The organism is Polynucleobacter sp. UK-Gri1-W3, from assembly GCF_018881595.1.
In the GTDB taxonomy this organism is placed as follows: domain Bacteria; phylum Pseudomonadota; class Gammaproteobacteria; order Burkholderiales; family Burkholderiaceae; genus Polynucleobacter.
Window position 1 is genome coordinate 1 of record NZ_JACVQA010000008.1, and the last position, 54,868, is coordinate 54,868.

General features: G+C 44.1%; 63 protein-coding genes (1 of these 63 cut by a window edge). 35 read left to right on the forward strand and 28 right to left on the reverse strand.

What is annotated here, in order from left to right; genetic code table 11:
- The coding region (locus tag ICN36_RS07850; RefSeq protein WP_216226838.1) for an IS3 family transposase at positions 1–86 on the forward strand (86 nt) is incomplete at its 5' end.
- A 297-nt stretch (positions 87–383) separates the two neighbouring features.
- On the opposite strand, the gene ICN36_RS07855 is transcribed toward ICN36_RS07850, so the two are convergent.
- The 3 genes from ICN36_RS07855 to ICN36_RS07865 form a co-directional block, all read right to left on the reverse strand.
- Complete coding sequence (locus ICN36_RS07855) at positions 384–1,358, reverse strand: hypothetical protein (protein WP_216227848.1); 975 nt, start codon at positions 1,356–1,358, stop codon at positions 384–386.
- 2 nt (positions 1,359–1,360) lie between these two features.
- Positions 1,361–1,780, reverse strand: a complete 420-nt coding sequence (locus ICN36_RS07860) for a hypothetical protein (protein WP_216227849.1) — start codon at positions 1,778–1,780, stop codon at positions 1,361–1,363.
- An 83-nt stretch (positions 1,781–1,863) separates the two neighbouring features.
- Positions 1,864–2,664, reverse strand: a complete 801-nt coding sequence (locus tag ICN36_RS07865; protein WP_216227850.1) for a transporter — start codon at positions 2,662–2,664, stop codon at positions 1,864–1,866.
- Between the two features lie 142 nt (positions 2,665–2,806).
- Here ICN36_RS07865 and ICN36_RS07870 point away from each other — a divergent pair, with 142 nt between their 5' ends.
- The 8 genes from ICN36_RS07870 to phoR all read left to right on the forward strand — a co-directional run bounded on the left by ICN36_RS07870 (position 2,807) and on the right by phoR (position 10,620).
- A complete protein-coding gene (locus ICN36_RS07870) occupies positions 2,807–3,820 on the forward strand; it encodes a CorA family divalent cation transporter (protein WP_216227851.1) in 1,014 nt (337 codons plus the stop codon).
- A 181-nt stretch (positions 3,821–4,001) separates the two neighbouring features.
- A complete protein-coding gene (pstS, locus tag ICN36_RS07875; RefSeq protein ID WP_216227852.1) occupies positions 4,002–5,024 on the forward strand; it encodes a phosphate ABC transporter substrate-binding protein PstS in 1,023 nt (340 codons plus the stop codon).
- Between the two features lie 88 nt (positions 5,025–5,112).
- A complete protein-coding gene (gene pstC, locus ICN36_RS07880; RefSeq protein WP_216227853.1) occupies positions 5,113–6,099 on the forward strand; it encodes a phosphate ABC transporter permease subunit PstC in 987 nt (328 codons plus the stop codon).
- A 5-nt stretch (positions 6,100–6,104) separates the two neighbouring features.
- Complete coding sequence (gene pstA / locus ICN36_RS07885) at positions 6,105–6,962, forward strand: phosphate ABC transporter permease PstA (RefSeq protein WP_370623485.1); 858 nt, start codon at positions 6,105–6,107, stop codon at positions 6,960–6,962.
- An 8-nt stretch (positions 6,963–6,970) separates the two neighbouring features.
- Positions 6,971–7,807 (forward strand): phosphate ABC transporter ATP-binding protein PstB, encoded by an 837-nt coding sequence (pstB, locus tag ICN36_RS07890; protein WP_255531278.1) that lies wholly within the window; start codon positions 6,971–6,973, stop codon positions 7,805–7,807.
- Positions 7,808–7,820: 13 nt separating this feature from the next.
- Positions 7,821–8,528, forward strand: coding sequence for a phosphate signaling complex protein PhoU (gene phoU, locus ICN36_RS07895; protein ID WP_216227855.1), 708 nt, complete (start codon positions 7,821–7,823; stop codon positions 8,526–8,528).
- A 14-nt stretch (positions 8,529–8,542) separates the two neighbouring features.
- Positions 8,543–9,256 (forward strand): phosphate regulon transcriptional regulator PhoB, encoded by a 714-nt coding sequence (gene phoB, locus ICN36_RS07900; RefSeq protein ID WP_216227856.1) that lies wholly within the window; start codon positions 8,543–8,545, stop codon positions 9,254–9,256.
- A 65-nt stretch (positions 9,257–9,321) separates the two neighbouring features.
- Entirely contained in the window at positions 9,322–10,620 is a 1,299-nt protein-coding gene (gene phoR / locus ICN36_RS07905) for a phosphate regulon sensor histidine kinase PhoR (RefSeq protein ID WP_216227857.1), read from the forward strand.
- Positions 10,621–10,623: 3 nt separating this feature from the next.
- Here the strand turns inward: phoR and ICN36_RS07910 are convergent, their stop codons facing one another.
- On the reverse strand, positions 10,624–10,824 hold the full coding sequence (locus ICN36_RS07910) for a hypothetical protein (RefSeq protein WP_216227858.1): 201 nt from the start codon (positions 10,822–10,824) through the stop codon (positions 10,624–10,626).
- Between the two features lie 83 nt (positions 10,825–10,907).
- On the reverse strand, positions 10,908–11,384 hold the full coding sequence (locus ICN36_RS07915; RefSeq protein ID WP_216227859.1) for an MgtC/SapB family protein: 477 nt from the start codon (positions 11,382–11,384) through the stop codon (positions 10,908–10,910).
- A 472-nt stretch (positions 11,385–11,856) separates the two neighbouring features.
- On the opposite strand from ICN36_RS07915, the gene ICN36_RS07920 reads away from it, so the two are divergent.
- The 8 genes from ICN36_RS07920 (at position 11,857) to ppx (ending at position 19,010) form a co-directional block, all read left to right on the forward strand.
- Positions 11,857–12,030, forward strand: coding sequence for a hypothetical protein (locus ICN36_RS07920; RefSeq protein ID WP_216227860.1), 174 nt, complete (start codon positions 11,857–11,859; stop codon positions 12,028–12,030).
- A gap of 26 nt (positions 12,031–12,056) precedes the next feature.
- Positions 12,057–12,554: an arsenate reductase ArsC gene (locus tag ICN36_RS07925; protein ID WP_216227861.1), complete on the forward strand. Its 498-nt coding sequence runs from the start codon at positions 12,057–12,059 to the stop codon at positions 12,552–12,554.
- Between the two features lie 23 nt (positions 12,555–12,577).
- On the forward strand, positions 12,578–12,946 hold the full coding sequence (locus ICN36_RS07930) for a tautomerase family protein (protein WP_216227862.1): 369 nt from the start codon (positions 12,578–12,580) through the stop codon (positions 12,944–12,946).
- Positions 12,947–13,161: 215 nt separating this feature from the next.
- The gene (locus tag ICN36_RS07935; protein ID WP_216227863.1) at positions 13,162–14,508 is read left to right on the forward strand and encodes a DUF2252 domain-containing protein; all 1,347 of its coding nucleotides are present in this window, start codon (positions 13,162–13,164) and stop codon (positions 14,506–14,508) included.
- 91 nt (positions 14,509–14,599) lie between these two features.
- Positions 14,600–16,345: an alkaline phosphatase gene (locus ICN36_RS07940; protein WP_216227864.1), complete on the forward strand. Its 1,746-nt coding sequence runs from the start codon at positions 14,600–14,602 to the stop codon at positions 16,343–16,345.
- Between the two features lie 11 nt (positions 16,346–16,356).
- Positions 16,357–17,073: an MgtC/SapB family protein gene (locus ICN36_RS07945; protein WP_216227865.1), complete on the forward strand. Its 717-nt coding sequence runs from the start codon at positions 16,357–16,359 to the stop codon at positions 17,071–17,073.
- Between the two features lie 54 nt (positions 17,074–17,127).
- Positions 17,128–17,337, forward strand: a complete 210-nt coding sequence (locus tag ICN36_RS12135; RefSeq protein ID WP_370623459.1) for a GDCCVxC domain-containing (seleno)protein — start codon at positions 17,128–17,130, stop codon at positions 17,335–17,337.
- A gap of 110 nt (positions 17,338–17,447) precedes the next feature.
- On the forward strand, positions 17,448–19,010 hold the full coding sequence (ppx, locus tag ICN36_RS07950; protein WP_216227866.1) for an exopolyphosphatase: 1,563 nt from the start codon (positions 17,448–17,450) through the stop codon (positions 19,008–19,010).
- A gap of 81 nt (positions 19,011–19,091) precedes the next feature.
- Here ppx and ICN36_RS07955 read toward each other — a convergent pair whose 3' ends face one another.
- Genes ICN36_RS07955 through ICN36_RS07970 form a run of 4 tightly spaced genes read right to left on the reverse strand, consistent with a single transcriptional unit; the run spans position 19,092 to position 22,278 of the window.
- Positions 19,092–20,015, reverse strand: coding sequence for a GNAT family N-acetyltransferase (locus ICN36_RS07955; RefSeq protein ID WP_216862070.1), 924 nt, complete (start codon positions 20,013–20,015; stop codon positions 19,092–19,094).
- Between the two features lie 8 nt (positions 20,016–20,023).
- Positions 20,024–20,434, reverse strand: a complete 411-nt coding sequence (locus ICN36_RS07960) for a diacylglycerol kinase (RefSeq protein WP_255531279.1) — start codon at positions 20,432–20,434, stop codon at positions 20,024–20,026.
- 9 nt (positions 20,435–20,443) lie between these two features.
- A complete protein-coding gene (locus tag ICN36_RS07965) occupies positions 20,444–21,472 on the reverse strand; it encodes a glycosyltransferase family 1 protein (protein ID WP_216227867.1) in 1,029 nt (342 codons plus the stop codon).
- Complete coding sequence (locus ICN36_RS07970; protein ID WP_370623461.1) at positions 21,469–22,278, reverse strand: UDP-2,3-diacylglucosamine diphosphatase; 810 nt, start codon at positions 22,276–22,278, stop codon at positions 21,469–21,471. Before ICN36_RS07970 ends, ICN36_RS07965 begins: the two co-directional genes overlap by 4 nt.
- A gap of 105 nt (positions 22,279–22,383) precedes the next feature.
- Here ICN36_RS07970 and ICN36_RS07975 point away from each other — a divergent pair, with 105 nt between their 5' ends.
- Positions 22,384–23,178 carry a 1-acyl-sn-glycerol-3-phosphate acyltransferase gene (locus ICN36_RS07975; RefSeq protein WP_216227868.1) on the forward strand — a complete coding sequence of 265 codons (795 nt, stop codon included), beginning with the start codon at positions 22,384–22,386 and terminating at the stop codon, positions 23,176–23,178.
- Positions 23,179–23,229: 51 nt separating this feature from the next.
- Positions 23,230–24,135, forward strand: a complete 906-nt coding sequence (gene ppk2, locus ICN36_RS07980; RefSeq protein ID WP_216227869.1) for a polyphosphate kinase 2 — start codon at positions 23,230–23,232, stop codon at positions 24,133–24,135.
- A 4-nt stretch (positions 24,136–24,139) separates the two neighbouring features.
- On the opposite strand, the gene ppk2 (ICN36_RS07985) is transcribed toward ppk2 (ICN36_RS07980), so the two are convergent.
- Together ppk2 (ICN36_RS07985) and ICN36_RS07990 are read right to left on the reverse strand one after the other, a co-directional pair.
- Complete coding sequence (gene ppk2, locus ICN36_RS07985) at positions 24,140–24,913, reverse strand: polyphosphate kinase 2 (RefSeq protein ID WP_216227870.1); 774 nt, start codon at positions 24,911–24,913, stop codon at positions 24,140–24,142.
- Positions 24,913–25,188 carry a serine/threonine protein kinase gene (locus tag ICN36_RS07990; protein ID WP_216227871.1) on the reverse strand — a complete coding sequence of 92 codons (276 nt, stop codon included), beginning with the start codon at positions 25,186–25,188 and terminating at the stop codon, positions 24,913–24,915. Before ICN36_RS07990 ends, ppk2 (ICN36_RS07985) begins: the two co-directional genes overlap by 1 nt.
- 162 nt (positions 25,189–25,350) lie before the next feature.
- On the opposite strand from ICN36_RS07990, the gene ICN36_RS07995 reads away from it, so the two are divergent.
- From ICN36_RS07995 to arsB, 3 genes are read left to right on the forward strand one after another with little or no spacing between them, the layout of a single operon-like run.
- The gene (locus ICN36_RS07995; RefSeq protein ID WP_216227872.1) at positions 25,351–25,680 is read left to right on the forward strand and encodes a helix-turn-helix transcriptional regulator; all 330 of its coding nucleotides are present in this window, start codon (positions 25,351–25,353) and stop codon (positions 25,678–25,680) included.
- The gene (locus ICN36_RS08000) at positions 25,677–26,153 is read left to right on the forward strand and encodes an arsenate reductase ArsC (RefSeq protein ID WP_216227873.1); all 477 of its coding nucleotides are present in this window, start codon (positions 25,677–25,679) and stop codon (positions 26,151–26,153) included. The genes ICN36_RS07995 and ICN36_RS08000 overlap by 4 nt, the downstream gene beginning before the upstream one ends.
- A complete protein-coding gene (arsB, locus tag ICN36_RS08005; protein WP_216228275.1) occupies positions 26,153–27,205 on the forward strand; it encodes an ACR3 family arsenite efflux transporter in 1,053 nt (350 codons plus the stop codon). Before ICN36_RS08000 ends, arsB begins: the two co-directional genes overlap by 1 nt.
- 66 nt (positions 27,206–27,271) lie before the next feature.
- Here the strand turns inward: arsB and ICN36_RS08010 are convergent, their stop codons facing one another.
- Positions 27,272–28,015, reverse strand: coding sequence for a hypothetical protein (locus ICN36_RS08010; protein ID WP_216227874.1), 744 nt, complete (start codon positions 28,013–28,015; stop codon positions 27,272–27,274).
- 416 nt (positions 28,016–28,431) lie between these two features.
- On the opposite strand from ICN36_RS08010, the gene ICN36_RS08015 reads away from it, so the two are divergent.
- Positions 28,432–28,695, forward strand: a complete 264-nt coding sequence (locus tag ICN36_RS08015; protein ID WP_216227875.1) for a hypothetical protein — start codon at positions 28,432–28,434, stop codon at positions 28,693–28,695.
- A gap of 36 nt (positions 28,696–28,731) precedes the next feature.
- On the opposite strand, the gene ICN36_RS08020 is transcribed toward ICN36_RS08015, so the two are convergent.
- Entirely contained in the window at positions 28,732–29,610 is an 879-nt protein-coding gene (locus ICN36_RS08020; RefSeq protein WP_216227876.1) for a hypothetical protein, read from the reverse strand.
- Positions 29,611–29,827: 217 nt separating this feature from the next.
- Here ICN36_RS08020 and ICN36_RS08025 point away from each other — a divergent pair, with 217 nt between their 5' ends.
- A complete protein-coding gene (locus ICN36_RS08025; RefSeq protein WP_216228276.1) occupies positions 29,828–30,043 on the forward strand; it encodes a YdcH family protein in 216 nt (71 codons plus the stop codon).
- 38 nt (positions 30,044–30,081) lie between these two features.
- Here ICN36_RS08025 and ICN36_RS08030 read toward each other — a convergent pair whose 3' ends face one another.
- Positions 30,082–30,420 (reverse strand): zinc ribbon domain-containing protein YjdM, encoded by a 339-nt coding sequence (locus ICN36_RS08030; RefSeq protein ID WP_216228277.1) that lies wholly within the window; start codon positions 30,418–30,420, stop codon positions 30,082–30,084.
- Between the two features lie 65 nt (positions 30,421–30,485).
- Between ICN36_RS08030 and ICN36_RS12140 the strand changes: the two genes are divergently transcribed.
- The gene (locus ICN36_RS12140; protein WP_216227877.1) at positions 30,486–32,285 is read left to right on the forward strand and encodes an AsmA family protein; all 1,800 of its coding nucleotides are present in this window, start codon (positions 30,486–30,488) and stop codon (positions 32,283–32,285) included.
- A 42-nt stretch (positions 32,286–32,327) separates the two neighbouring features.
- On the opposite strand, the gene ICN36_RS08040 is transcribed toward ICN36_RS12140, so the two are convergent.
- Genes ICN36_RS08040 through ICN36_RS08050 form a run of 3 tightly spaced genes read right to left on the reverse strand, consistent with a single transcriptional unit; the run spans position 32,328 to position 33,173 of the window.
- Positions 32,328–32,675 (reverse strand): phage holin family protein, encoded by a 348-nt coding sequence (locus tag ICN36_RS08040; protein WP_216227878.1) that lies wholly within the window; start codon positions 32,673–32,675, stop codon positions 32,328–32,330.
- A gap of 60 nt (positions 32,676–32,735) precedes the next feature.
- A complete protein-coding gene (locus tag ICN36_RS08045) occupies positions 32,736–32,936 on the reverse strand; it encodes a SlyX family protein (RefSeq protein ID WP_216227879.1) in 201 nt (66 codons plus the stop codon).
- 15 nt (positions 32,937–32,951) lie between these two features.
- Positions 32,952–33,173, reverse strand: a complete 222-nt coding sequence (locus ICN36_RS08050) for a hypothetical protein (protein WP_216227880.1) — start codon at positions 33,171–33,173, stop codon at positions 32,952–32,954.
- A gap of 33 nt (positions 33,174–33,206) precedes the next feature.
- Between ICN36_RS08050 and ICN36_RS08055 the strand changes: the two genes are divergently transcribed.
- Positions 33,207–34,205: an LLM class flavin-dependent oxidoreductase gene (locus ICN36_RS08055; protein WP_216227881.1), complete on the forward strand. Its 999-nt coding sequence runs from the start codon at positions 33,207–33,209 to the stop codon at positions 34,203–34,205.
- Here the strand turns inward: ICN36_RS08055 and ICN36_RS08060 are convergent.
- On the reverse strand, positions 34,200–34,616 hold the full coding sequence (locus ICN36_RS08060; RefSeq protein ID WP_216227882.1) for a putative toxin-antitoxin system toxin component, PIN family: 417 nt from the start codon (positions 34,614–34,616) through the stop codon (positions 34,200–34,202). The genes ICN36_RS08055 and ICN36_RS08060 overlap by 6 nt on opposite strands.
- 9 nt (positions 34,617–34,625) lie before the next feature.
- Positions 34,626–35,171, reverse strand: a complete 546-nt coding sequence (locus tag ICN36_RS08065) for a YaeQ family protein (RefSeq protein ID WP_216227883.1) — start codon at positions 35,169–35,171, stop codon at positions 34,626–34,628.
- 120 nt (positions 35,172–35,291) lie between these two features.
- Between ICN36_RS08065 and ICN36_RS08070 the strand changes: the two genes are divergently transcribed.
- Positions 35,292–36,905 carry an NAD(P)/FAD-dependent oxidoreductase gene (locus ICN36_RS08070; protein ID WP_216227884.1) on the forward strand — a complete coding sequence of 538 codons (1,614 nt, stop codon included), beginning with the start codon at positions 35,292–35,294 and terminating at the stop codon, positions 36,903–36,905.
- 27 nt (positions 36,906–36,932) lie between these two features.
- On the opposite strand, the gene ICN36_RS08075 is transcribed toward ICN36_RS08070, so the two are convergent.
- Positions 36,933–37,529: an AAA family ATPase gene (locus tag ICN36_RS08075; RefSeq protein WP_216227885.1), complete on the reverse strand. Its 597-nt coding sequence runs from the start codon at positions 37,527–37,529 to the stop codon at positions 36,933–36,935.
- A gap of 67 nt (positions 37,530–37,596) precedes the next feature.
- Between ICN36_RS08075 and ICN36_RS08080 the strand changes: the two genes are divergently transcribed.
- Positions 37,597–39,537, forward strand: a complete 1,941-nt coding sequence (locus ICN36_RS08080) for an ATP-binding cassette domain-containing protein (RefSeq protein ID WP_216227886.1) — start codon at positions 37,597–37,599, stop codon at positions 39,535–39,537.
- 9 nt (positions 39,538–39,546) lie between these two features.
- On the opposite strand, the gene ICN36_RS08085 is transcribed toward ICN36_RS08080, so the two are convergent.
- From ICN36_RS08085 to ICN36_RS08100, 4 genes are all read right to left on the reverse strand, one after another.
- Positions 39,547–39,855, reverse strand: coding sequence for a chaperone modulator CbpM (locus tag ICN36_RS08085; protein WP_216227887.1), 309 nt, complete (start codon positions 39,853–39,855; stop codon positions 39,547–39,549).
- Positions 39,856–39,860: 5 nt separating this feature from the next.
- A complete protein-coding gene (locus tag ICN36_RS08090) occupies positions 39,861–40,841 on the reverse strand; it encodes a DnaJ C-terminal domain-containing protein (protein ID WP_216227888.1) in 981 nt (326 codons plus the stop codon).
- Positions 40,842–40,902: 61 nt separating this feature from the next.
- Positions 40,903–42,450: a UxaA family hydrolase gene (locus ICN36_RS08095; protein ID WP_216227889.1), complete on the reverse strand. Its 1,548-nt coding sequence runs from the start codon at positions 42,448–42,450 to the stop codon at positions 40,903–40,905.
- Positions 42,451–42,665: 215 nt separating this feature from the next.
- Positions 42,666–43,601, reverse strand: a complete 936-nt coding sequence (locus tag ICN36_RS08100) for a 3-hydroxyacyl-CoA dehydrogenase family protein (protein WP_216227890.1) — start codon at positions 43,599–43,601, stop codon at positions 42,666–42,668.
- 140 nt (positions 43,602–43,741) lie between these two features.
- Between ICN36_RS08100 and ICN36_RS08105 the strand changes: the two genes are divergently transcribed.
- The 4 genes from ICN36_RS08105 to ICN36_RS08120 are packed head-to-tail and all read left to right on the forward strand — an operon-like array spanning position 43,742 to position 47,477.
- Positions 43,742–44,674, forward strand: a complete 933-nt coding sequence (locus ICN36_RS08105; RefSeq protein ID WP_255531280.1) for an SMP-30/gluconolactonase/LRE family protein — start codon at positions 43,742–43,744, stop codon at positions 44,672–44,674.
- Position 44,675: 1 nt separating this feature from the next.
- The gene (locus ICN36_RS08110) at positions 44,676–45,410 is read left to right on the forward strand and encodes a GntR family transcriptional regulator (RefSeq protein ID WP_216227891.1); all 735 of its coding nucleotides are present in this window, start codon (positions 44,676–44,678) and stop codon (positions 45,408–45,410) included.
- A gap of 6 nt (positions 45,411–45,416) precedes the next feature.
- The gene (locus tag ICN36_RS08115) at positions 45,417–46,466 is read left to right on the forward strand and encodes an Ldh family oxidoreductase (RefSeq protein WP_216227892.1); all 1,050 of its coding nucleotides are present in this window, start codon (positions 45,417–45,419) and stop codon (positions 46,464–46,466) included.
- Between the two features lie 27 nt (positions 46,467–46,493).
- Entirely contained in the window at positions 46,494–47,477 is a 984-nt protein-coding gene (locus ICN36_RS08120; RefSeq protein ID WP_216227893.1) for a tripartite tricarboxylate transporter substrate binding protein, read from the forward strand.
- Positions 47,478–47,500: 23 nt separating this feature from the next.
- Here ICN36_RS08120 and ICN36_RS08125 read toward each other — a convergent pair whose 3' ends face one another.
- Positions 47,501–48,202 (reverse strand): pirin family protein, encoded by a 702-nt coding sequence (locus tag ICN36_RS08125; RefSeq protein ID WP_216227894.1) that lies wholly within the window; start codon positions 48,200–48,202, stop codon positions 47,501–47,503.
- An 86-nt stretch (positions 48,203–48,288) separates the two neighbouring features.
- Here ICN36_RS08125 and ICN36_RS08130 point away from each other — a divergent pair, with 86 nt between their 5' ends.
- Positions 48,289–49,725: a TAXI family TRAP transporter solute-binding subunit gene (locus ICN36_RS08130; RefSeq protein ID WP_216227895.1), complete on the forward strand. Its 1,437-nt coding sequence runs from the start codon at positions 48,289–48,291 to the stop codon at positions 49,723–49,725.
- 4 nt (positions 49,726–49,729) lie between these two features.
- Here ICN36_RS08130 and ICN36_RS08135 read toward each other — a convergent pair whose 3' ends face one another.
- From ICN36_RS08135 to ICN36_RS08145, 3 genes are all read right to left on the reverse strand, one after another.
- Complete coding sequence (locus ICN36_RS08135) at positions 49,730–50,188, reverse strand: phosphate-starvation-inducible protein PsiE (protein ID WP_216227896.1); 459 nt, start codon at positions 50,186–50,188, stop codon at positions 49,730–49,732.
- A 104-nt stretch (positions 50,189–50,292) separates the two neighbouring features.
- Positions 50,293–51,567, reverse strand: a complete 1,275-nt coding sequence (locus tag ICN36_RS08140; RefSeq protein WP_216227897.1) for an NAD(P)/FAD-dependent oxidoreductase — start codon at positions 51,565–51,567, stop codon at positions 50,293–50,295.
- Between the two features lie 11 nt (positions 51,568–51,578).
- Positions 51,579–51,914 (reverse strand): c-type cytochrome, encoded by a 336-nt coding sequence (locus ICN36_RS08145; protein ID WP_216227898.1) that lies wholly within the window; start codon positions 51,912–51,914, stop codon positions 51,579–51,581.
- 181 nt (positions 51,915–52,095) lie between these two features.
- Between ICN36_RS08145 and ICN36_RS08150 the strand changes: the two genes are divergently transcribed.
- Positions 52,096–53,817, forward strand: a complete 1,722-nt coding sequence (locus ICN36_RS08150) for a glycosyltransferase family 39 protein (protein ID WP_216227899.1) — start codon at positions 52,096–52,098, stop codon at positions 53,815–53,817.
- Positions 53,814–54,868 carry the 5' portion of an exo-alpha-sialidase gene (locus ICN36_RS08155; protein ID WP_216227900.1) on the forward strand. 193 nt of this gene lie beyond the right edge of the window, so the window shows 1,055 of its 1,248 coding nt (coding positions 1–1,055); its start codon is at positions 53,814–53,816; its stop codon lies beyond the right edge, outside the window. The genes ICN36_RS08150 and ICN36_RS08155 overlap by 4 nt, the downstream gene beginning before the upstream one ends.

Genomic DNA, 54,868 nt, shown 5'->3' on the forward strand with positions numbered 1-54,868 from the left:
ACTACTACAACCATGATCGAATCAAACAAAAACTAAAGGGATTAAGTCCGGTGCAATACCGAACTCAATCCCTTCTGGTAACCTGACTAAACTGTCCAACTTTTGGGGGTCAGTTCACGCAGGTGGTTTTTCTTTGACCTATTCAGATTAATACTGAAGAAATAAAGCTATCTAAAGGAATTAAATTTGGTTACCTATGGGCTGTTGGCACAAACTATTCGTAACCAGAATCGAGAGAATTACACCTCATCTCCCATAAGTAGAAGATCACTTTACAAATGTAATGTGACAGGCTGATGTGATTTTGATGACATTTCATAGTCTGAAAAATCAAAGTACTGTCCAATACCTTTCAATAAGATAAAAGCTCTCTTAATTGGCTTTTAGGGTTTTGGAACATTCATATTTTGTCTTAGTAGCATTGGTGTAAAGCAAAAAGGTTGCTCAGACTTTGGATTTACCCCAATTATTACCGCCTGGATTTGATCTGCACCCATGACTTCTAGGCGGAGGACATTCTCCAGAATATGTTTTTGATCTACAGTCTTTAGAGGCTGATCCAGGATAAGGCGATGACTGTCGCCATGAATTAAGAGTACTGGTTTTTTGAATTCCTGCGCATTTTTACTTAAGGCGTGTAATGTATCTCGATACCCGCTATCCGCATCAGTTGCTTGGGTAGGCGTATAAAACATATCGGCTTGGTAGCAAAAAACAATTCCCAAATATCCCTTGGTTAACGCAAGGTCAAAGGTACGTTGAATCCAGTCTAAATTAGCCTGATTACGGTCGTAGTACTCAGCTTTTGCTTGCTCATTTCGTTCAAAGTTATTGTTTGAACCAGGAATATGTATGCTCACAAACAGAATATGATTTTTTACCCAGTAAGCGTTCTCAACAAACTTCTTGTGCTTTGGATCTATATCAGCCTGTCTGATGAGACTAATCTGTTGTTTGCCAAAACTTTTTTGTGTGTCGAAGAAAGTACTTCTTAGATTGTCTAAACGCTCGAGGGGGTCGTAAGATCCCGCCAGGGGGCGATGACAATCAGTCCATTCATTATCTCCAATGCTATAAATTAATGGAGATGTAAATTGATTGAAATAGCCCTTCACCTTTTGGTTATATTCGTCACTACATGGTGTAGAGCCCGATTTAGTATCGCCAACAAAGACGCTAAAACTCGGATTAGATTTGTTGATTGCTGAAATTACCCTTTCGTAGCGAACATAATCTTCTGGGATGGAGTAGGGCACATCACCAAAGGCTATAAATTTAAACGGATCCAATGACTGCGCAGATATTGCCAAAGAGCATGTGATGAGAAGGCCGACGAACAGGGCTTTAAGTGATTTCATGTTTACTTATAAGAGATGGGGGCATCATCTAACTCCTTAATTTCAAGCTCGCCGAATATGTAGGCCTCTGAGCTTATTCTAGTCCAACCCAAATCATGGAAGGCATCTTTGTAGCCCTTCGAATACTTTTGACTGTTTTGGTAAAAGACATCGGTTAACTCATCTTGCTCTTCTTCTTCGACGGTATCTGAAAAATAAATGACTTTTTCTCCGCCATAGGTTTTGCTCACAACACCGCCTGGGATATCTTCAATACAGATTCCAATATTAGGGTCATAGGACTTAACAAATGCAGGTTTGATGTTGGTTAAAACGGAACCTAACTTCCAGACCATGCCGCACTTAATCTCTTTATTTGATTGCTGAAATATGTTGCGCTCTACTAAGGAGCCTATTTCTAGTGGAATAATCTGATAGAACATCGAGTTGTTCCAATTCAAGGGTAATGGGTCCTATTAGTTTGCTACAAAATTATGACACTTGTATATTCAAGGCTACTTTAAATTTAAAACCTCCAAGTGACTCCAACTTCACTGCGTGTGGCACCAGCTTGTTGCGCTGCAAAAGTTTCACCATAGCTTGAACCAGTCCGCATGTAAGACACGCCAAGATCTATATTGTCAGTGAGTGAATAAATTCCCGCAATCAAGGCGTAATGACTTAAGTATTGTTCGGATGAGGGTGGATTGGTCGCGGCCCCAACATCCAATGCGATTTTCAAACTCTTGCTTATTGACCAAACGGGGGCAATGGAAACTAAAAAGATATTCGTGCGATTAAGATCAGTTGAAGTTCCGACGCTGTAATTCGTATTGTAAGGTGAACGCATATACACAGCGTTCAGGTGTAACTCAATGTCTTGCCAATATTTGGAGGCAATAAAGTTCACGCCATAGTTAAACGCGGCCAAACCTAATCCAGCAACTTGTTGTTGCTTGCCGGCAGGTAGCACCACTGTTGGCTTAATCGCAAGAGCGTAGCCCTGATCACCGTCTTCATAAAATCGCCACTTACTAGCTAGCACATAGTTGGCGAATTTAGAGTAATTACCGCTTGGTTCATTAAAGTAGGTTGCGGAGACCGATGCCTCTACTTGATCACTTAATCCACGGGTGTACGTAAAAGGAAAGGCCTTTGCATCTGTTCGACCGGTGTACTCTTCGCCGGGCGTAATAATATCCGCCTGTTGTGAGCCGCCTTGTCGATTAATAGAGAAAAAATACTGCTCTATCTGATTTCCTCCGGCTTTTACGGTACCCGCATCATCGGTATTTAAAGGTTCAAATGCAAAAACTAGTGTTGGCACAAGTAGGAGGGAAAGGCATAAGCTTTTCATAAAGATCTTACGTCGCCCGATGATTAGTAAAGCAGTCTGTTTAGATCACTTTCATGACATTTTGATGTCAAGCAAGCATGGCTCTATTTAAGTTGTGCCATACAATTTATTGATGTCTATAGAAATTATTGCAAAACCTTTTCCAGTTGCAGGCGTTGTGTTTGCTTGGGCTATGCCCATATCAGGTGATGGGTATGAAATTCCTTTATTTGAAATTTCTGAGGCACTTGAAAATCCAAATATCTCTATTTGGCTGCATTTAAATCTATCCAATTCTCAAATACAGCGATGGCTTGAAAACACGCCATTGATTCCAGAGCGGGTAGTGGAGATGATTCAGGAGGGCGTTAATCTGAGTCGTTTAGAGCGCATTGAAAAGTTGGATGATTGCCTTTTAATGGTGATGAATGACTTTCAACAAGAGTTTGGGGAGGGGGCTGGTGACTCAAGCTTAGGAACTCTTTGGGCGATTGTTCGGCCAAAGCTGATGATTTCTCTGCGCAATCACCCTCTGAGAACTACTGACAAATTGAGGTATGACTTGAGGAGTGGTCAGCTCAACCCTGCCTCTGTCATTGAATTGTTCCATGAGCTACTGGATTTACGTGCTGAGCAATTGAGAACGCTTTTAGTGCATCTTTCAGAAAATATGGATGATCTCGAGGAGAAGCTTATAAAAGGAAGGGAGTTTCCGGAGCATGAAAATCTTGGCAGGATACGAATCCAATGTAGCCGCCTCCGTAGGCATTTTTCACCAGAATTAATAGCTTTACATCGTTTATTAAAGCGACTTCCATACTGGTTTAGTGAGGAAGATAAAAATAGCTTGAATGATGATTTGGATTTGCTCTCCTACTTAGTTCAGGAGATTTCCAGTCTTTACGATCGCGCAAAGGTACTGCAAGACGAGCAGGCAGCCCACGTAGCAGAATTTAATGCCAAGAACTTGCAAGTGTTGTCCGTAATGACGGTGATCTTTTTACCAATGACCTTAATCACCGGCGTGATGGGTATGAATATGGAGGACCTGCCGGGATTAAGAGGATCTTTTTATGAAGTCATGGTTCTGATGTCTATCACTGGTGCGGCAGTTTTTGCTGCATTAAAGCTAAAAAGGATCATTTAATCTCCTGATTAAGTCTTCCCCAGTTGGTCGAATTGCATCATAGCGAGCTAGAAAATATTGTATAAACCATTGATTTATAATGAATTTTTCTTTAATGACACTTTGTCATTAAATCGTCACAGTGAAAACGTATTGTCTCGTTATCGCAATGTTGCGTTGTTTCAATATCAGGACTAATCACATGAAATCTTTTTTGAAAAAAGCACTAGTTATTAGCGCTATTTCACTTGCTCCATCAGCATTTGCTCTGGACATGACGGGCGCAGGCGCAACATTCCCATACCCAATTTATGCCAAATGGGCTGAAGCCTTTAAAGCTAAAACAGGTTCTAATTTGAACTATCAGTCTATTGGTTCTTCTGGCGGTATTAAGCAAATTAAAGCAAAGACTGTAGATTTCGGTGCCACTGACAATCCAGTGAAATTTGAAGAATTAGAAAAAGATGGCATGGTTCAGTTTCCTGCCATTATTGGCGGTGTAGTTCCAGTGATCAACGTTGACGGTGTAAAGCCAGGCGAAATCAAATTGGATGGCCCAACATTGGCCGACATTTTCCAAGGTGTGATTTCCGATTGGGGTGATAAGCGCATTGCGATCATGAACCCAGGTGTAAAGATTCCTTCTGGCCCAATCACTGTAGTAACTCGTGCAGATGGCTCTGGTACTACTGCAATTTTTACCGACTACCTAGCAAAGACAAGCACTTTATTTAAAGATGCCGTAGGTTCAGGCGCTAATGTGAAGTGGCCTGCAGCTTCTACAGTAGGTGGTAAGGGTAATGAAGGTGTTGCTGCTAACGTAACCCGCGTTAAGAACTCTGTAGGTTATGTAGAGTATGCATACGCTAAGAAAAACAAAATGACATTTATCTCTTTGAAAAACAAAGACGGTAATTTCGTAGCTCCTGACGACGCAACCTTTGCAGCTGCAGCGGCTGGTACAGATTGGGCAAAGATTCCAGGTATGGGTACATTCATTACCAATGCTTCTGGTGCTAAATCATGGCCAATCACTGGCGCTTCCTTCATCTTGCTATACAAGAACCCTGAAAATAAGGCTAATGCCGCTGAAGTAATTAAATTCTTTGACTTTGCATTCAAGGATGGCAAGAAAATGGCGGAAGAGTTGGATTACGTTCCAATGCCTGATGCAACAACTGATTTCATTCGCAAGAATGTATTCACAAAAGTTGTAACTAAGTAAGGTTTGATGGTTTTCTTATCAAACATTCTTTAATGAACAGCTCCACAGTGTTGTGGGGCTGTTTTAATATTTAAATAAGCCTATCTCAATGGATATCATTCAGTCTCATTCGGCGCCTACGTCACAGGCTCTAAGGATCGCTAAATTGCAGCGAATTCAGGACTTCTTGTTCCATGGAATAACACAATTCTTCGCTTTATCTGTTCTGATTGCTTTGATGGGCATTCTGATCTCGCTCGTCATAAATGCATGGCCAGCTTTGCATACGTTTGGTCCTGGCTTTTTCTTCTCACAAGAGTGGGACGTGGTTAATGGTGAGTTTGGTGGTTTGATTGCCATCTATGGTACGGTTGTCACTTCTTTGATTGCATTGTTGATTGCTGTCCCTCTGAGCTTTGGCATCGCTGTATTTCTAACAGAGCTTTGCCCGGGACCGCTCCGTAGACCTTTGGGCACAGCTGTTGAACTGCTTGCAGCCGTCCCATCAATTATTTACGGTATGTTTGGCTTATTTATTTTTGCACCATTGTTTGCTGAATATATTCAGCCTGCTTTAGCCGCAACTTTGGGTCAGATTCCTGGTTTCGGTATCTTATTCTCAGGTGCTTTTAATGGTATTGGCATTTTATGTGCTGGATTAATCTTGGCAATGATGATTCTGCCTTTCATTGCATCCGTTATGCGCGATGTATTCGAAATCGTTCCACCAGTTCTTAAAGAGTCCGCTTATGGTATCGGCTGCACTACTTGGGAAGTGGTCAAGAATGTAGTTCTCCCTTATACCAAGGCTGGTGTAATTGGTGGTGTGATGCTGGGATTGGGTAGAGCGCTTGGTGAAACGATGGCAGTCACCTTTGTTATTGGTAACGCGCATCGTTTATCTGCTTCGCTATTTGCTCCGGGCACATCTATTGCTTCAACTCTTGCCAATGAATTTGGCGAGGCAGAAGCAGGCAATCATTTATCTTCTTTATTTGCCTTAGGTTTGGCGCTATTTATTATCACCTTCGTTGTATTGGCATGCGCTAAGTGGATGCTAAACAATATGGAGAAGAAGCAAGGATTAAAAACATGAACAGTATGTCCAATATTGATCAAGCTGTTTTTGCCAAGCGTAAGCGTGCAAACAAGATTGGTTTGACCCTATCGATGGGTGCAATGACTTTAGGTATGGTCTTTTTGCTTTGGATTTTGAGTGTCCTATTATTCAAGGGGCTATCAGCGATTGATTTAACCCTGTTTACTCAAAGTACTCCAGCCCCAGGCTCTGAGGGTGGTGGTCTTGCAAATGCCATTGTTGGAAGTCTTTTATTGGTAGGGACCTGTACTTTAATCAGTACGCCGATTGGTGTTTTAGCGGGGCTATATTTATCTGAATACGGCGATCGTAGTCGGGTTGCTGCTGTTACTCGCTTTGTGACTGACATCATGCTTTCAGCGCCATCGATTGTGATTGGTTTGTTTGTATATGCATTTGTGGTTGCCCAAGTGAGACATTTCTCAGGGTGGGCGGGAACTATTGCGCTGGCTTTAATTGCCATTCCTGTGGTTGTTCGTACAACAGAAAATATGCTGCGCTTGGTGCCCGGTAGCTTGCGTGAGGCAGCTTACGCCTTGGGTACGCCAAAATGGAAAGTAGCTTTCATGATTACATTGCGCGCTGCGCAAAGCGGCGTAATGACTGGAATCTTGCTTGCTCTGGCGCGCGTTAGTGGTGAAACAGCACCATTACTCTTTACGGCACTAAATAATCAGTTCTTCTCAACCAATATGAATGCCCCAATGGCAAATTTGCCAGTGGTGATTTTCCAATTTGCCATGAGCCCATATGACAACTGGGTTGAACTGGCTTGGGGTGGTGCATTACTCATCACTTTTGCCGTTCTCGGCTTAAATATTTTGGCACGAGTGGTATTCCGTGAGAAGGTCCAAGGATGATGAGCAATATGAAAACAATGTTTGACTTAAATAAGATTGATGGTCAAGGGGGTAAAGTGGAAACAACAATTCAACATTCAGAGCAGGTAGCTATTAACGCGCTCGAAGTGAGAAATCTGAATTTTTATTACGGCACCTTTCAAGGCCTCAAAAATATTAACCTTGATATTGAGCAGGGCAAAGTAACGGCATTCATTGGCCCCTCTGGTTGCGGTAAATCTACTTTATTGCGCACCTTAAATCGTATGTATGACCTTTATCCTGGTCAACGCGCTGAAGGTGAGATCAACTTCTATGGCCAGAACATCCTTGAACCAGGCCAAGACTTAAACTTGCTGCGCTCACGTATTGGTATGGTTTTTCAAAAGCCAACCCCATTCCCAATGTCGATCTATGAAAACATTGCCTTTGGTGTGCGTTTATACGAAAAGCTATCTCGTTCAGAAATGGATGAGCGGGTTGAGTGGGCGCTGAATAAGGCAGCCCTGTGGAATGAGGCTAAAGACAAGTTAAACCAAAGCGGATTATCTCTGTCGGGTGGTCAACAACAACGACTGTGTATTGCTCGAGGAGTTGCAGTAAAGCCATCCGTGATTTTGCTAGACGAGCCCACTTCTGCATTGGATCCTATTTCAACAGGAAAAATCGAAGAGCTTATTAATGAACTTAAGCATGAGTACACCATTGCAATCGTGACCCACAACATGCAACAAGCAGCTCGCGTATCCGATTACACTGCTTATATGTACTTAGGAAGTCTGGTTGAATATGGTAAAACAGATGAGATTTTTATCAAGCCTAAGCGTAAAGAAACAGAAGACTATATTACCGGTCGCTTCGGTTAATTGGAGACATTAAATGCCAGATAAACACCTATCATCACAATTTGATGCAGATCTTAATTCTCTTTCAAGCCGTTTGCTTGAAATGGGTGGCCTAGTTGAGTCACAAATTGCTACTGCGATGCGTGCATTCACGCAAATGGATATTGATACTTGCAATATCGTTATTGAAAACGAAAAGCTTGTTAATGATCTCGAGATTCAAATTGATTTAGCCTGTACAGAGCTTATTGCACGTCGTCAGCCAACTGCCCGTGACCTCCGCCTAGTAATGGCTGTCTCTAAAGCAATTACCAATTTAGAGCGTGCCGGAGACGAAGCAGAGCGTGTAGCTAAGCGAACCAAGCGCTTAATAGAGGCTGGCTCAGCACATAACATTAACGTTGCTGAAATTCGACTTTCTGGACAAATGGCGATTACCTTATTGCGCCGTAGCCTAGATGCATTTGCAAGACTGGATACTATTGCAGCTGCAGAAGTAGTGGCTGAGGATCGCCAAATTGACGAAGAGTTTAGAGGTTTTGTTCGTAAGCTCATCACTTATATGTCTGAAGATCCCCACACCATTACCACTGGCCTTGATATGTTAACGATTGCTAAAGCAATTGAGCGTATTGGTGATCATGCAAAGAACATTGCAGAATTTGTAATTTACATTGCAAAAGGCTCTGATGTTCGCCACATTCCGCATGCAGATTTGGTCCGCGAAGCCACTAAAGAATAAAGCGATTTACTCATATGACTCACCGCATACTAATAGTTGAAGATGAGCCATCAATTGCAGAACTCATTGCAATTAATTTGACCCATGCAGGTTATGAGGTTGAGAAAGCAATGCAGGCTGATATTGCTCAAGGCATTATGAAAGAGCAACTGCCTAACCTTGTGATTTTGGATTGGATGCTTCCCGGTAAATCTGGTGTTCAGTTTGCTAAAGAGCTCAGAGCCAATGAGCGCACAAGAGGTTTACCTATTTTGATGCTCACCGCCAAAAGCGAGGAAGCCGATAAGGTTATGGGTTTAGATTCTGGGGCCGATGACTATGTCACCAAGCCTTTCTCGCCAAAGGAGCTCATTGCTAGGGTTAAGGCCCTGTTGCGCAGACAAACTCCAATAGATGACACTGGCCCGTTGACGGTTGGACCCTTGAAGTTGGATCCGAGCTCTCACAGAGTGCTGGCAGTCTGGCCCAATTCAGACCCAAAGCCCATTTCTTTGGGCCCTACGGAATACCGACTTCTCCAATACTTTATGGCTAACCCTGAGCGAGTTCACTCCAGAACCAGCTTGCTAGACAATGTTTGGGGTAATGAGGTTTACATTGAAGAGCGCACTGTTGATGTCCACATCAAGCGTTTGAGAGCTGCCTTAAGCCCTGCGGATTGTGATCGTTTTATTGAGACCGTCAGGGGTAGTGGTTACCGTATCACCAAAATGCCAACCGATATCTAAAGCCTATTTTTTTAGGCTTTTTTAGTCATTTCTAGGATGCTCCAGAGATCGTCTAAGATTGCACTATGATTTCTGCCTTAAGTCGCTTTATTTTCCTGATTTGCGTTGCTCTGATAGTCGCATTTATCACTCTTTATAACTGGGGTGCTCAATGGGCTATCTTTGCATCAGTTTTATTGATATCTATTCCACTGGTGTATTCGTACATCAATTTAGCTCGTCTTCAAAAAGCCATTCAAACAGACTCAGTTGAGTCTATGTCCTTGCCTAGTGGCTTTTGGGAAGAGGTCTTGTTTCGACTGCAACGTTTAGTCAAATCATTGAAACAAAGAATGCGAAGTATTGAGCAGCAGCATGATCGCTTTATTGAGGCTTTTCAAGCTTCGCCTAATGGCATTCTGATGCTTGATGAAAATGATCAAATTGAATGGTGTAATGCGATTGCAGAACGTTTTTTTGGTCTGAATTTCAAACGTGATGTATTGCAGCGAATTAACTTTCTCATCCGTCGTCCAGAATTCATTCAATACATTAATAAGCATAATTTTGAAGAGCCCTTGCTGCTTGAAAGAATGGGCCCAAATGGCAGTCTTAGTCTGCTGCTGCAGTTATTTCCATTTGGTAATCAACGTCATTTATTGCTAGTTCAAAATGTAACTGACCTTCAAAAAACGGATGCAATGCGTCGTGATTTCGTTGCAAACGTTTCTCATGAGATGAGAACACCTATCACTGTATTGATGGGCTTTTTGGAGACAGTCCAAACCTTGGACCTTGAGAAGAGTCAACGTGATCAGTATTTCGACATGATGATGTCGCAAGCGCAACGCATGAAAAGTTTAGTTGAGGATTTATTGACCTTAGCCAACTTAGAGGCCAACTCATTACCTGCAGCCACTAATGGTGTTAATGTTGAAACCTTGATGGCATTGCTTAGGAATGATGCTGAGGCTTTATCTAAAGGCAAACATAGCTTTAGCTTTAAGGTGCTTGACCCATCTTTTTTATTGGGTGATGAAAGAGAGATACTTTCTGCGTTTAGTAATTTAGTATCAAATGCAATTCGTTATACGCCTGACACAGGAGCAATCGATGTTACGTGGAGGCTTAATGCTGATGGGCAGGGAGAATTTTCTGTAACAGATAGTGGCCCAGGCATTGCATCGGAACATATTTCAAGGCTTACTGAGCGGTTTTACCGCGTTGATAGAAGCCGTTCTCGGGATACGGGCGGAACTGGCCTGGGTTTAGCAATCGTTAAACATATTGCCAGCCGACATCAAGCTCAGCTCATTATTGAAAGTACGCCAGGTAAGGGCAGCACTTTCATACTGCGCTTTCCTAAAGAGCGTATCGCTCCCTAGGGGCTAGTCTTTTTTCTTTTTCTTCTTCTTTTTAGATTCTTTAGAAAGCTTCTCGGTTTTGCCGCCAGCATATAGGCACCAAACTTTGATTTCCTCAAATAGCTCCTCAAGATCCTCATGAGGAAGGCTCTTTAGATCCACCAGTCCAATAGCGCCACTTTCCTGTAGCTGTTTTACTGCGTCTGCGTATCTGTAGTCACTCATGGCTTTATCTTGTAATTGACGAAGATGGCAATCCTATCAAACAAATATGACAAAACTCCCTTTTTTGAGTGTTTTAAGGGGGTTTAGTCGGGATCCCCTGAGATTTCAGAGCCCCTCTTGACGCCGTTGAGCTGGGCAACCAGTCTTTCTAGGGGGCCGCCAAGGATTAATGTGATCAAAATCGCCCCTAAAGACAGTCCTCCAAGCGCAAATTGGCCGGCTCCAAAGGCTGCCCCGATGAGGGCGCAAGCCCAAAGGCTGGCTGCCGTAGTCAGTCCATGAACCCTTTGAGATCGTTGTTCACGAATAATGACACCCGCACCCAAAAAGCCAAGCCCGGTAATAAGGCCTTGAAGAACGCGGCTGACTGATTGAGCGTCATCTTGTACAAAGTCGCTAATGAGCATGACGGCGGTCGCTGAACCTATTGCCACTAAAGAGTGTGTGCGAATACCGGCAGATTTATGGTGTAACCAGCGATTGAGGCCAAGAATAGCCCCGACCAGTAAAGCCAAAGACAAGCGGAGCGCAATAATTCCGTAGAGATCCCAATCCAGCATGTGATTTCCTTATTGGATATGTGTGTAGGTGTAGGTCAGTTTATCCCAGCTACATCATTGCGTCATAAAAGCGCCTTCACCCTGTCATTTCCACCATGAATAATCAAAGTGTAGTCAATGTTGCTTCTCTACAAAATAGAGACGCTTGAAAATCTTTCACCACAAGGATGCAATATGAAAAAATTAATAACACATTTATGGCAAGCATGGAGTGAGGCAAGGGTCGCGTACGCAAAGCGTTATATCAGTCATCGACTTGGTAGCTAAGCGATTAGTCATCGAGATGTCATGAATCAGAAGTACATTGCATCGTCAGATCGCATCTGACCAAGATAAAGTGCCTTGTCTTCCTTCATAGCCCAGCATTTGCTGGGTTTTTTTCATGCCCTGGCAAATGAGTGTTGGTATTAATAAAAGTGAAATATAGATAGCCTAGGATGATGGCATTCATCATCTTTATAAAGCCAAGCTTATGAATGCTACGCTCACCAAATATTTATCTGATGTGCTGAGAAATGAAGTGCAGGACATGACTGTCTCAGAGTCTAGGCGGAATGAGCCTGGGATTCCTGCTCTAAATGATTCAAAAGTGAGTCAGTTTCTGATAGACAGAAAATATGCATTACGTCTTGATGAAATTATTTGAAATTACGTATGGTTAACTGAGGCTGCATGATTCGCCCTTATAACATTCTCTTTTTATGCACAGGTAACTCAGCCCGCTCCATTCTTGGTGAGACACTCGCAACTACTCTAAGTCATGGCCGATTTATCGGGTACTCTGCAGGCTCAAAACCAAAGAAGTTTGTGCACCCAATTGCCCTAAAGCTTGCTAGAGAGATGGGGTATCCGCTCGAATTACTCAGAAGTAAAACTTGGGATGAGTTTGGTAGGCATGATGCGCCACATATGGATTTCATTATCACTGTTTGTGACTCAGCTGCTGGTGAAGAGTGCCCTTATTGGCTTGGCCATCCCACGACTGCTCATTGGGGATTTAGTGATCCAGCAGTCGTAATAGGTAGCGAGCAGGAAATATGGGATGCTTTTAGAAAAGTCGAGATGGATCTGCGCAATCGTATCGAGCTATTGCTTGATCTTCCGATGGATAAGTTAGATCACTTGCAAATTAAAGATGAGCTCCATTCAATTCATCAGCAATGTAACTAGAGTTTTTATAAGCGAATCTCACTATGGCTACATACACCGTTAATTACGCTGGCTTCTCTCTTGCAACCCATCAAAGATTTGCAATTGCCAAGGCAATTACTAAAATTCATGCTGATGTTACTGGTGCAGAGGCCTACTTCGCCCAAGTAATTTTTAAGCAATTGGATTTGCATGATTGCTTTATTGGTGGCGTTCTTCTTGATGAACCCCATCTATTTTTGAGCGGACAAATCCGTAACGGTAGAAGTGAGCAAATGAAAAGGCAACTTCTTGTTGAGCTTGAGGTAGCCCTACAGAGCGCGTCTGGTTTAGCTGGGCATCAGATCTGGGCTTATATTGATGAAATTACCCAGGTCAAATGGTTGAATATGGCCAAATATTGCCTGCGGTAGGGGACGATAGCATTTGGTTCTCTACTCTGCCGGCCGGCATTTAGAAGAAGTTAAATTACCTCAATTCATAGCTGGCTCTGACCCTGGAATGGCTTTAATATGGGCAGATATATCCATTGCTCAGGTAGCCCATGCCCTCACAGAAGAAACCCCAATTTGCTGTTCTTAGGTCGGTAGAGTCTTTTAGTATTCCTAGGCCCAGTATTAAAAAGCGCATGGGAGATGGTAAGGCCTTGCGAAAAGTGGTGAGCATTGCACAGCAGGGCATATATACACCACCAAAGCATCGAATTGATCCTATTAGCATTTTGGAGAATCAAGCTAAGACTCGAATTGAGTCTTTGATTCCGATTCGTTATGAGCGCATGCTGCAGTCCCCCTTTGCTTTTTATCGCGGTGGTGCGGCCATCATGGCTCAAGATTTGGCAAGTCAGCCATACACCAATATTACGGTTCAGCTTTGTGGCGATATGCATGTATCAAATTTTGGTCTGTTTGGGACTGCAGAACATCGACTGGTATTTGGGATTAATGACTTTGACGAAACTCTTCCCGGTAGTTGGGAGTGGGATATGAAGCGCCTTGTTACCAGCGCAGTCATTGCTTGCGAAAGTAATGGTGGGGATAAAGCATTAAGCAAAAAAATAGCATTGCGTATATGCGCTGAGTACCAAAAACGGCTGGCTCAATATGCCAAGATGCATTATTTGGATTTAGCGCAAGAATTCATCGGTGAAGCAGATGTTCGCAAGAATTTCAGCAAAGAACATCAAAAGCAAATTGATGTTTACTTAAAGCAGGGCAAGGGTCAAGGCAATGTGCAGGTATTGCAAAAACTCACTACCCTTGTTGGCAAAGATCGAAAGATTATCAATAAGCCCCCATTAATCGAGCACTTCAAAAAGAATGCTTTTGGGCACCCTTTGAGCTCCCTGATAGACAAGGCTTTACTGAATTATTCAAGTACCTTGCTGACTGATCGCAAGATTTTATTCGGGCGTTACTTTTTGAAAGATTTTGCACGTAAGGTAGTTGGTGTTGGTAGTGTTGGTACTAATTGCATGCTTTTATATTTTGAGGGGGATAGTGAAAACGACGCCTTATTCTTGCAATACAAGGAAGCTCAAAAATCTGTCTTGAGTCCTTATTTGGGTGAATCTATTTATCGAGATATGGGTCGGCGTGTTGTAGCTGGTCAGAGGTTGCTTCAGGGCGCGCCAGATATCTTTTTAAATTATGGTTCCATGCAGTTTGATGTTGATAAAAGCCAAGGGTTTTACCTTCGGCAATTACGCGATATGAAAGGCGGTATCCAGATTGGGCCAGGCGGCATTTCCTTAAAGAATTTTGCCGACTATTCAAAACTGTTTGGTTGGGCTCTCGCCCTTGGCCACGCACGCTCTGGCGATGCGGCTGAGCTTGCTGGGTATTGCGGCCAAGAAAAAGAGTTTGGTGAGGCAATGTATTCATTTGCCAGATCCTATGCAAAGCAGAATGAGCGTGATTTTGAGTTATTTCGTAAGGTAGTGAAGAGCGGAAGGCTGAAGGTTGCAAAGACATAATTTGGTCTAAGTGAGGTGCCGTAAGGCCGTCATCAAATTGTCACTTGATTAGAAGATAGTCTAGTTTGACCTTTCTCAAGCCCTTTTTTCCATGAACACATCACCATTTCTAAGAGCTATATTTCTTATTGTCTTTGGAAGTCTAGCTGGGATAGCTCAGGCTGCAGCAGTTTATCCAATCGATCAAGCCTCTATTTTGGCGGGCTCTAAGTTCGACATCAAAATTGAATTTAGCTCTGTAATCAATCCTGAGGAGGTTATTATTGAGCTCAATGGCGCACCGATTAATAAAATCATTAGCGCTAAATCAGAGTTTATTTCGAATGAAAATGGCAAAGGTAGTTCCGTTCTATTTAGGGATGTTCAGCTATCTAAGGCTGGTAAATATCAAGTAGTTGCCCGAGCACCTCAAGAGCGCCTGCAAGTCAATTGGGATGTTTATGCTACTGGTCCTCGCCATGTAAAGAATGTGATTCTATTTATTGGCGATGGTATGACGATTGCCAATCGCACTACCGCTAGAGTTCTCTCTAAGGGCATTCAAGAAGGAAAGTATCAGGGTCGATTGGCTTTTGACGATATGCCAAATACTGCAATGATTGGCACATCGGGATCTGATTCTTTAATTACAGACTCCGCTAATTCAATGAGCGCTTACACAACAGGCCATAAAACAGCGGTGAATGCCATGGGTGTTTATGTATCCCGTGCCAATGACAATCTTTCGCATCCTAAGGTGGAAACAATTGCCGAATTAATCAAGCGTAATACCAAAATGGCAGTTGGTATCGTTTCAGATGCTGAACTGGAGGATGCAACCCCAGGCGCTATGGTTTCACATACAAGGCGGAGGGCCGATAAGCAATATATTGCTGATCAACTTCTGTCTAGTGGTGCGGAAGTTATTCTAGGCGGTGGTTCTGCTTACTTTTACCCTAAGTCAACCAAGGACTCGAAGCGCAAAGATGAGCAGAATTTGGTTGAAAACTTTAAGTCAAAAGGCTATCAGTTAGCCTTTACAAAACAAGAACTACTTTCGGCTTCAGAGAGCAAGGGAACAAAAAAATTATTTGGCGTGTTTCATCCAGATAATATGGATGGCTCTCTAGATCGTCTGTATCTTAAAAAGAATACCGTTGAGCAATACCCTAATCAACCAGACCTAACGGAAATGACGCAATCTGCGATTGATGTTCTATCCAGAAATCCCAATGGATTTTTCTTGATGGTGGAGGCTGCATTAATCGATAAGTTTAATCATCCCCTCGATTGGGAGCGGGCGGCGTTCGATACCATCATGCTCAGTAATGCGGTTCAGATTGCCAAAGACTTTGCTAAAACACATCCCGACACGTTGATTATTGTGACGCCTGACCATACGCATAGCGGATCCATTAGTGGGGTGGTGCACGATGATAAGCCGGGACCATTGCGTGAAAAGGTGGGCATATATGCTGATGCTGGCTACCCAAACTACCCTAAGGCCGATATTCAGGGATACCCAAATAAGATTGATGTCTCTAAACGTATCGCATTCTTTTATGGCAACTACCCGGATCACTATGAAACCTTGCATCCAAAGCTAGATGGCACATTTGTTCCTGCAGTTAAGGATGATTCCGGTAAATATATAGCCAATCCTAAATATATTCAGTTGCAGGAGGACGCTATTCATGTAGGTGGTAATTTGCCGTCACATCAAGAGTCCGGGGTGCACACAGCAGATGATGCCGTATTGAATGCGATGGGCCCGGGATCAGAAAAATTCAAAGGTTTCATAGATAACACTGAGGTATTTAAAGTAATGGTAGAGTCTTTAGGTCTTGGCACAAAATAATTACTAGCACCATGGAATTTGTTAGCAACATTAACTATGCATCCCTGACTGATACTGCAATCAGTCTGACTGCCGCTTTTTTCTTTGGCGGCTTAATTGGTCTAGAGCGTCAATATCGTCAAAGAACTGCTGGTCTGCGAACCAACATCTTGGTTGCTATCGGAGCTGCCATTTTTGTAGATGCTGCAAATCGCCTTACCGGTCATGAGGGTGCTGTACATGTAATGGCTTATGTCGTTTCAGGTATTGGATTTTTAGGTGCTGGCGTCATCATGCGTGAAGAAGGTAATGTTCGCGGGATTAATACAGCAGCAACCCTATGGGCATCAGGAGCGGTAGGAGCTTGCGCTGGTGCAGACTTGATCCTGGAGGCTGGATTGGGAACTATATTTGTGTTGGCAGCCAATACGCTTTTGCGTCCTGTAGTGACGTTCATTAATCGCCAACCCCTGGATACTGTCTCAGTTGAAGTAACAAATTCCATATATATCATCACCCCTAAACATGCTCAAAAGCATGCGTTAAAGCAATTTATTAAAACGCTGGAAGAGGCGGGCTACCAAACCCAAGATATTGAAGTACATCAATTTGGCAGTGATGATGTTGAGATTCAGGCAGTATTAACAGCGTCGGCTGTAGACGGCGATGAGATGGATAAGCTTATTGAAAAAATTGCTGATCAGGACTGTGTGACTCAGGCCTTCTGGAGTCCCAGTACAACAGATTAAGTGGCGTATCTGCTTTGACACACTATTGACATAATCTTGATTCAGTATTGCAGTGTGAATAAGACTATCCAATACCCGCAAGCTACTGTTACTTGCCCACATTGCCAGGCCTCTGAAATCATCAGCTCCGAAGAGGGTACTCAGCATTTTTATCGCTGCCGTTCCTGTAGTGCAATTTTGAAGCCTAAATCAGGCGATTGCTGCATTTTGTGCAGTTTTGGTAATCGCGATTGCTCAAACTCTGAACAAAATTTGGCAGCCTAGTTTAAGCATCAACCCCAGCCATAAAGGCTTGCTGGCCTTTTCATCAATGTGTCATTGTTTTTACATAAAATAGACACAATCGATACAGCATTCCATTTTTGGGGAATATTTTGGCCAGCAATCCCGTAGATCCTTTAGTGAATTCCGCAGACCTTGTCGCTGCGGTTGATTTGGGATCGAATAGTTTTCGCATGCTAGTGGCTCAAGCGGTAAATACGCCGTCAGGTACTCAATTACGCCCAATCGATACCCTACGTGAGACAGTGCGTTTGGCTGCAGGCCTTACTGAAAATAAATTGCTTGGTAATGATGCATATCAGCGTGGATTAATTGCTATCAGGCGTTTTGGTGAGCGTATCCGTGGATTTGATCCTTCTCATGTGCGAGCGGTTGCGACAAACACTTTACGGGTTGCTAAAAATTCCCAACAATTTGTTCAGGATGCTCAAGAGGCCTTAGGCTTTCCAATCGAAGTGATTGCCGGCGTAGAAGAAGCTCGACTTATTTATATTGGGGCGGCCCATGAAGTCCAGGCCATCCAGGGTAACAGGCTGGTTATAGATATCGGTGGCGGTTCAACAGAATTCATTATTGGCAAAGGTTATGAGCCAAAACTAATGGAGAGTCTTTATATTGGCTGCGTCTCCCACAGCATGCGTTTTTTCCCCAAAGGAAATATTGATGCACATGCCTTTAAGGAAGCCGAGCTAGCTGCACGCCGTGAAATACAGGTTATTTCAGGGGCTTATTTAAGGAGCGGCTGGAAGCAGGTGATTGGCTCCTCTGGAACAGCCAGGGCTTTAGCTGATTTGATTGCAAATAACAACTTCAATGGACTCGGCGATGGTTTAACGATGGGCCGCGTCAATGGTGCAAGTGGCCTCATTACTCGTGAAGGCTTGAAGAATCTCAAAAAACATCTCCTGAAATATGAGCATGTAAATCAGGTTGAATTAGAAGGCCTAAAAGACGACAGAAGAGCGGTATGGCCAGGTGGTCTAGCAATTATGTTGGCTGCATTCGATGAATTGGGTATCGAAGAAATGGAAGTAACGGATGCCGCACTACGTAGCGGTGTTTTATACGACTTGCTTGGCCGCTCACAACATCATGACATGCGTTACGTCACTGTTGAGCAATTTATGCAGCGATATGCAGTCGATCGAGAGCAAGCGAATAGAGTGGGTAAATTGGCTGCTGATTTTTTGCAGCAGTTACCTAAGCCTGAGGCAGAAAGCAGGGCAGATAACGTAGCGCTGTTGCAGTGGGCAGCTAACCTCCATGAAATTGGCTTATCTATCTCGCATAACGGATATCACAAACATTCGGCGTACATAGCAGGCAATGCCGACATGCCAGGATTTTCTAAAAATGATCAAGCAAGGCTTGCAGCCCTATTAATTGGGCATACCGGCAAGCTTGGTAAGCTAGCCCACAATCATAGTTTTGAAGACTGGCGCATGCTCTTTTGCTTGCGATTAGCGCAGGTGCTCTGTCGTGGTCGAAATGATGCCAACTTTCCTAAGGTCAAGGTTTCTGAAAATGGCGGCTCTTATCTGGTAAGCCTTTCTAAAGAGTGGGTAGCAGAACATCCTCTGACGGAATTTAGTCTTGTAAAAGAGGCGGCAGAGTGGGAAAGGATTGGCTACTCCTATCAACTAAGCTTTAAGTAAGTTTTCAAGTAAGTCTTAAAGTAAGTACAAAAAAGCCACCTTAATTTGAAGTGGCTTTTTCTTTTAATGAATGCTCCCAGATTACAGGCCCAAGAAATGTTTTGCATATCGTGGGTTGATTTCTGAGAGACGTAGCATGGTTAATAAGTCAGCCGTATTGAAATCTGGATCCCACGCTGGAGCGCTACATATTTTTGCTCCAAGTTTGAGATAACCCTTGATCAATGGCGGAGGTTGCACATCTAAACCGCCATTTAATCTGTCTAGGGGCAGCGGTAGACGCGGAAAAGCATGAAACTCTGTTGGCGCCATTTGATCGTTGCCTAGCGAGTTATAAAGACTCGCTGCAAAGTGGCCACCATCAGCCATGGGGATGCTAGCGCAACCCAACATGATTTCATAACCATTCTTTTGCATATACTGGGCCAAGCCACTCCAAAGGGCCATGATGACTGCGCCTGAGCGATAGTCTTGGTGAACACAGGATCTACCTAGCTCAACTAATTTAGGGCGAAGGTGGTCAATGCGGGAGAGGTCAAACTCAGAATCAGAGTAAAGACGACCAATTTCCAATGCTTTATGTGGAGGCAGTACGCGATAAGTGCCGACTACTTTGAGGCTATCTTGATCACGAATCAATAAATGATCGCAATACGAGTCAAATTCATCAACATCTAAGCCTTCGGCATTTTTAGGGAGGTTAGCACCCATTTCTTCAGCAAATACCTTAAAGCGTAATCTTTGTGCCTCTTTGACTTCACCAGGAGAGCTCGCCCAAATAATTTGGAAAGCAGGTTTTTTTGGCTTATCAATCTGAATAACTGGACTTGGATCCGCTTCCCTTAGTTCAGCTCTTGTTTTAGTAACAAATGTTTTCCCAAATAGTTTTTTACCTAACTTTTTAGAGAGTTTTTTAAATGCGCTTGGCTTCTTTCTTTTGAATGCCTTGACTTTCTTAGGGGCGAAAATCTCAAATGAGCCGATTGGGTTAGGGATATCAGACATAGTTAGCCTTAATTGACATTAAATATTAGGGGGACGCATACTGCTGCCCAGAGGAGGGCGGCCACAAGCAGAGCAAGCATGACGGCGGCACTGCCAAAATCTTTTGCCCGCTTAGAAAGATCATGGTGTTCGAATGAAATGCGATCGATTGCTGCTTCTACGCTTGAGTTGAGTAACTCAATAACAAGAACCATGACTAATGAAGAAATCAGCAATGCTTTTTCTAGTAATGAAATCGGCAACAAGCAGGCAACGGGTGTTAGCAGTGCAAATAAAGTGAGCTCTTGTCTAAAGGCACTTTCTTCCATAAATGCATATACCAAGCCGCACCAAGAGTTTTTGGCTGCATGCCATGCTCTGGCAAGACCACGATTGCCCTTATGGGGATTTTGGTCGATATGGTATGGAGCGTTCAACATGAACTTTCTTTAGGCTAGCGCAGTGATGTGAACTTCTGGGGTTGGTACTGGCTTGAGGTGATTGGCAAATTGCTCAGAAGCAGCACGCCAAGAGAACTTCTCGGCATGTGCGCGAGCAATCTCACGAGGAATCTTCAGCGCCTGCATACACGCAATGCGTAAGTCTTCGTTCATTGCACCCGAATTGGAGTTGCCTAAAACATCAATAGGGCCTGTAACGGGATAGGCCGCTACTGGTGTGCCGCAAGCCATTGCTTCAAGCAAAACCAGACCAAATGTATCGGTCTTGCTAGGAAATACAAATACATCAGCTGCTGCATACACTTTTGCCAATTCATGTTGCTGCAATACTCCCAGATAGTTCACTTCTGGGTATTTTTCTTTGATTCCAGCCATGGCTGGACCGTCTCCTACCACCCACTTTGAACCTGGTAAGTCAATTTCTAAAAATGCGTTGATATTTTTTTCAACAGCAACCCGGCCAACATATAAAAAGATAGGATGGGCAGTATTCAAGGCTTTTGAATCTTGCATCTTAAAAATATCGAGATCAACACCCCTTGACCACAATACGACATTCTTGAGGCCATATTTTTCTAAATCATCTTTAACAACAATTGTTGGTGCCATTACTGCCATTGATGGGTCATGGAACCAGCGAATAAATGCATAAGTAATTGCCAAAGGAATACCAGTACGTGCTTTGACATATTCTGGGAAGCGGGTGTGATAAGCGGTGGAAAAAGGTAAACGATTTTTCACTGCATAGGCACGAGCCGATAAGCCTAGTGGGCCCTCCGTTGCGATATGCATTGCATCGGGTGCAAATTCTTTAATGCGGCGAGCTACTTCTTTACCTGGGAAGAGCGATAGGGCGATATCAGGATAGGTAGGGCAAGGAATGGATTTAAAGCCTGTTGGGGTAATCATTTCTACTTCATGACCCATGGCAGTTAATTCAGCACGAGTTTGCTTGAGGGTTCGGACAACGCCATTCACCTGGGGATCCCATGCGTCAGTGATGATCATAATTTTCATAGCATAGCCTCTTTAATAAGTGATTCGATAGCAGGTTGAAGGGTAATTTGAGGGGTCTCTACTAGCTCACCCTTGATATGTGTCCAATAAATCAGTTTGAGTTCACCAGTATGTGTTTCAACAAGGGCGGAGAGGCTTTCAACCCAGTCACCATCATTGCAATACAGCAGACCGTCGATCTCACGTATTTCTGCTTTGTGAATGTGTCCACAAACAACGCCATCACAACCCCTTAAGCGGGCCTCTCTGGCCATAATGTGTTCAAAGTCTGCAATATAGCTAACTGCGTTCTTTACTTGGTGCTTAAGATATTGAGATAGTGACCAATACTGCAGCCCCATCTTGGCGCGAATCATATTGAAGTAACGGTTTACGTAAAGAATGAACGAATACAGGTTGTCACCAACGTAAGCAAGCCACTTGGCGTACTGCATCACGCCATCAAACTGATCACCATGTGTCACCCATAGTTTTCTGCCGTCTACGGTTGTATGAATGACTTCCTCAACTACTTTGACATCTCCAAAAGAGAGTCCAAAGAACTGTCTGGCGCTTTCATCATGATTTCCGGGGACATAGATGACTTCGCTACCTTTACGTGCTTTACGTAAAAGCTTTTGCACTACATCATTATGTGACTGAGGCCAATAAAAAGATTTTTTCAGTCTCCAGCCATCAATAATGTCGCCTACGAGATAATACTTTTCAGCTTCGTTGTGTTTTAGAAAATCGAGAAGGTAGTCTGCCTGACACCCTGATGTTCCTAGGTGTACGTCTGAAATCCAGATGGCTTTGTAATGCATCATGAAACAGTATTAAGCCTACTGAGTATGAAACTGGCATGACAGTTCTAAGTCAGTTTTATGACGATGCAATTATTTTTATCAAATTGATTTATATTTCTACCTCATATGAGCCAGAATCAAACCATCAGACATTCCCCATTGAAAAGCTTGGCTACTTTATGGGCTTGGATTCTGGTATGGAGTCATGTAATTGGTGGATTGGTAACACTGTCTTTTCGATTCCCATTTGCCACTCAGGAAACTAAAAATAAGCTGATTCAAAATTGGTCAATAAGATTGCTGGATATTTTTGGAATTACCTTAAGGCTGCAGAATCAGGAGATACTTCCTTCGACTCCATATCTTTTGGCGTCAAACCATATTTCCTGGATGGACATCCATGCAATTAATGCGTTCAAACCTATTCGATTTGTAGCTAAATCCGATGTAGAGGGCTGGCCTGTATTTGGGTGGATGGCCAAACAATTAGGAACAGTATTTATTAAGCGTGATAGCGCACGTCATGGAAAGCATGTTGCGAGCGAAGTTGGTGATGTACTGAAAACTCAGTCTGTCTGCATATTTCCAGAGGGAACCTCAACGATAGGTGAGGGCGTTCTCCCGTTTAAACCGAATTTATTTGAATCAGCAGTCATTGTGCAGGTGCCGGTCTATTCATTAGCAATCGCCTATCAATCTAGGGAGAGCGGCGCTAGAAGTGAGGTGATAGCATTTGTTGGCGACATGGGGCTTCTGGGGTCAATGGCGAAGATCTTAAGGGATCGGAGTCTGGTAGTTGAGCTGAGCTTTATCCCGCCCTCAGGAGCAAGCCCGGAGGCGTCTAAAGATCGCAAGTGGCTGACTTTGCATAGTCAAGAGGCTATTTCTAACCACTTAAAGGGCAATCATCGCCCTATGTAATAAATGTGTCATCATTTCTAGCTATAAATCTAGCACTAGGAGTGGAAACCAATGACATCGAAGCATACGGAAATGGCTGAGTGGTACCGCCGTGCTCAAGAAGAGATTCTTGATAGCATGGACGAAGAGCTTGAGATGGAGCTCGATGATGACAGGCTTTCATCTGATGGTAGTGAAAGCTCCCAAATTCCACGCAATGTTTACTTTCGAGAGCTATTTAGACTCCAGGGTGAGTTGGTAAAGCTCCAAGACTGGGTGGTAGAGAATAAGTTAAAGGTTGCCGTTCTATTTGAGGGGCGAGACTCTGCAGGTAAGGGCGGAGCGATTAAGCGTATTACTCAGCGTCTCAATCCTCGTGTTTGTAAGGTGGTTGCATTGCCTGCGCCCAACGAGCGTGAGAAAACACAGTGGTATTTCCAAAGATATATTTCTCAGTTGCCGGCCGGCGGCGAGATCGTTTTATTCGATAGAAGCTGGTACAACCGTGCTGGCGTCGAGAAAGTCATGGGATTTTGTACTGATGATGAGTACGAAGAGTTCTTAAGAACAGTACCTGATCTTGAGCGCATGATGATCAGCTCTGGAATTATCCTGATTAAGTATTGGTTCTCAATCTCTGATGAGGAGCAATACAACCGCTTCATGATGCGTATTCATGATCCTTTAAAGCAGTGGAAGTTAAGCCCAATGGACTTAGAGGCAAGAAGACTTTGGGAGGCTTACACCAAGGCTAAGGAAACCATGCTGGAGCGCACGCATATTCCTGAGGCGCCATGGTGGGTAGTTGCTGCAAATGATAAGAAAAAGGCCCGCTTAAACTGCATTACGCATTTGTTAGATCAAATCCCCTATAAGGAGATTGATCACCCAGTGATTACTTTGCCAAAGCGCGTTCATAATCCAGATTACCTACGCGGACCGGTCCCTCCTGAGATGTATGTGCCTGAAGTGTTCTGAAGACTTATTTTTCGAGCTTAGGTAATTTGCCATCCCACTTAAAGACGATGTCTTTATCAACTTTCAGTAGGCTTTTGTCTTTACCTGGATAAGAAACTCTCGATAGAAGATCTTGAATCATATTGATGTGGGCTACTTTTTTATCGTTTGCCTTCACAACAATCCATGGCGCATCTTTTGAACTGGTTTTCTCTAGCATGTCATTTCTACACTTGCTATAGGCATTCCAATTTACTTGCGCTTGCTGATCAATCGGACTGATCTTCCATTGCTTCAAAGGATCCTTGGCTCTATCTGCAAGGCGGATAACCTGCTCTTTCTTGGAAATGTCCAAATAGTATTTGAGAATGGTCATACCTGAGCTAGTCAGGATAGATTCAAGTTCATTCACGGTTCCCATGAAGTTGGCATATTGATCTTTGCTGCAAAAGTTCATCACCACTTCAACGCCTGCACGGTTGTACCAGCTTCGATTGAACAGAACAAACTCACCCTTCTTAGGCAGCTCTGCAACATAGCGTTGAAAGTACCATTCCGCACATTCAGTATCAGAAGGCTTCCCTAGAGCAACCACACGAGTTTCTCTAGGGCTTAAGTGTTGAGTGATCACTTTAATAGTGCCATCTTTACCGGCCGTATCGCGCCCCTCAAGAATGACCAATATCTGTTCACCTTTACTGATCAGGCTATTTTGTAGCTTTACCAGTTCAATCTGCAACAGGCGAAGTTGGTCGTCGTAGCCAGATTGCTCTTGCTTATCTTTGCTTTTTTGGCCCATTAGCTTGCTTCGGTTGTGCTAAGAACATTTTTTGCAGGCGCTTTCTTGGCAGCAGCCTTTTTTGCAGGAGCCTTCTTAGCAGCAGCCTTTTTAGCTGGCACCTTCTTCGCAGGCGCTTTCTTTGCAGCAGATTTTTTGGCCGGAGTTTTTTTGGTGGCCACTTTCTTGTCTAGCTTATCCAGCGCTTTTGCAAGTTTATCGATGAGCTTTTCTCTATCAGACTCTAGTTTGTCGAGCTTTTTTAATAGTTGTTTGACTAGCTTCTTTTGACTCATGATTTATTCCTAGATTGATTGATGGTTTCGTTGTATTGATGTTTCTCGAGTTAATCCTACGTTTTATTACCCTTATTTTCAAGCATTTATGACACATATATGTCATTTTTATGACATTGAGTGTCATTAAGGTGAAATATACATTTCTATATAATTAGAAATATGAAAAATACTGATGCAATTAAAGCATTTCTGGCCTTGGGTCAAGAAACCCGTTTGAATATCTTTCGCTTAGTGGTGCAGCGTGGTGATACGGGCTTAACGCCTGGAGAGATTATTGAAAAACTAGGGGTAGCTAATGCCACGCTGAGTTTTCATTTGAAGGAATTGGTGGGGGCTGATTTATTGTCAGTGGAGCGCCAGAGTCGTCACCTCATTTATCGACCCAATGCGAGCTTGGTTCAAGAGCTCAGCGGCTTCTTGCTAGAAAATTGCTGTGGTGGCAAAGCATGTGCACCGGTATCGATTATCAAAAAGGCGAAGACCAAATGAAGCAGTTCGATATTCTCTTTTTATGCACACATAATTCAGCTCGTTCCGTATTAGGCGAGGCCCTTGCTTCGACGCATGCCAGCGGCAAGTTTGTTGGATATTCAGCGGGATCGACCCCAGGAACTACTGTTAATCCATTTGCTCGTGAGTTAGCCATACAGATGGGCTATGAGGAATCTAAATTACGTTCCAAGTCCTGGGATGAATTTGGTTTACCAGATTCCCCTAAGATGGATTTCATTATTACGGTTTGTGACGATGCGGCTGGTGAAGTATGCCCATTCTGGCCCGGCAAGCCTGCGACAGCCCACTGGGGATTTCCTGACCCATCTCGAGTAGTGGGGTCGGATGACGATAAGCGGCGTGCATTTAAAGAAGTCATGATTGGCTTAAAAAAACGCATTGACATTCTGGCGGACATACTAGTTGACCAACTTAATTCACTCAGCCTTCAAGAAATTCACCACAAATGATGAGCACTGTTACCAGCAAACTTTCCTTTTTAGATCGATATCTCACTGTTTGGATATTTACTGCCATGGCAGTAGGTATTGGCTTGGGGTATTTTGTTCCTGGAGTGGAGGGGTTCATTAACTCCTTTCAATCGGGCACGACCAATATTCCAATTGCGATTGGGTTGATATTGATGATGTATCCACCATTTGCTAAGGTGAAGTACGAAGACCTGCCTGATGTATTTAGAGACAAACGTATATTTGGTTTGGCATTTCTGCTGAATTGGATTGTCGCGCCAACCTTAATGTTCTTCTTGGCCATCCTCTTTGTTCCCAATCAACCGGAATATATGGCTGGCTTAATATTGATTGGCATTGCACCCTGTATTGCAATGGTAATTGTTTGGAACGATATTGCTAAAGGCTCCACAGAGTATGCAGCTGGCTTAGTTGCCTTTAATGCGGTCTTCCAAGTGCTGTTCTTTAGTTTGTATGCCTATTTCTTCTTAACTGTTCTGCCGCCATATTTTGGCTTTGCAGGCTCTGTCGTCAATATCACTATTGGTGAGATTGCTAAAACGGTTGCCATTTATCTAGGAGTCCCGTGTGTTGCAGGATTCTTGACCCGCTTTGTCATGCTCAAGTTTGTTTCCAGGGAGTGGTACCAAAATGCTTTTGTTCCCAGAATTAGCAAACTCACATTAATAGCCTTGCTCTTTACGATCGTGGTGATGTTTAGTTTGAAGGGTAAGTTAATTCTGCAGTTGCCAATGGATGTAGTCACTATTGCCATTCCATTGCTCATCTTCTTTGTGGTGATGTTCTTACTGACGTTCTTCATCACTATCAAAATGGGGATTGAATACAAGCGCTGCTGTACTTTATCGTTTACAGCATCTAGCAACAACTTCGAGCTGGCTATTGCAGTAGCCATCGCTGTATTTGGTATTAACTCAGGAGCGGCATTTGCCGCAGTGATTGGCCCGTTAGTTGAGGTACCCATCATGGTTGGTCTAGTATCCGTTGCGCTGTGGATTAAAGAAAAACTTTTTCTATCTTCTAGGGGCTAAGACTTGCTTTGATGATGTCAATCCTATGCTGCAAGCTTCTTTTACGGGTTCAATTCAAAACATGACTTAAAAGCTAATAGCAGCAATCAGTTTTACAACCCAGTTATCACTATTGAGATTTGTACCTTTACCCACTCCAAAGTTAATATTGGACTTATCAATCTTGGTATCGATCACAAGATAAGCGGTATTAAAACGCTGTGATATTGGAAAGTAGTTGGTGGTGTTGCTCATCTCGCTATAGTATTCACCACCCACTGAGGTCTGAGAGGTAAGGGCATAAGCTATCTTGCCAGATGGCGCAAACGCTACACCACCGCTTTTATTTAAGCCAAAATCTACCGATGGATTAATGGTGAAGCGCCACTTCTGAATTTGTAATGCCAGAATGGGAGTCATCTCGTAATACGTTTGATAGTCGCCACCTATATCTTTGAGATAAATAATTTCATTTTTTATGCCGTAATGCCAGTAGCTATCTTCATTATGGGTTGGTATATACATGTGACTTACTTTGCCACCATTTACATAGGTGACATCGTTATACCTACTAAAGAATCCATTTACAGAAATTTCATTTCCTTGTGCAATGCCATAGGCATATTCCAGTCTGGTTTGAAATACATTTGACTTGATGCCTTGAGCTGCACTTGGCTGATATAAATTAGTTTCGACCTCAAGTCCAGACTCATGTAATTCGGCAATTAGCTCATCATGTACTTTGATTTCAAATGGAGCTGCTTGTGAGCCTTCAAAAGCGAGACACAGCAGAAGGGGGATTGCTTTGAAGGTAATTGAATGAAGTTGCACTGGATTTTCGCTACTGAATGCACTGAAGGAGGAGGCCTCAGTGTATCTGCTTACCCATATAAAAAAGCGGATTTTATGGTCGGGGAAGGCGTTATTTCAAGGGTGAAATATATTTGATAAATATCAGGGTAAACCCTTGACTTTTGAGATATTAAAGAATATAGTGGTAACTCGCTGAGGGTTCACCCGCAGCATTAAAGAGCGTAAGGACGTAAAGTTTTACCGCAGATGTGGAGACTGTTAGTACGTTCTTTAAAAGAAATCTATCGCAGATGTGGGGTTAACCAAGTTGACCAGTCGTTTCAAACGAATTACTACTGCAAAAAATCAAAAATATCAGAAATAAACAATAACAGCAGGGTCTCTGCTCGTCTTCACTCCGGGTGCTTTAAGATTAAAGAAACCATGGAGATTGAATGAAAGCCTTAAATAAATTGATGTTGCTGGGATTTGGCTTTGGCTTGTTTGCTTGCTCAACACCGCAAAGTGATTTTGGCGTCTATCAACAATCTGACGGGACGATTGGGGTGCATGCACCTAAGACCGCTAAGGAAAGCGAGGCTCAGGATGCGGCTCTTGCAGAGTGCAAGAGACAGGGCAAAAGAACTGTGACAATTCTAGAAAGCAGAAAAATGGTCAATGACCGTTTTCCCTTAACTTACATCTATCTTTGCAGATAGTGGCGGGTAGTTATTCCGCCATCTACTAGTGATGGATTAGCTTAGCAACCACTTCTTGATGGACTTATTCACACACATTGCATCTAAAGCCAGACCAAAGAACTCGGAACCATTGGTGACCATGCTTTCGATAGCTTCCACTTTGCCAGACTTAATGCCGCGCAAATAGGTTGCAGCACGATAGCGCAAGAAATGCTCAGTCACACCTTCTTCATTCTCAGTTGGGCAGATTTCTAGGCTACCGTAGCGAGTTTCTGGGTTGATATTGAGGACGGCAAGACTTAAGGCCCCAACCAATTTCTCGGGTACTGGAATCGGTACATAGGAGTAGAGGGAGATCATCATTTCTTCTTCATCTACTTCAATGATGTGATCAATATCCAACACATCTTTTTCAGTTAACTCAGTCTCACCAGAATCGCCACCGCCAAAAGTGGATTCAAACTGCAACATCGCAGTATTGCTTCCCTTGGAGATTTCGATCATGTCAGGGTAGCCAAGCAAGCCTTTCCACCAGTACATGAGTGAGAAGGTGCATGGTTTTACCTCAACCAAACCCTTGCTAGTGGATTTTGCAAAATACAGACCGTAAAACTCATCATCTTGCTCAAGACCGTATTGGTCTACCTTTGGAGTTTTAGATGAGGCTGATTGAACAGTCTTCTTGGCAACTTTCTTAGCTGCTGGCTTTTTGGCCGCAGGTTTTTTTGCCGGTGTTTTCTTAACAGCTACTTTTTTAGTGGCTGGCTTCTTTGCAGCCACTTTCTTGGCTACTGGTTTTTTCACTACCGTTTTGACTATCTTTTTGCTTACCACTTTCTTAGCGGCAACTTTTTTGACAGCTTTTTTAGCAGGGGCTTTTTTTACCACCTTGGTAGCTACTTTCTTTTTTGCTGGAGACTTCTTTGTAGCCATGGTCTATTACCCTTCTTTTGGTAGTTATTGTGCTTAATGCACTTACTGATATTACTGCAAAATTCTGTAGGAATTCGCCTTTCCTATATGGGGTTTTTCCTGCGGATTACAAGGGGAGAGTTGAAATAAATGGATGAAGGAAGTTATTGTTCTTGAAATGCAGGATTGCTACACTAAATGTACGCAGTTTTGTACAACCCAAATATCAAGAGGTGCTATGTTTCCCGAATATCGCGAACTCATTACCAAGTTGAAATCATCAGATCGTCATTTCTCGCATTTGTTTGATAAACACAATAATTTAGACCAGAAGATTCAGAGAATGGAGTCGCATAGCGAGCCAAGCACCCCTGAAGAAATTGAGATCTTAAAAAAAGAAAAGCTACTTCTCAAGGATCAAATTTATGCCGTCTTAAAAAGGGCGGCCTCTTAAGCTCAGGCGGGTGAAGAAAGCCTAGATACCAAATGGCTCTAGGCTTTTTTCAGAAAGCAGGCTTTAAGCAACATATTGCCGGCTTCTGTTTTGCAATCGACCTCATGGTCGCCAGACACGAGGCGAATGCCTTTGATCTTGGTGCCGACCTTAAGAGTTGTGGAAGAGCCTTTTACCTTGAGGTCTTTAATGAGGGTAACGGTATCGCCATCCGCCAGAAGATTGCCGTTAGCATCTTTAACGACTAAACCAGCATCTGCCTCTTCGGCAACACCCGCGATTGGCCATTCATGGCCGCACTGCGCACAAACGTAATTTTCCCCATCGGGGTAGGTCATATCCACCTGGCAGACAGGACATTTCGGTAGATTCTCTATGCTCATGGACCTATTTTAGTCCATGGGTAGTGACCAATTGCCTTTACACGATCTAGAATGGATGTGTGAACAAAACTCTTAAAATTCTCCTCCTTGCTTTTACAGTGTGCGTAGCCATACTAGGCCTGGCTGCCATCTATGCATCGTCCTTTGTGAATCCCGCCCAAGTAACGAAGCTCTTAAGCTCTTCAGTCAAGGAAGCAACTGGACGAGAGTTAAAAATTACTGGACCAATAAGCCTGAGTATTTTTCCGTCCATTAGCGTAAAAGCAGAGCAGTTAGCTTTGAGCAATGCATCCTGGGCAAGTAATCCCGATATGTTGACCTTTAAGCAAGTCGAGTTGGATATTAGGTTATGGCCCTTACTCAAAGGCAGTGTTGAGATCAGCAAAATTGGTGTGTTGGGACTAGAGGCTAATTTACAGACCAACAAAGCTGGGGAGGGTAATTGGAATTTAACTGCACCAGTTTTGGCTACCAATAATTTAGCATCTCAAACAACAACAGATAGCTCCTCCAGCAGTCCGCTTGTTTCGTTCCAGACTTTAGATATTGTTGATGCACGTATTAATTACCAAGATGACAATCAAGCCGCTAAGTCATTAAAGATTCCAAAATTAAACCTTGATGCGAAAGATGGAAAATCTACGATTCTGATGGATCTTCAATATCCCAACTACACCCTGAATCTCAAAGGTAAAACAGGATCGTTACGAACCGCTTATTTTGCTTGGGATCAATCCCCCGTAAAAACGGATCTTGATTTTCTTCTGACTCTGAACGGAAAGTCGCTTACGATTACAGGGGAGATTGATAAAAAGCCACATGTATTGCCGCAATTTACTATCAATCTCAACTCCAAATCATTTGATCTAGCTCCTTTAGCTGGATCGGCTGCGATTGCTGGCTCGGCTGGAAAATCGCACTCCACCGCCTCACATAAGTCTCAAGGTAAGTATTTTTTCTCAGATGAGGCGCTGCCTTTCGATCTATTGCCTTTAGCTGATGGATCGATCAATATCAACATTGCTGAACTAGGGGTACCGGATCAGGCCCCATTCACCAACTTTAAGACGACTCTGCAATTTAAGAAAAATGCGATTGATGCAAATGATGTCAGTTTTAATGTTGGCAAAGGAAGTGCCCAAGCACAAATTTCTATTTCGCAGTTTGATGGCCCATCACCAAAATTTGCCATCAAGGGTTTGGCTAAAGACTTTACTCTGGAACAAATTATTGCCACTTCTGATTCTAGCGCTCGAGTTTCTGGTGGTGATGCGAAGGTGGCTTGGAACTTACAGGGGAGCGGAGTAAATCCACATCAAATGGCTAGTCGAGCTAATGGGGCTATTCAGGTCTCAGTAGGTCCAAGCAAATTAGATTCCAAGTTCATCAATAAGGGCGGGGACTTTGTTATTACTGTAATAGATGCAATCAATCCGATGTACAAGAAATCGAATCAAACTGTATTGAATTGCGCTGTTGCTTATTTGCCGGTTAGCAGCGGGGTAGTCAATATTCAGAATTCGGTTGGTATCGAGACCGATCGACTCGATATCACCTTAGCGGGCTCCATCAATCTCGCTAACGAAGCTCTCAATATCAGCATTAACCCAAGAGAAAAATCAGGCCTGACAACAGGCTTGGATCTTGCTGGGCTGGTGAAAATTGAAGGTACCTTACAAAACCCTCAGACTGGGGTTAATAAGGCGGGGGTAGTGAATAGCGCCGTCTCGATTGGGCTAGGCTTTTTAACTGGCGGAATTAGTATTGCTGCAGAGAATGCCAAATCAATAGCGACCAAGTCACAGCCATGTAAAACTGCGCTGCATCCTTGGTCGGATATCTATCCGGCGAGCAAGTAAGTCTAACTAAGCTTAACTAAGCCAAACTCGCAAATCTGTCCCTTAAAAAACTAAGCCGCTGACAAAGAGGCTGAACAATGAAATAAAGATGCTGGCAAAGAATGCGGTCCAGAAGCTAGAGATCGTAAAGCCGCTCACCACTGCAGAAACCAGCATCAATACCATCGCATTAACCACGAGCAAGAAGAGGCCCATGGTCACTACTGTGAGTGGTAGCGTCAACAATACTAGCAATGGTTTGACGATTGCATTGGCAAAGCCCAAAAGCAATGCAGCAATGATGAGTGAGCCGCCATCCGCAAAGCGCAGGCCGCTAAAGATGTAACTAGCAACCCAAAGGGATAAAGAAGTTAAGCCCCACTGGACTAGAAATAGCGTTAAGTTGCTCATGGGTGGTTCCTTTGCTTATGTTGTAAGGAGTTTATGCCTAATGCCTATATTAGCAGTTGATTAATAGTGCGGGGGGATTTCATCTTTCAGACTTCCGCCACCACCCCCACTGCTGCTGGCTTGCTCTTTGATCGCCTTGAGTTCACGATACAGAAATTCAATTTGCTGCTGCTGTTTATAAACAGTCTCATTGAGTTTTTCAATGAGGTCTTCAGTAAAGCTGAGTTTGATTTCTAGATTGGTAATGCGGTCTTCGGACATGGTCAATTGGCTTTCTTATTCAGGGATGAGCTCAAAGCGCCCATCTTCCATTTCTGCTTTTGGTCTAATCCAAAAGTTATGGGATTGCAGGGATTCATAAACGTAAGCCGGCTCTAAGGTTGCTTCCACATTTGCCAAAAAAACGACTTTATAAAAGCCACCAGTCTTGATGTGCTTAAGCTTGCTACCTGGCTTAAAGAGGCCGTCGTCAGGGTCAGCCATTTTGGGTTTACTCATGTCAACAATGCACTTTCTCGGTATGATCTAGCGATGGCAAATTCCATCCTATACTCCATTCTAGATATATCTCCGATTCCTCAGGGGTTTACTGCTGCTGATGCACTTCGCAACACCTTGGATGTGGCAAAGCATGCTGAAAAATGGGGCTATACGCGCTATTGGGTGGCAGAGCACCACAATATGACCGGTAATGCGAGTTCAGCTACCGCCGTATTGATTGGCTACATTGCTGCCGGTACCTCTCACATTCGAGTGGGTTCTGGCGGCGTAATGTTGCCCAACCATGCACCTCTGGTTATTGCCGAGCAATTTGGCACCTTAGAGTCTTTGTATCCCGGGCGAATTGAGCTTGGATTGGGCAGGGCGCCTGGTAGCGATCAAATGACGGCAAGGGCATTACGCCGAGATTTGCTCGGGAGCGATGATCGTTTTCCGCAAGATGTGCGAGAACTCCAGCATTATTTTGGTCCTCTTCAAGAGGGGCAATCCGTCAAAGCCATTCCGGGTATAGGCACCAATGTGCCCATCTGGATTTTGGGCTCTAGTCTGTATGGAGCTCAATTGGCAGCACACTTCGGTTTACCTTATGCTTTTGCTTCACACTTCGCGCCAGAGCAACTCCTGGAGGCAATGAGGATTTACCGAGAACTTTTTAAACCATCGGCCCAGCAAGCTAAACCATATTCAGCATTTGTGATGAATGTAGTAGCGGCAGATACCGATGAAGAAGCTCAGCATCTATTTACCACCTTGCAGCAGAATGTTGTCAGAATGCGTCGCAATACACGAGGCCAGTTACCACCTCCAATTACTGACATGAATGAATTTTGTGAACCGCATGAGCAGGCTGCAGCAGATCATACCTTGCAGGTCTCCGTTGTTGGTTCACTAGAGACCGTAAAGAAGGGGATGCGTCGATGGTTAGATCTTACTGGTGCTAATGAACTTATTTTTACTGGGCAAATTTTTGATCACCAGGCGCGTCTTAGATCATTTGAGATTGCAGCAGAGGCTGCGCAAGGTTTATAGATCGATTGCTGTGTAATCAGCAGTAATTAAAACCTGCTCTGTTGCTGCCTTACTCGCAAATCGCAGTACTTCATTGTCTTTGCTCATTAATATGCAAGGTTTTGCTGTATAGGCAAGGTCCAAGAAGACCTGATCGTCTAGATCATTGCATGCCCAGGGTGCTTTCAGAAGGCTTTGATCATCTAACAGCTTCGCTAGGCTCAGCCATTGATTGCGGATGAATTCTTGTTGATCTGTGTCCAAGGAAAATAAAGGGCGCGTAATGACATCAACAAATTCTTCTAGAGTCTTTTGGGTTGCCAATGCCTCAATTTTTTCTTCGATTAGGGCTTGCTTTAAATGAAGTGCCCTAAAGTCATTAAAGACAAAGAGATCTAGCAAGACATTGGTATCGAAAACAACTACCTTCATATTGCAGGTCTATTGATTATTGCGCCAAATCTCTGGGGTAATCGTGACCTGGCCTTGATCAGAAGAGACATACGCTTCGCCATCCTGAACATTTACATGAATGACCATACTGCGTTCAACCAGCTTGTTCAGATCTTCTGCTTGTTCTGCTGGAATGGAAATCACTTGTAAATTGCGGGCGCGAGTCAGCTTATTTGCAATGCCATCCCACCAGATTTTGCTGGTATGTCCGCCATAGCAATACACAATGACTTGGTCTGAACGGCCACAGGCCTTCAGAATGCGACGCTCGTCTGGCTGACCAATCTCAATCCACAGCTTAATTGCGTCAGTGAGATCTTTAATCCAAAGATCCGGTTCATCGGTATCACTCAGGCCTTTTGTAAATGCTAAATCCTCATGCGCCTGCAATGCAAAGGCGATGATGCGAATCATCATCCGTTGCTCAGTCTCAGAAGGGTGCTTGGCGATGGTGAGGGAGTGGCTGCCATAGTAGTGGCGGTCAGAATCTGCGACGTGAAGGTCGGCTTTGTGGATGGTTGCGCGTAGAGCCATGACGCATTATCGCCTTTATGAGCCAACTCCTGGCCCCAGTAGGCTCATAACCAGTATTATTTGGCTTGCGGCTCGCAATGGGCCTATAAATGTCTCAAATTACTGTGTATCGTAAAACTCATGATCCGTATTACTGAATTACGTCTGCCAATCGACCATGCTCCTGAAGCGGTGGAGAAAGCGATTCTCAAACGCCTCAATTTGGATGCTAAAGACTTAATTGCCTTCGATGTCTTTAAGCGGAGTTATGACGCGCGTAAAAACGTTGCGCTCTCCTTTATTTATACGGTCGATTTATCTGTAAAACATGAAGATGTGCTTCTCAAGCAGTTTTCAGGCGACATTCATGTAAGGCCATCCCCAGATACGAGCTATCACTTTGTTGCAAAAGCTCCCGACTCAATTACTGATGGCAAAACGCTAAGACCGGTTATTGTTGGATTTGGACCATGCGGAATTTTTGCTGCATTGGTTTTGGCTCAAATGGGTTTCAAGCCGATCGTTCTTGAGCGTGGCAAAAAAGTACGTGAGCGCACTCAAGATACCTGGGGGTTATGGCGCAAAAATGTGCTCAATCCAGAATCCAATGTGCAGTTCGGTGAGGGTGGAGCTGGCACCTTTTCGGATGGTAAGTTGTATAGCCAAATTAAAGACCCCAAGTTTTATGGTCGCAAGGTCATTAATGAGTTTGTAAAAGCTGGTGCTCCGCAAGAAATTACTTATGTAGCAAAACCCCATATCGGGACCTTCCGTTTGGTGGGTGTTGTGGAAAAGATGCGCCAAGAGATCATTGACCTAGGTGGGGAGATTCGGTTTTCACAAAAGGTCATTGGATTTGATATTGAGAATGAACAAATTACTGGAATCAAGATTGAGGGACAAGCAGATCTCCCTGCTAACCATGTGATCCTGGCTCTGGGGCATAGTGCGCGCGATACTTTTGAAGCCCTGCATCATGCGGGCGTCTTCATGGAATCCAAGCCATTCTCGGTCGGATTTCGCATTGAGCATCCTCAGTCTCTGATTGATAAAGCACGTCTTGGCCCTCATGCTGGCAACGAACTCATTGGCGCAGCAGATTACAAATTAGTCCATCACGCTAAAAATGGCCGTGCAGTTTATAGTTTTTGTATGTGTCCAGGCGGAACGGTAGTTGCTGCTACCTCTGAGCCTAATCGCGTAGTAACTAATGGCATGAGCCAGTACTCTCGTAACGAACGCAATGCCAACGCAGGTATTGTTGTTGGCATTACTCCAGAGGATTACCCCGGTGGTCCACTTGCAGGAATTGAGTTTCAGCGCGCCATTGAATCCAAGGCTTTTGAATTAGGCGGTAGAACTTATGAAGCCCCAGGCCAACTGATTGGTGACTTTTTAGAAGGTAAGCCTTCTACTCAGTTTGGCAGCGTTATGCCTTCTTATAAACCTGGCGTTCATTTAACCGATCTTGCAGAAAGTTTGCCTGCTTATGCAATTGAGGCAATTCGGGAAGCGATCCCCGCTTTTGAGAAGCAGATTAAAGGCTTCTCCATGAAAGATGCTGTATTAACTGGTGTTGAGACGCGCACTTCCTCTCCCTTGAGAATTACCAGGGGCAATAACTACCAAAGCTTGAATATCAAAGGTCTTTATCCAGCCGGTGAGGGCGCAGGCTATGCCGGTGGCATCTTGTCTGCAGGTGTCGATGGGATTAAAGTAGCAGAAGCAGTAGCGCTAGACTATCTCTCAAAGTAAAAAGTAATAACTATTTTTATTTTCAGATTATTGGGTTAATTCCTCAATGAGTTTTTTAAATTCAGACTCACTAAAAGAGACATTATCAAATCGATGCAATGAGGGGTGGGTTGGCGGCTCTATTCTCCGCTTAACATATTGATCCCAGTGAGTGAGCTTCCATTCATCTCGTGGGTCAGCCCGTTGCTCCATCCGCTCTTTGGCCTCCAACTCTGCCAGATCAATCCAAGCAATCTGCATGGAAGTCTCTGGTGGCAGTCCTAATGCTTGCGGACTAAACATCCTGCCACTTTGAATTTCTTTTGAGAATGGCCCGACCAGAATGACGTTTACTCCCAGAAGCAAATTCTCTCTGGCGGTATCAATAAGGCCTTGGTACTCCCAATCACGTAGGTTTTCTAGATAGAAGGGGCTATCACGATCGTTGGGGTTTTGAGTGTTTAATTGCATGACATGAGCACTAAAAGCGCCGTATACAGTGTCTTTGTCTAAAAAGAAAAAATCCTCCCCTGTTTTCTCAATAATTAGGGGCAGAGCCTTTTTGGCAAGAGTCGAGTTCCCTGTGCCGGCATGTCCTGCAAATAAGATCAGGCGGGGCGCGGAGAGGGTTAATTTGCAAACCATAGGTAGCTAGTCTCGCAGATATTGGTGGAAATATCTCCTGTTTTGGGGAAGTGACGATAATGTCGCCATGGCTTTAATCGTACTCACTGATGCAAAACTGGCTTTTGGCCACGTTGACCTCCTCGCAAACACTGCTTTTTCACTTGAATCAGGTGAGCGTGTTGGCTTAATTGGCCGCAATGGCACTGGCAAATCTTCTTTATTGAAGATATTGGCTGGTATCGAAAAACTAGATGATGGCTTGCTGCAATATCAGCAAGGCCTTCGCATTGCTTATGTTCCTCAAGAACCTATCTTTGAGGCCGAAGAAACTATTTTTGAGGCAGTATCCAAGGGGGTTGCCCAGGCTAAGGCTTTGCGTGAGGAGTATGAGGCTCTTAGCGTTGGCGAATGGGATGATGCTGCCCATCATCGCTTAGACGAAGTGCAGTCGCAATTAGAGGCTTTGAGTGGCTGGAATTGGGAGCAGCGCGTTCATGAAACTTTGGACCGATTGCATCTTGAAGCAGACCTCAAAATCAATACACTTTCTGGCGGTACAAAGAAACGGGTTGCCTTAGCGCGTGCTTTAGTAGAGATGCCTGATGTACTTTTACTAGATGAGCCAACCAACCACTTAGATTTGGACTCGATTGCTTGGTTAGAAGAGTTGCTCAAAGAATATCAAGGCTCAGTCATTCTGATTACCCATGATCGCGCCTTCTTAGATAACGTCTGCACACAAATTGTGGAGTTAGATCGCGGCATTCTGCGTAGCTATCCCGGAAACTTTACTCAGTATGAAGTTCTTAAAGAGCAAGAGCTCAATTCTGAATCCTTAGCCAATGCCCGCGCCGATAAATTACTGGCGCAGGAAGAAGTCTGGATACGTAAAGGGGTAGAAGCACGTCGTACCCGAAGTGTTGCCAGAATTGCTCGCCTAGAAAAATTACGTAGTAGCCGTTCTGAGCGCAGGGACGCGATGGGGCAGGTGAAGTTGGCTGTTTCTGCGGGTGATCGCAGCGGCAAGATTGTGGCGGATTTGCAAAACGTGAGCAAAACCTATGATCGTCCGATTGTGAAAGATTTCACGGCAACGATTTTACGTGGCGATAAAGTTGGTCTACTAGGGCCCAACGGTGCCGGCAAAACAACCTTACTTAAATTGATTTTAGGAACGATTGCGCCTGACTCAGGCACAGCAACGATGGGTACACGGATTGAGGTGGCTTACTTTGATCAAATGCGCGAAGGCTTAGACCTAAATGCCTCATTAGAAGATTACATCAGTCCTGGTAGCGAGTGGATTGAGATCAACGGCAATAAAAAACATGTCAAGAGTTACTTGAGTGATTTCTTGTTTGCGCCCGAGAGAACCAATTCTCCAGTAAGCACTCTATCTGGTGGCGAGCGTAACCGTTTGCTACTGGCACGCTTATTTGCCCGTCCTGCAAACGTTTTGGTCTTGGATGAGCCGACCAATGACTTAGATATTGATACCTTGGATTTGCTGGAGCAACTCCTGCAAGATTATAAGGGTACGGTCTTCTTGGTTAGTCATGATCGCTACTTCTTAGATAACGTTGTCACTAGCATCATTGCTAATGAGGGCGATGGTTTCTGGCGAGAGTATGAGGGTGGCTACGAAGATTGGAAAATCCAAAAAGCGCGTTCAGACAAAATTCGTGCTGCCAATGGAAATTTAAGATCAGCAGAAAAGACTGAGGCTAAAGTAGAAACTAAAGCAGAAGCTAAGGCAGATGCAAAAGTGGAAACAAAGCCAGCTGCCAAAGGTGGCATTCAAAAGCTCAATGGCAAAGAGCGCCAAGAGTTAGAAGTTTTGCCACTACAAATTGAGACCCTGGAAACAGAGCAGGCCGATATTGGTATTGCAATGAGCAATCCAGATTTGTATAAAAATGAACCTGAGTTGGCAGCAAGTATGCAGGCACGACTCAGTGAGATTACTGCCGATTTAGATCAAAAGCTGCAACGTTGGGAACAGCTTTTGAGTCGTTCAGAGTCTTAACGCTATTGCCTAGCCGCGTGGCAAACGAGCGCGCAGCTGGGCAATTTCATCAAGTAAGTCTAGTGCCAAGGCAACGCCTGGGACATTTAACTCTAGATCATGTGTGAGATGCGCAGCAGTTTTCGCTCTTCTCAAAGAGTCGCCACTAAAACGCCAGTCTTCAGGCGATGTTCCCACTGGACTAAGTACTCCCTCTGAAACCCAAGTCATGATGAGATCTTCTGGCGTGCGTGATGCATGAGAAAGCTCAACAATTGTCATGTGAACTTCATTCTCTACAACTGCGCCTTCAATCCAGGTGATATTCGTTTGTGTCATATCGATCATCCCTTCAAATGAGTTCGGGGGTTGAAATCAAAAGCCTTTTCAAAAGATTGATAAGCTTCTTTATGTGCATCTGTATCCGCTGGCGGGAGGGCAATAGAGGGCACAACATAGAGATCGCCTGCCTCTGCACTTGGAATGCCTTTGCCTTTGAGTCGCATTTTGCGACCCGCAACTGTTCCTGCTGGGATCTTTAATTCCAGAGTGCTTCCCGCTGGAGTTGGCACGTTGACCGTTGTTCCCAAGGCAGCCTCCCATGGCGCTAAAGGAATATCGATGAAAACATCCTTGCCTTCGATGCGATAGATAGGGTTTGGGTGAAAATCAATTTCGAGATAAAGGTCGCCAGCAGGACCTTCACCAACGCCCGGTCCGCCTTGACCAGATAGTCTGAGGTTTTGTCCAGCCTTAATACCCTTGGGAATGCTGACATCTAACTTACGCTCTTGGGTGCTGACATGACCATTTGCATCTTGCACAGGCATGTGCAGGGCAATCGTTCGTTTGGCACCGTTATACGCATCGGCCAGATCAATCAAAATTTTAGCGTGATGATCTTGGCCTTTGAAGTTCATTCCTTGATGTGTATTACCACCGCGTCCACCTTGGCGATGTTTGCCTCTACCGAATAGTGATTCAAAGAACTCGCTTTGATCTCCCTCAAAACCGCCGCCATAACCCGGGTGACTACCTCCGAAGCCTCCATCAGAATACTCAAAGCCTTCATTCCAATTTGGGGGAGGGGTAAAGTCTTGGCCGTTTTTCCAGTTCTCGCCAAAGCGATCATAGGCTGCACGTTTCTCGGTATCTTTTAAAACAGCATATGCTTCACCGATTTGCTTGAACTGTTCTTCAGCGCCAGCCTCTTTGTTTACATCTGGATGGTATTTACGAGCCAGTTTGCGATAGGCTGATTTAATCTCTGCCTCGGTAGCGCCGCGAGCAACGCCGAGTGTTTCGTAGTAATCCCTAAATTTCATAAGCCTGTTTCAGTTTCGTTTCGGTCTGGGTTGAGCTAATAGGATTAATTCTACAGTTCTCTTAGCTCATGACCCCAATTTGCCAGGGGACAAATTCATAGTCACCCAGACCAAGGAGCTCGCTCTTGGAGGCTTCTCCAGATGCGGTTCTTAGGAAGAGCTCAAATATCCTTTGCCCCATCTCTTGAACAGAAACAGTCCCATCTAGGATTTCGCCACAGTTAATGTCCATGTCTTCTATAAGTCGTTGATACATGGGGGTATTAGTAGCAAGCTTGATACAGGGTGCGGGCTTGGAGCCAAACATAGAGCCACGACCCGTGGTGAAGGCGATGAGGTTGGCGCCTCCAGCAATTTGACCAGTGGCTGACACGGGGTCAAATCCAGGGGTATCCATGAACACGAATCCTTTGGTGTTTACGGGCTCGGCGTACCTATAGACTTCCATCAGGGGGCCAGTGCCTCCCTTCATGGAGGAACCTAAGGATTTTTCAAAGATGTTGGCTAAGCCGCCGATTTGATTGCCGGGACTAACTTGCCCATTAATTTGTACATCCCTACCAACGGAGTATTCATCTTTCCACCAGCGAATTCGTTTAATCAGCTTTTCACCAACGGCTTGATTTACTGCGCGGCGGGTAAGGGTATGTTCAACACCATAAATCTCTGGGGTCTCCGAAAGAATTCCGGTGCCACCATGGCGCGACAAAATATCGATTGCCGCTCCTAAGGCGGGGTTGGCTGTAATTGAAGAGAAGCCATCCGACCCCCCGCATTGCAAACCAACACATAAATGGCTGGCAGAAACTGTTTCTCGCTTCGCTTTATTGGCTTCTGGCAGTAGCGCCTTCACAGCCTCAATACCTGCCTCAATCGTTTTGCGTGTACCGCCGGACTCTTGCATGATGAAGGTATGTAGATTTGTACCTGCAGTCAAATCTTCTTGCTCCATGAGGCCATTGAGTTGATTGCGCTCGCAGCCAAGCCCCACAATCAGAGCAGCTGCTAGGTTGGGATGACGAGCGTATCCAGCCATAGTACGGCGGAGCAATTGCATTGGCTCACCACTCATTTCCATGCCGCAGCCGATGTCATGGCTAAAGGCAACTACACCATCTACATTGGGAAAATCTTTAAGTCGTTCAGGTGTAAACCAATCAGCAATTTTATTCACCACAGTTGCTGAGCAGTTAACGGTAGAAAGGATCCCAATAAAATTACGAGTACCTACTTTGCCATTTGATCTGACATAACCTTGGAAAGTGGCGCGATCTGCTTCGGGCAAGAGCTCAGTTGGCTTATATTCACTTGCGTAAGCGTAATCGCGATCAAACTCACGAAACTCAGTGTTGTGACTATGAACCATAGTGCCTGGTTCAATGTCGACATTAGCAAAGCCCACTGTCACGTTGTATTTGAGAATTGGCTCACCTTTGAGAATTTTCTTAGCAGCTATTTTGTAGCCTGCAGGAACCTGACTGCGGCTTGTGAAATTCTCGCTAGTAACTTCGGTACCAATACCAATATCTACTCGAGCAACTACGATATTGTCATTGGGGTGCAGGCGAATAATAGGACCAGCTAGTTTTTTTTCAGAGATTTCGATCATAAATTTCTTTCGATTGAATAGTTTAATTATTCAGCAATTGCGCTAGATTTTTTAGTAATAGGGGCTCACTTAGCAGCTTCGGGCTTAATATATTCGCCTAGGTATTTTGGGTTGATGGTCAGAACTTCAAAGCCTATGTTGTTCATTTGTATTTCATGTCTGAGATCTTCCATTAAGGGGGCTCGTGACCATCTTGGGCGCTTATGGTTTCTCAATCATTCAATATTAAGAACGTCAAAAGCAGCTTTCAGTCTACGGGAGTATGAGTCGGAAACAGTTTTGATTTCTTCTGGGGTCCACTTCCTAAATCCTTCTCCAGCTTTTATGCCTGTTTTTCCATCAGCCATGAGCTGAACTACTTTTGGAGGCAGTGCAATGATATTGGAAAGCGATGGATAAATTTCCTTTGCGGCATTCGCCATTCCATCCCAGCCTGAAATTTCCTTCTGTGTCATTGGGCCTACAGCGGCGTAACGGAAGCCAAAGCTATATCTCACGGCATCATCAATATCAGCTGGCGTAGCAATTCCTTCTTGTACGAGCGAGAGCGCTTCTCTCATCAAGGCGTGTTGAATACGGTTCGCTAAAAATCCGGGAATATCCTTCTTTACAAGCACAGGCTTCTTTTCGATGGCTCTATAAAGCTCGCAAGCTTGCTCCGCATATTTAAGTTCGGTTTTTTGTCCCATGACAATCTCAACTAGGGGAACAACTTCTGCAGGCATGAAATAGTGCGCACCCATCATGCGGTTTGCTGTTTCGAGGCCTTCTGCAATTTTGCTGATTGGGAAGCCCGAGCTATTACTGCCAATAGGAATCTCTGCTGGCACTACCTGATCAAGGTGTTGGAAAACTTTTTGTTTTAGTTCTAAGTTCTCGGCAACAGTCTCAATGACCCAGGAGAATTGGTCCCAGTCTTGCCAATCCTCCAAGATCCCAATGAATTGCTTCTTCTTAATGTCAGCTTCATCCTTGGTTGCGCTGTCTCCAACCATACCAATTTTCTTTGCAAGGCTGATTGCTTTATCCAAACACGCATCAGATTTGTCTTTTGTTCTGCCCAATATGACTACGGGTATGTTTTGGGCAATAAATCCAGCTGCAATGCCAGCACCCATAATTCCGGTTCCAATAACAGCTACAGATTTCATATTTTTCAACTTATTTGGTTAAGTTATAAACAGCTTAAATAAATTTCGATCAACAAGGACTTAAGGTTATCATTATTTATGGTTTAATTGTTTAATAACAAAAATTACTTATCCGTATAACTTACCACAGGTGACTCTTTATGACGATGCACAACCCTTTCCAGCCCGTTGAGAAAATTGAAACGGAAGTGTTTTCAACCATGCCAGAGAAGTTTCGCAAAAAATCCCGTACAGGATGGTCCGATCCTAATCGTCAAGGCGCAGAAGTAGAGTGCTTTTTAGAGGGGCCTTCATTCGATCGTGAAGGCAATTTGTGGTTCGTCGATATTCCCTTTGGCCGTATTTTCCGCATCGACACCAAGGGCGAGTGGGAGCTGATTACTCAATATGATGGTTGGCCAAACGGCATGAAGTTTCATAAAGATGGGCGCGCTTTTATATGTGACTACAAGGCGGGTTTACTAGCGCTTGATCCAAAGACTGGAAAAATTGAAACTATCTTAGGATCAATGTATAGCGAAAACTTTAAAGGCCTGAACGATCTACACTTTGCCTCTAATGGCGACTTGTATTTCACAGATCAAGGTCAGACCGGTATTGCTGACCCAACGGGCCGCGTATTTAGATTGCGTGCCAATGGTCAACTAGATCGTTTAGCGCTTAATGTACCGAGCCCAAACGGCATTACTTTAAACACCCAGGAAAAGCATGTATTTGTAGCAGCCACTAGATCTCAGCAAATCTGGAGATTGCCTTTGATGGCTGATGGATCTGTTTCCAAGACAGGTGTAGCGATACAGTTAACAGGTGGTGTTGCGGGTCCAGACGGTATTGAAATGGACTCAGAAAATGGCTTGCTGGTATGCCACCTTGGTATTGGAATCTGGAGATTTGATAACAATATGCTGCCAACCCACTTGATTTATTCTGAGAACCCCCATCACCATCATTTGGCTAATATGTGTTTTGGTGGAGTGGACAGAAAAGATCTCTACATTACTGAGTCTTTATCTGGCGATATTCTTAAAGCACGTCTGCCAGTCGCTGGTAAAAAAATGTTTGGACTCTCATAAATTGAGTGAGCGATCACCGTTATATAAGTCTCTAGCAAAAATACTAGAGCAACGTATTTATAACGGTGATTGGTCCGTGGGATCAGTTTTGCCTGCCGAGGCGGATCTTTGTCGGGATTTTCAGTCTAGTCGGCATACGTTGCGGCATGCACTACAAATACTGGAGGCTAATGGCCTCATTTACCGCCATCAAGGCGCGCCTACAAAAGTGGTATCTAGACAGCGCTTACGTCGTTTCACCCAAAGCTATAACTCTCCAATCGATATCCTGAGTTATTCACGCGATACCTATCGTCAAAATATAGTTGAAGAATTTATTGAGCTTGACAAGTCTCTAAGTCAGATAGTTGGGGCGCCGATCGGATCCTCTTGGTATCACATTAGCGGAATTCGAAAGCGTCAACAGGCAGAGGAGGTTATTGCTTGGACGGATATTTATATATTGCCCCAGTTTGCTTCGTTGACAAAAGACCCAGAACACACCCAGATAATGGTGTACGAGCAGATTGAGCAAAAATATGGCGCCCGTATCGAGAGGGCTGAGGTGGATGTATATGCCTCTCAGGTGTCGCCAGAGATTGCGGAAAAACTCCGCATCAAGCCTGACACTGCGTGTCTGGTCATTATTCGCCGCTATTTTGATGATCAAGATAAGCTATTTGAGGTGACGGTAACGCATCATCCGGAGAATAAATATGTTTACAGCATGGAATTTAAAGCGAGCTCAGAGGCTTAAATCACAATGAACTATTTATCGATAAAAGATGCCGAGCGATTTATCTCAAGCGCATTGCAAGCAGAGATGGTTTCTGCAAGTGATGCAGACACCATTGCTAGCCTCATGGTGCAGTCTGATCTTGCTGGTGCGGATGGACATGGAATTTTCCGTTTGCCTGCCTATTTAAAAAGAATCCGTGCTGGTGGCGTTAATTTGCATCCCAATATTCATATTGAGCGCGAGCAGGGTGCAACTGCGTTGATTAATGGTGACAATGCCTTAGGGCATTTGGTTATGAATAGAGCTGTTGATCTTGCCATCGAAAAGGTAAAACAGCACAGCGTATGTTGGATTGGCAGTCACTACGGCAATCATTCAGGAGCAGCTTCAGTATATGTTCGTAAGCTAGCGGATCAGGGTTATATCGGAATTTATATGGCAGTTGGTAATGCAAATCATATGGCGCCATGGGGCGGCATTGACTTATTGCTATCAACCAATCCAATTGCCATTGCGGTGCCTGCAGGCGATGGGCCTACAGTACTTTTGGATATTGCAACTACTGTAGCGGCCTATGGAAAGGTAAAAGTAGCTGCGCAAAAGGGAGAGTCTATTCCTGACGATTGGATGATTGATCGCCAGGGTAAGCCCATAACGGATCCTAAAAAATCTGCCGAAGGATCTTTATTGCCCATTGGTGGATATAAAGGTTATGGCTTAGCTGTCATGATTGGCTTGCTTGCAGGTGCACTTAACAATGCGGCAGTTGGCAAAGGAACAATAGATTTCAATGTTCATCACGACTTGGTTACAAACACGGGGCAAACGATTATTGCGGTCGATCCAAGTGCGTTTGGAAACACAGAAGAGTTCATTAACAGAGTAATTGCTTTAGTCAATGATCTCAAAAATTCGTCAACATTGCCTGGGGTTGAACAAATTCGTGTGCCTGGTGAGGGCGCAGCAAAAACAATGGCAGAGAGAAGTGAAAGGGGTATCCCGGTGTCGCCCGAGTTGCTAGAAGCATTGAATACCTGCGCTCAGGAATGCGGCATCCCTGCTTTAACGTTTTAAAAAATATCAAATTACTGGAGGAGACATATGTTTAAAAAACTAATAAAAAACATAGCAATAAGTGCGGTAGTTATTCCAACTGTTGTTTCAGTATTTGCGGGGGCAGCATGGGCAGCCTATCCTGATAAACCCATCAAGATGATGATTGGCTATGCACCAGGGAGCTCTACTGATATTGTCGGCAGGATGATTGCCAATGATCTCAGTCTTGCTTTAAAGCAGCCCATTATTGTTGAGAATCGCGGCGGCGCAGCGGGAAGTCTGGCCGCAGATGCGGTTGCAAAAAGTGCTCCTGATGGCTATACCATCTTGTTCGCACAAAATGGCCTAGCTATTAATATTGCAGCCAATCCAAAGCTTCCATTCAATGGTCAAAAAGATTTATTGCCAGTCGTTGGGGTGGCAGCTACGCCTCACATCCTGATTGTTAATAACAACTCACCAGCCAAGAGTGTTGCTGATTTAATGGCAATGCTTAAAGCTGAGCCGGGTAAATTGAGTTTTGGCTCTTCAGGTATTGGTAACTCCGATCATATGGCTGGCGAATTATTTTTAGCTACCACTGGATTACAGGCGATTCATATTCCCTATAAGGGTGGCTCGCCCGCCGCTACAGACTTAATGGGCGGGCAAATCGACTTTTATTTTGCAGGCATGCCAGTAGGCCTCCCTTTATATAAAGGCGATAAGGTAAGGGCATTGGCTGTCACTAGTAAAAATCGTTTTAGTGGCGCTCCAGAATTAGTAACAATTCAAGAGGCAGGCGTTAAAGGTTACGAGATGGCTTTGTGGCAGGGAGTATTTGTGCCTGCCAAAACGCCTCAAGCAATCATCAAGGAGTTGAATAACTCTATTTTGAAGATTCTAGAAACCCCCGAAATGAGGGACCGCTTTCAAAAGGCTGGGGTCCAAATTGCTCCGATGAATACGCAACAATTCTCGGACCTGTATTTTTCAGACATTGGTCGATGGAAGGTAGTGATTGAGAAGGCAAAGATAAAGCTAGATTAATCACCTGATCATCAAAATGGAGGTTAGGCGCTGAGGTCAAAAACCAAGACCTCAGCGTTTTTTCCATTACAAATTGCCAATCGATCTTCTTTTTGAAATAAGAGGGCATCCCCACCATCCAAAACTTGACCATTCACATTAAGTGAGCCACGAATAAGGTGAACGTAAAATTTTCTATTGGGATCTAATGTTAGATCGAATGATTGACCCTTATTAAAAAGTCCAGCATATATCGTGGCATCTGCATGAATTTTTACGGCACCATCATTTCCGGTAGGGGATGCGATGATACGCAGCTTGCCATCTTTTTCTATTTCAGGGATGGATTGTTGTTCATAGCCAGGCTCAATCTCCGAAACATTTGGCTCTATCCAGATTTGCAAAAAATGCGTAGTTTGATCTTTTGCATGATTGAACTCGCTATGCGTTACCCCACTACCTGCGCTCATGCGTTGGACATCCCCAGGCGGAATTCCTTTGATGTTACCCATGCTATCTTCGTGCGCTAACTCTCCAGACAGTACGTAACTAATAATTTCCATATTACGGTGACTGTGCTTACCAAAACCCATCCCTGCAGCGATACGATCTTCATTAATCACCCTGAGGTTTCCCCAGCCCATAAAGCGGGGGTCGTGGTAGCCGGCAAACGAAAATGAGTGAAAGCTTTTAAGCCAGCCGTGGTCAGCATAGCCGCGTTCTTGGGATTTTCTAAGATTTATCATGTTTTAAGGGTGTTAAAGGGCTAATTGAAAGAATCAGAATAAGCCTATTATCATTAGCCTTGTCCAAAATTGCTGATCGGTAGAGTATGGCAAGTTTTAAAGAAAATATTAAGGAAACTTTTTTAGGCCTCTCTGAGAGTATTCAAGAGGGGTGGACGGATTTCACCCAGTTTTTGCAAGAAACTTGGCCGGTCTTGATTTTCCTGATAGTACTTGTGTTTGGTATCGGAATTTATGCGGATCCGCCTCCCCCAAGTCATGTCATGATGGCGACCGGAACGGCTGGTAGTTCCAATGAAATGCTTGGCAAAGAGTATGCAGAGTTCTTTGCGAAAAAAGGTATCACTCTGGAGCTGATTTCTACAAATGGAGCACAAGAAAACATAGATCGCTTATCAGATCGAAATGATCCTTTGCAAGCTGCATTTGTTCAGGCAGGGGTTGTGTCAACTAAAGATGTCACAGGCATTCATTCCCTAGGCGTCATTGCTTATGATCCAATCTGGTTTTTTTATCGAGGCCCGGAATTAAATCCAAAAGAGTTTCAGGGGGTCGATAGTAAATTTAAGTACTTCCTTAATAAAAAAATTTCCATCGGCATTAAGGGTAGTGGAACGCATGCGCAGGCCATAAGCATTCTTAATTTATCAGGCTTTGAGCCTGGGGCTAATTTTGTAAATCTTCCCGGGGATAAAGCGGTGAAGGCTCTGGAGATGGGCGAGATTGATGGTGTCTTTATGGTCGATAGCTTCTATTCGCACAATGTTCAAACCCTATTAAAGAATCCCAATCTAAACATTGCCACATTTGGGCGGGCTGGCGCTTATACAAAATTGATACCTTACCTCACCGTTTTAAAAGTACCTGAGGGGGCATTTGATTTAAAGCGAAATTTCCCTAGTCAGAATATTGAATTATTAGCTACGACCACCAATCTGTTGATTGATGATCGCATGCACCCGGCCATTCAGTTTTTATTTCTAGAGGCTGCAAGAGAAATTAATGGTAAGGCAACTTTTTTCGCTGAACGTGGGGAGTTCCCATCGTTTAAAAATACAATGCTTCCAGAAAGCCCAATTGCAATTCAATACGAAAAGAACAGAAGCCCCTTTATGGTAGCTCTACTTTCTCACTTGCCATTTTGGCTTGCGGAGTTAGTGAACCATATTGTGTTTATTGTTCTACCGTTTTTAATCATTTCCTATCCTCTTTTGCAAGCATTACCGGGCTTTAGAAGAAAAAGGATGCAAAACAAAATTAATCGCTTATATGGCTCGTTAAAGTCATTGGAACAAGAGTTGTTAAATGGCTTTAATGATCAACAGCGCGATGAGTATCTGAAGAGACTTAATGTACTTGAAAATCAGGCGTTAAATATCAAAATCTCGAAAGGCCTGTCCAGTGATTACTATGCTTTGCGAACCAGTATTGATTACGTACGTAGCTGTTTAAATAGGGGTATTCACCCCTACCAATTTAATGAGGGAAAAGGTGGGGGTGAGAGCTCAGAGCTCCTCTTATAGAATCTTATTCACTATCGCCGGTTCTGCTCGGGAACTTAAACGACGCGTAGCGAACCACGGCATTAGCTAGAGCTAGAATCAGAATGGTTAACCCCATGTAAAGAATAGGTAGGTCTGCCTCATGCTTGGTATTGACCAGATCAATAATAAGGCGAGTAACTGCGGTGATGGCAACGTAGATCAAAAAACGGACAGGCATATGGTTGGTTTTGAAATAGATGCCAACCATCGCGCCAATTTCTAAATAGATAAAAAGTAGGAGTAGGTCTTCAATTGAGGCTGAGCCCTTATGCGCCATTCCAAGAAACGCAACAGCCGCCGACCAAACAGTTGCAGCACCAATGCCAAATAATGCAATTCGATGAAATAAAGATACAAATAAATTGCCAATGGGTACAGTCCATTTTTCAATGGCGTCCTCTAATTTAGATGCATCCTTGGGTGAAGTAGGGGTCATGTTCATTAAGCCTCCGTTTTTAATAAGTTTTCCTCAGTATAGGTATCTACCAGGCCATGTAAACAAAAAAAGAGGCGTTAAGGCCCCTTTTTTGGAAGTATTGACTTTGATCAACCCAGGCTATCTGCCCAAATGTTGTGGGCCCAACCCCAGGCATAGACTCCCTCCAGCGTTGAAGGTGCAGGAGAGACACCTCCAGAGCCTGGAACCGGTTTGAAGGTTTTTTCAGCGGCAATGTACTGATGGACGCTGGCGACGTGAACCACTTCTCGGTCATTCACAAAGCTGTAACAGGTATTGGTGAGCACTGGCGCAGGATTTATTTCCCAATTACTTAGTTCTGCCACAATCGCGGCAGCCGCTACCTTAGCATGTTGGTTAGCCATGTGACCTGATTTAGGCATTGCATAGGCCACTTGGATCGAATCTCCTAGCACATGAATGTCTTTCTGTGCAGTAGATTCAAAGTTTAGAAAATTCACACTAACCCAGCGGCCATTAGAGTTGGCTAAGCCAGTTTTAACAGCGATCTCACCCGCACTCATGGCGGGAAGTAGATTTAAAACATCTGCCTTAATGTCATCTTGGATCTCAAGCTTAATGGTTTTTGTTTTGGCATCTACCGCTGTGACATTGTGCTTAGGGAGATACTCAATTATTCCTGGGTACTGCTCTGCCCATACCTTTTTAAAGAGTGCACCTTTTGATGTGACATCTTGATTGGCATCCAAAATGAGAACCTTAGATTTTGGTTTGTTCTGTTTTAAATAGTTTGCTACCTGGCATGCGCGCTCATAAGGACCGGGAGGGCAGCGATAGGGCGCTTCTGGAATGCTGATAGCGAAAGTACCGCCATCGCGCATTGAGGCAAGTTGCTTATGTAAGGCGGTAGTTTCAGGACCAGATTTCCAAGCTTGCAAAGTAACGCCTGCTTTGTTGGCTTGAGATAAACCCTCGATACTGTTCATCATCAAAGTAACGCCAGGTGAAACAATCGCCTTGTCATAGCGTAAGGTTTTACCTGAGGCAAGTTTGACGGTCTTCTTGTCTGGATCCATGCTAGTCACGCTATCTTGAACAATCTTGATCCCGTGACGTTTGCTCAGGTTGTCATAGGAGCTGGTCAATTCAGATAAGGTACGTGAGCCACCTACAACCAAATTTGAAAGTGGGCAAGAAATAAAGGTGGGGTTTGGTTCAATTAAAGTCACGTTGGCGGTGTTATTGGAAAACAGCCGCAGATATTTGGCTGCAGTAGCGCCACCATAGCCTCCGCCAATCACGAGGATTTCTGCTTTTTGTAAATTTGCCTTAGCTTGACCTGAGAAGCCCGCGAGTAAACCGAGGGCAGCCGCGCTGTTCCCAATAAAGTGTCTACGATCCATGATGTGCTTCCTTATTGTTTCTTGCCAATTTGATTGGCGATGGTTTCGAGTTGCTCGTCTGTATAGCCTTTGGCTAATTGGGGCATGATGGTGCCTTCGCGTGCACCAGATTTGAATGCCTTCAGTTGAGCTAGCATTTGTTCGCTAGTGAGGTTGTTGATTAGAGGCATTCCGCCATCAACCACACCTTTTCCATCTGTTCCATGGCAATTGGCGCAGGTAGCTGCAAGACTGCGTTTGTATAAATTGCTTGCATCTGCATTTTGGGCAAGAGCGCTTCCGCTCCAATGACTTATGCCAATATAAATTGACAATAAGACTGCGGTTTTTACAAACTTTGCTCGCATAACATCTGTCTCCGTTCGGAATATTTCTGGGTATTAAATTACACATTGCTTTGCTAGCATCTTAATCAAGAAGGCCTTGAAATAGGGTATTGATTTCAGATACATTTTTTATAAGCTCATTCGAAAATCCGCTTATCGCCATTTTTATTCTAGTTTCCGGTAAGCCCTATAAACTATAGGTATGCGAGGTACATTTTCTTATCGTTCAGCCATATTCATACTCCTTTTAGGTGTTTTTGCCTATCTTTATGGTTTGGATAGCCGTTTCGCCCCTAAAAACGGTGACGAGTATCCCTATATGCACATTGTGCGGATGACGGCAGATTCAGGTCACTGGTTGCCACTCCAGTCAGAAATGGATGGCATCAAGAATACAAAGCCCCCACTCATTTTTTGGCAGGGAATTGCGAGTACCCACTGGGCAAGTAAATGGACTTTAAGCAATTTACGTTGGCCTAGTGTTTTGTATACCGGCCTCACAGCATTTTTCTTATTTTTAGCGGTTCGACGATTTAGTGGCAAAACACTAACCGGAATATTGGCAGCAGTGGTCTGGCTCTCCTTTTTTTCGACCTACCGCTATGGACGGCCATTTTTAGCTGACCCTCCAGAAGTATTTTGGATATCGCTGCCATTTTTAGCAATCTTGTATTGGGGCAAGAGCGCATTCGAATCTAAATTCTTTTTTCCGCTGATTGCAGGAATATGTTTCGGTCTCGCCTTATTTGCAAAATCTTTTGCTTATATCGTTCCTGCCACATTTGCTATGGGGCTCTATTACTGGCGCTGGCGGCAGTGGAGCATGCCACAGGCCATCATTCGAGATCTTTATAAGTTAATCATCATTGCTGTAATTGCCTTGGGCGTATTTGCCTTGTGGTTTGCCTTGGACCCCAATCCAGAGGCCGTTTGGAAAGAATTTGTAGTGGGTGAAAATGCCGGTAAGTTTGCCGCGCGTCAATCCAATTATGTGATGGATCTGCTGCGGGGTGGCGACAGTATTTGGCTCTTGATGGTCACTACGATAGCTAATGCAGGTTTATTTAGTTTTGTATTGATTTCTAGTTTGATGCAGTGCTGGCGTGCTCGTCGATTCCTCACTTTGGAGGAAGCATTACTTCTGTTGTTGATTACAGCATTCTTTATTGTGTTCAGTTTGCCTAGCCAAAGATCAGGTCGATATCTGTTGCCCGTGATGCCAGCATTTGCAGCGCTGATTGCCCTGTATTGGGAGAGATTACCTTTATGGGGCTTTCGCATTGCATTGCTTTTGCAATTGCTGTTGCTATCACTATTGTCTTGGATTGGTATCAATCTGCAACTGTCGCAATTCATGGGTACCACAGGCACATGGGCCTATTCCTATTGTCATTGGGCTCTGATGGCAGCGGGATTGCTAGTTGTCTTGTTTGGTTTGTTTAAGCGAAACCTCACAAAAACATTTTCATTAGCCGCATGTTTTCTCGTGTACTGCGCTTTAACGAGCAGCCTTGCTCCATTAGAAGGCCGTTTAGGGCGCTACTCTGCAGAAACGGTTGCCCAGTTACAAGATAAGGATGTTTGGATTCCTTGCGACTATCGTGCCAAAGATGAGGAATATCGGTTATTGATGCCAGGTGCAAAACTGCATGGATATTTAGCTAAGGAAGCTGGCGATGTTACAGTCCTGACATCAGCCTATCCTTTGGTAGCTGTGCATACGCCTCTGGGTGTTCAACCAATACTCTGTGAATCTTGTCAGATTGTTGGGCAAAGAATGGAAATGAGGGCGCGCCACTCTAGTGAGGAGATTAAAGAGATGTTACTGGGGCAGATCGGCAAGCATTTATTTGTAAATGAGTATTTAGTTGCTACGCCAGCCTCTAGCCCAGATGCATCAAACCTTAAGGATGTTTGTAGATGAGTCGTGTCATTGCCCTTTGTTTTTTATTGCTTACTGCAGTGATTGGTTTTCTGCATATCGATAGTCGTCCAGCTTGGGCGCCATTTGCTATTTCAGCTATTCAGGTCGATGAAGTGGTGGAGGAGTCTGCCGCAACCAAGACCAAAAGCCCAATAAAAGAGAGCATTCCTGTGCCGCAATCGAATTGGTTGCCAGATACAGGCGCTGCCTCTGTTCATGCAGCATCCTTGATTGCGCTCAAGGATGGTGCGGTGAGGGCATTTTGGTTTGCCGGCAGCCGTGAAGGTGCTGCAGATGTATCGATCTATAGCTCTGTATATGACGCCAAATCTGCTAACTGGAGTGCGCCTACTGTTGTAATTGATCGCATTAGTGCACAGAAGGGTCTTGCGCGCTATATCGCTAAGTTGGGTAATCCTGTACCAGCAAGGTTATCTGATGGAAGGCTGCAATTGTTCTTTGTGACAGTATCCATTGGGGGCTGGGCTGGAAGTTCAATCTCTGCGATGACATCTGATGATGAAGGTTTGACCTGGAGTAATCCGCAGCGCCTGATCACCTCTCCATTATTGAACTTAAGTACCCTTGTCAAATCACCTAGCGTCATGTTTGCTGATGGACTCTTGGGAGTGCCCGCCTATCATGAGTGGATAGGGCGCTTCGGAGAGTTCCTAAGGCTAGATGCTGGACAAGTAATCGATAAACGTCGAATGAGTTCTGGCCGCAGTGCAATTCAGCCGCTCGTTTTTGTGAATGACCCACAGGATGCCAGCGCCTATTTTCGCCAGGCGCGTAGTACAGGTTTACCAAAGCAAATACCAGCAAGTCACACGCAAAATGCAGGGCAAAGTTGGCAGCCGTCAGAAGATTTGGCAATAGCCAATCCTAATTCTGCAATAGCAGGTTTAGCCCTGAAAAATGGCACACGTATTTTGGCTTTAAATAATATTGAAAACGGTCGCTATCGTTTGGTTTTATTGATGAGCGATCCCAAAGCCGGGCAGTGGCAAACCATTGATGTCTTAGAGGATGACGAAGCCTTGCCTGAAGC

What these genes read in the sequence shown, in the direction of transcription:
- pstC (WP_216227853.1), top strand. Translation starts at nt 5,113, where the DNA reads ATGGATATCATTCAGTCTCATTCGGCGCCTACGTCACAGGCTCTAAGG.
- ICN36_RS07935 (WP_216227863.1), top strand. Translation starts at nt 13,162, where the DNA reads ATGGGAGATGGTAAGGCCTTGCGAAAAGTGGTGAGCATTGCACAGCAG.
- ICN36_RS08070 (WP_216227884.1), top strand. Translation starts at nt 35,292, where the DNA reads ATGATCCGTATTACTGAATTACGTCTGCCAATCGACCATGCTCCTGAA.
- ICN36_RS08085 (WP_216227887.1), bottom strand. Translation starts at nt 39,855, where the DNA reads ATGACACAAACGAATATCACCTGGATTGAAGGCGCAGTTGTAGAGAAT.
- ICN36_RS08045 (WP_216227879.1), bottom strand. Translation starts at nt 32,936, where the DNA reads ATGTCCGAAGACCGCATTACCAATCTAGAAATCAAACTCAGCTTTACT.
- ICN36_RS07870 (WP_216227851.1), top strand. Translation starts at nt 2,807, where the DNA reads ATGTCTATAGAAATTATTGCAAAACCTTTTCCAGTTGCAGGCGTTGTG.
- pstB (WP_255531278.1), top strand. Translation starts at nt 6,971, where the DNA reads ATGAAAACAATGTTTGACTTAAATAAGATTGATGGTCAAGGGGGTAAA.
- ICN36_RS07925 (WP_216227861.1), top strand. Translation starts at nt 12,057, where the DNA reads ATGATTCGCCCTTATAACATTCTCTTTTTATGCACAGGTAACTCAGCC.
- ICN36_RS08015 (WP_216227875.1), top strand. Translation starts at nt 28,432, where the DNA reads ATGAAAGCCTTAAATAAATTGATGTTGCTGGGATTTGGCTTTGGCTTG.
- ICN36_RS08000 (WP_216227873.1), top strand. Translation starts at nt 25,677, where the DNA reads ATGAAGCAGTTCGATATTCTCTTTTTATGCACACATAATTCAGCTCGT.
- ICN36_RS07965 (WP_216227867.1), bottom strand. Translation starts at nt 21,472, where the DNA reads ATGAAAATTATGATCATCACTGACGCATGGGATCCCCAGGTGAATGGC.
- ICN36_RS08090 (WP_216227888.1), bottom strand. Translation starts at nt 40,841, where the DNA reads ATGAAATTTAGGGATTACTACGAAACACTCGGCGTTGCTCGCGGCGCT.
- ICN36_RS08020 (WP_216227876.1), bottom strand. Translation starts at nt 29,610, where the DNA reads ATGGCTACAAAGAAGTCTCCAGCAAAAAAGAAAGTAGCTACCAAGGTG.
- pstS (WP_216227852.1), top strand. Translation starts at nt 4,002, where the DNA reads ATGAAATCTTTTTTGAAAAAAGCACTAGTTATTAGCGCTATTTCACTT.
- ICN36_RS07960 (WP_255531279.1), bottom strand. Translation starts at nt 20,434, where the DNA reads ATGTTGAACGCTCCATACCATATCGACCAAAATCCCCATAAGGGCAAT.
- ICN36_RS07855 (WP_216227848.1), bottom strand. Translation starts at nt 1,358, where the DNA reads ATGAAATCACTTAAAGCCCTGTTCGTCGGCCTTCTCATCACATGCTCT.
- phoB (WP_216227856.1), top strand. Translation starts at nt 8,543, where the DNA reads ATGACTCACCGCATACTAATAGTTGAAGATGAGCCATCAATTGCAGAA.
- ICN36_RS08050 (WP_216227880.1), bottom strand. Translation starts at nt 33,173, where the DNA reads ATGAGTAAACCCAAAATGGCTGACCCTGACGACGGCCTCTTTAAGCCA.
- ICN36_RS08100 (WP_216227890.1), bottom strand. Translation starts at nt 43,601, where the DNA reads ATGAAATCTGTAGCTGTTATTGGAACCGGAATTATGGGTGCTGGCATT.
- ICN36_RS07860 (WP_216227849.1), bottom strand. Translation starts at nt 1,780, where the DNA reads ATGTTCTATCAGATTATTCCACTAGAAATAGGCTCCTTAGTAGAGCGC.
- ICN36_RS08060 (WP_216227882.1), bottom strand. Translation starts at nt 34,616, where the DNA reads ATGAAGGTAGTTGTTTTCGATACCAATGTCTTGCTAGATCTCTTTGTC.
- ICN36_RS08055 (WP_216227881.1), top strand. Translation starts at nt 33,207, where the DNA reads ATGGCAAATTCCATCCTATACTCCATTCTAGATATATCTCCGATTCCT.
- phoR (WP_216227857.1), top strand. Translation starts at nt 9,322, where the DNA reads ATGATTTCTGCCTTAAGTCGCTTTATTTTCCTGATTTGCGTTGCTCTG.
- ICN36_RS07970 (WP_370623461.1), bottom strand. Translation starts at nt 22,278, where the DNA reads ATGATGCATTACAAAGCCATCTGGATTTCAGACGTACACCTAGGAACA.
- ICN36_RS08115 (WP_216227892.1), top strand. Translation starts at nt 45,417, where the DNA reads ATGAACTATTTATCGATAAAAGATGCCGAGCGATTTATCTCAAGCGCA.
- ICN36_RS08120 (WP_216227893.1), top strand. Translation starts at nt 46,494, where the DNA reads ATGTTTAAAAAACTAATAAAAAACATAGCAATAAGTGCGGTAGTTATT.
- pstA (WP_370623485.1), top strand. Translation starts at nt 6,105, where the DNA reads ATGTCCAATATTGATCAAGCTGTTTTTGCCAAGCGTAAGCGTGCAAAC.
- ICN36_RS08140 (WP_216227897.1), bottom strand. Translation starts at nt 51,567, where the DNA reads ATGGATCGTAGACACTTTATTGGGAACAGCGCGGCTGCCCTCGGTTTA.
- ppk2 (WP_216227869.1), top strand. Translation starts at nt 23,230, where the DNA reads ATGACATCGAAGCATACGGAAATGGCTGAGTGGTACCGCCGTGCTCAA.
- ICN36_RS08150 (WP_216227899.1), top strand. Translation starts at nt 52,096, where the DNA reads ATGCGAGGTACATTTTCTTATCGTTCAGCCATATTCATACTCCTTTTA.
- ICN36_RS08105 (WP_255531280.1), top strand. Translation starts at nt 43,742, where the DNA reads ATGACGATGCACAACCCTTTCCAGCCCGTTGAGAAAATTGAAACGGAA.
- ICN36_RS07915 (WP_216227859.1), bottom strand. Translation starts at nt 11,384, where the DNA reads ATGCTGGATTGGGATCTCTACGGAATTATTGCGCTCCGCTTGTCTTTG.
- ICN36_RS08025 (WP_216228276.1), top strand. Translation starts at nt 29,828, where the DNA reads ATGTTTCCCGAATATCGCGAACTCATTACCAAGTTGAAATCATCAGAT.
- ICN36_RS07995 (WP_216227872.1), top strand. Translation starts at nt 25,351, where the DNA reads ATGAAAAATACTGATGCAATTAAAGCATTTCTGGCCTTGGGTCAAGAA.
- ICN36_RS08135 (WP_216227896.1), bottom strand. Translation starts at nt 50,188, where the DNA reads ATGAACATGACCCCTACTTCACCCAAGGATGCATCTAAATTAGAGGAC.
- ICN36_RS08095 (WP_216227889.1), bottom strand. Translation starts at nt 42,450, where the DNA reads ATGATCGAAATCTCTGAAAAAAAACTAGCTGGTCCTATTATTCGCCTG.
- ICN36_RS07990 (WP_216227871.1), bottom strand. Translation starts at nt 25,188, where the DNA reads ATGAGTCAAAAGAAGCTAGTCAAACAACTATTAAAAAAGCTCGACAAA.
- ppk2 (WP_216227870.1), bottom strand. Translation starts at nt 24,913, where the DNA reads ATGGGCCAAAAAAGCAAAGATAAGCAAGAGCAATCTGGCTACGACGAC.
- ICN36_RS08130 (WP_216227895.1), top strand. Translation starts at nt 48,289, where the DNA reads ATGGCAAGTTTTAAAGAAAATATTAAGGAAACTTTTTTAGGCCTCTCT.
- phoU (WP_216227855.1), top strand. Translation starts at nt 7,821, where the DNA reads ATGCCAGATAAACACCTATCATCACAATTTGATGCAGATCTTAATTCT.
- ICN36_RS07920 (WP_216227860.1), top strand. Translation starts at nt 11,857, where the DNA reads ATGAATGCTACGCTCACCAAATATTTATCTGATGTGCTGAGAAATGAA.
- ICN36_RS07955 (WP_216862070.1), bottom strand. Translation starts at nt 20,015, where the DNA reads ATGTCTGATATCCCTAACCCAATCGGCTCATTTGAGATTTTCGCCCCT.
- ICN36_RS08075 (WP_216227885.1), bottom strand. Translation starts at nt 37,529, where the DNA reads ATGGTTTGCAAATTAACCCTCTCCGCGCCCCGCCTGATCTTATTTGCA.
- ICN36_RS07945 (WP_216227865.1), top strand. Translation starts at nt 16,357, where the DNA reads ATGGAATTTGTTAGCAACATTAACTATGCATCCCTGACTGATACTGCA.
- ICN36_RS08065 (WP_216227883.1), bottom strand. Translation starts at nt 35,171, where the DNA reads ATGGCTCTACGCGCAACCATCCACAAAGCCGACCTTCACGTCGCAGAT.
- ICN36_RS07940 (WP_216227864.1), top strand. Translation starts at nt 14,600, where the DNA reads ATGAACACATCACCATTTCTAAGAGCTATATTTCTTATTGTCTTTGGA.
- ICN36_RS08080 (WP_216227886.1), top strand. Translation starts at nt 37,597, where the DNA reads ATGGCTTTAATCGTACTCACTGATGCAAAACTGGCTTTTGGCCACGTT.
- ICN36_RS07930 (WP_216227862.1), top strand. Translation starts at nt 12,578, where the DNA reads ATGGCTACATACACCGTTAATTACGCTGGCTTCTCTCTTGCAACCCAT.
- ICN36_RS08145 (WP_216227898.1), bottom strand. Translation starts at nt 51,914, where the DNA reads ATGCGAGCAAAGTTTGTAAAAACCGCAGTCTTATTGTCAATTTATATT.
- ICN36_RS07975 (WP_216227868.1), top strand. Translation starts at nt 22,384, where the DNA reads ATGAGCCAGAATCAAACCATCAGACATTCCCCATTGAAAAGCTTGGCT.
- arsB (WP_216228275.1), top strand. Translation starts at nt 26,153, where the DNA reads ATGAGCACTGTTACCAGCAAACTTTCCTTTTTAGATCGATATCTCACT.
- ICN36_RS08040 (WP_216227878.1), bottom strand. Translation starts at nt 32,675, where the DNA reads ATGAGCAACTTAACGCTATTTCTAGTCCAGTGGGGCTTAACTTCTTTA.
- ICN36_RS07910 (WP_216227858.1), bottom strand. Translation starts at nt 10,824, where the DNA reads ATGAGTGACTACAGATACGCAGACGCAGTAAAACAGCTACAGGAAAGT.
- ICN36_RS08125 (WP_216227894.1), bottom strand. Translation starts at nt 48,202, where the DNA reads ATGATAAATCTTAGAAAATCCCAAGAACGCGGCTATGCTGACCACGGC.